We start from the raw sequence: 57,303 nt of genomic DNA, 5'->3' as shown, positions 1-57,303 counted from the left end.
GCCTTCGCTCCCGGCATGGCGCCTGGCTGTCCGTTGGCGCCTTACGTGCGCCAACGCACCGACACAGGCACGGCCTACCTGCGAGGGTGGCGGAGCCGGTGAGAGGCATCGGCAATGTCAGGGGGCGACTCAGAGGTGAGCATGAGTACAGGCAACACACTGAGGGTATCCGGCTGCCCGCCCGACGAGCCTCGCAGCCGCGGCGATAGCGTTGCGGCGAGTCCGCCCACGGAACCGCCAGGGCAGAACGCGCCGCTGGCCGCGCCAGAGGGCAACGCCGAGCCGATCGACAGGTGGTTGCGGCGGGTCGCGGTGCTCAAGACGAATTGGCGCAGGATGCTCAAGGAACGGCAGCTCAAGCGAAGGGTGCGGGTGCGCAAGATCGCCGAGGCGGTGGGGAAGGGCTATGCCATGACCCGCGAAGAGGCCAACCGGATGGCCAGCAAGCTGTTCGACCGCGACTGAATCTGTAGCGCCTGTGCGCCGCCATGGCGCGTTGGCAGGCGCCTGCTGAATCGCCCATCCATCCCCAGCAGCTAGCGGATACCCAGCCATGAACTCGAATCTTCCGCGGGTCTTCGGACGCTCTCGCTCAGCGCCGCCCTGGGACAGCCTGGCCCCGGTGCGCGAGGAGCTGTTCGGCATCGAGCGCCTCGAACAGCACGCGCAGACTTTGGCGGTGGCACAGCAGGTCACGGAGCGGCCAACGTCTGTGTTGCCGCTGCACCTTCGCCTGAACGCCAACGCCACGGTGCTGCTGGCGGCCTACCGGGCCAGCGCGGCGGAACTGGAAAGCGGCCACGCGGTGGTGCCGGCCGCGGAATGGCTGCTGGACAACTACCACATCGTCGAGGAGCAGATCCGCGAGGTCCGCGATGACCTGCCGCCGGGCTACTATCGGCAACTGCCGAAGCTGGCCGCGGGACCCTTCGCCGGCTACCCGCGGGTCTTCGGCCTGACCTGGGCGTTCGTCGCGCACACCGACAGCCACCTCGATCTCGATCTGCTGCGGCGCTTCATCTGTGCCTACCAGCGGGTCCAGCCGCTGACCATCGGCGAGCTGTGGGCCGTGGCCATCACCTTGCGCATCGTGCTGATCGAGAACCTGCGGCGGCTTGCCGAGCAGATCGACAGTGGACGGGTCGCCCGCGCCGATGCCGATGCGCTGGCCGACCGCCTGCTCGCGCCCGGTGGCGCCCGCACGGCGCTGGATGCCGATATCGCCACCCGCCCGGCGGGGCCGCTGTCGGAGATATTCGCCGCGCAACTGGCCAAGCGCCTGCGCGACCAGGACCCGCGCAGCACCCCGGCGCTCGGCTGGCTGGAGGAGCGCCTGCAGCAGCAGGGCGTGGCCATCGACGAGGTGGTGCAGCACGCGCAGCAGCGCCAGGGCGCATCGAACGTCACGGTGCGCAACGTGATCACCAGCATGCGGCTGATTTCCGATACTGACTGGGCCAGGCTGTTCGAGAGCGTCAGCCTGGTGGACGCGCGGCTGCGCAGCGAAAGCGCCTTCGCCGCGATGGATTTCCCGACGCGCAATCTCTACCGCAATGCCATCGAACAACTGGCGCGCGGCTCGCCGCTCAATGAACAGCAGGTCGTCGAGCAGGTCCTGGAGTGCGCCCGCCAGGCGGCCCGCAACGCCACGCAGGACGAGGTCGAACGAACGCGTGCCGCCGACCCTGGCTACCATCTGATCGCCCAGGGCCGTTTGCCCCTGGAGCGGGCCATCGGTTTCCGCGCACCGCTGCGCCTGCGTATCAGCCGCTTCAATGTGCGCCTGGGGATGGGTGGCTATCTCGGCGCCATTCTGCTGCTCAGCGTCTTGCTGCTGGCGCTGCTGTGCCTCGCGCTGAGCGGGCCGGCGCTGGCGTCGGGCTGGCTGCTGTTGTTCCTGCTGTGCCTTAGCGTGCCGGTCAGCGAGGTGGCCACGGCGCTGGTCAACCGCATGGTCACCTGGAGCTTCGGCGCGGTGACCCTGCCGGGCCTGGAGCTGCTCGCCGGGGTGCCGCACGCGCTGCGCACCCTGATTGCCGTGCCGACGCTGCTGGGCAGCGAGGCGGAATTGCTGGAGCAGGTCGAGCGGCTGGAGGTGCACCATCTGGCCGGCATCGGAGGCGACCTGGCGTTCGCCCTGCTGGTCGATGGCGTCGATGCCCAGGAGGAGGTGCTGGACAGCGACACGCCCCTGCTGGAAACGGCCGCCGCGGCGATCGAGCGCCTGAACCAGCGCTACGGCCCCGGCCCTGGCGGCCAACGCTTCTTCCTGCTCTGCCGGCGCCGCCTGTTCAATGCCAGTGAAGGGTGCTGGATGGGCTGGGAGCGCAAGCGCGGCAAACTGCACGAGCTGAACCGCCTGCTGCGCGGCGCCAGCGATACCAGTTTCATGAGCGTCGCCGACCAGCCGCTGCGGGTTCCGGCTGGCGTGCGCTTCGTCATCACCCTCGACGCCGATACCCGCCTGCCGCGCGAGGCGGCGCTGCGCCTGATCGGCAAGATGGCGCATCCGTTGAACCGCCCGCGTTTCGACGCCCGCCAGCAGCGCGTGGTCAATGGCTACGCCATTCTGCAGCCGCGGGTGACACCGTCGCTGCCGATGGGTGGCGAAGGCTCGTTGTACCAGCGGCTGTTCTCCGGGCCCGCCGGCATGGACCCCTACGCGGCGGCCGTGTCGGACATCTACCAGGATCTGTTCGGCGAAGGCTCCTACACCGGCAAGGGCATCTACGATGTGGATGCCTTCGAGGCCGCGCTGGCCGATCGGGTCGCGGACAATCGACTGCTCAGCCATGACCTCTTCGAGGGCATCTTCGCCCGCGCCGGGCTGGCCTCGGATGTCGAGGTGGTCGAGGAGTCGCCGGCGCGCGTCGATGTCGCTACCCGACGCCTGCACCGCTGGACCCGCGGCGACTGGCAACTGCTGCCGTGGGCGCTCGGGCACTGGCGCGGGGTCACTCGCGTGCCGCTGGTCGGCCGCTGCAAGATGCTCGATAACCTGCGCCGCTCGCTGTTCGCCCCCTTCGCCCTGGCCAGCCTGCTGCTCTGCTGGTGGCCGCCCTTGCCGCAAGCGGCGCTCGCCACCCTGTGCGTGCTGATGATCCTGGCGATCCCGGTGCTGCTGCCGGTTCTCTGTGGCTTGCCGCCGCAGCGCCGTGGCATTCGCTGGCGCACGCACTTCGGCACGCTCGGCACCGATTTCTGCCGCGCCTGCCTGCAACTGCTGCTGTCGCTGGCGTTCCTCCCGCATCAGGCCTGGAACATGGGCGACGCCATCGTCCGCAGCCTGTGGCGGATGACCGTCAGCCACCGGCACCTGCTGGAGTGGACCACTGCCGCGCAGTCATCCAGCCGGCCGCTTCCCGACCTGCCCGGCAGCTACCGGCAGATGGCCGGTGGCACCGCGCTGGCGCTGCTGGCGGGCGCCGTCGGCCTGCTGGCGCTGACGGCGAACTGGCCGCTGATCCTGCCGCTGCTGCTGCTCTGGCTGGGCGCACCGATACTCGCGCTGTACAGCAGCCAGCCGCCGCGGCCCGCGCGGCGGCTCAGCCTGTCGCCGGCGGACGCCGAAGCCCTGCGGCTGCTGGCGCGGCGTACCTGGCGCTTCTTCGAGACTTTCGTCACCCCGGCGGATAACCTGCTGCCGCCGGACAACTTCCAGGAGCAGCCGAAGCCGGTGCTCGCCCATCGCACCTCGCCGACCAACATCGGCCTGTACCTGCTGTCCACGGTGGCCGCGCGCGATTTCGGCTGGGCCGGCAGTTGCGAGACGCTGGAGCGCCTGGAAGCGACCCTGGCGGTGCTGGACCGGCTGCCACGCAGCCACGGGCATTTCTTCAACTGGTACGCCACCGGCGATCTGCGCGTCCTCGAACCGGCCTATGTGTCCTCGGTGGACAGCGGCAATCTCGCCGGGCACCTGATCGTCCTCGCCAACGCCTGCGAGGAATGGCGCGTCAACCCGCTGGCGGCGGAGGCGCGCCAGGGGTTGCTGGACGACCTGCAGATGGTCCGCCAGGCCATTGCCGAGTTGTCCATCGTCGGCGCCGAGGCGTTGCGCCAGTTGAATGCCGAGCTGGAGGAAATCCGTGTCGCCCTGGAAGGGCCGCAAGCCTTGGAGGCGCTGCTGCCCAGCCTGCGCCGGCTGGCCGAGAAGCTGGCACGGGTGGCGCACGGCATGCTGCCCGCCGAGCGGAGCATCGACAGCGACGATCTGCTGTTCTGGATCGAGGCATTGTGCAAGGCGCTGGCCGAGCACAGCCGCGACCGCCAGGCCCAGGCGCGCGCCGGACTCGACGAGCGTCTGCAGCGCCTGGCCGATACGGCGCGGGCGCTGGCCATGGGTATGGACTTCGGCTTCCTGCTCAACCAGGAGCGCAAGCTGCTGTCGATCGGCTATTCCCAGGATGACAACCGCCTCGATGCCGGTTGCTACGACCTGCTGGCCTCGGAAGCGCGGCTGGCCAGCCTGTTCGCCATCGCCAAGGGAGACTTGCCGACTCGCCACTGGTTCCGCCTGGGGCGCACGGCGACGCCGGTGGACAGTGGCGCGGCGCTGATCTCCTGGTCCGGCTCGATGTTCGAGTACCTGATGCCGTCGCTGGTCATGCGCGCGCCGGACGGCAGCCTGCTGGAGCAGAGCAACCGCCTGGTGGTGATCGCGCAGGCGGCCTATGGTGCCAGGCTCGGCCTGCCCTGGGGCGTCTCGGAGTCGGCCTACAATGCGCGTGACGCGGAGTTCACCTACCAATACTCCAACTTCGGCGTGCCCGGCCTCGGCCTCAAGCGCGGCCTGGCGGAAAACGTGGTGATCGCGCCCTATGCCACCGGCCTGGCGGCCATGGTCGATGCGCAGGCGGCGTGCCGCAACTTCGCGCGGCTGGCGGAGATGGGCGCGCTCGGCCGCTATGGCTTCTACGAGGCGCTGGACTTCACCCGCACGCGGCTGCCGGAGGACGCCAGCATGGCCATCGTGCGCAGCTTCATGGCCCACCACCAGGGCATGACCATCGTCGCCATCGCCAATGCCCTGCAGGACGGGCGCATGCGCTGCCGGCTGCACCGCGAACCGATGATTCAGGCCAGCGAGTTGCTGTTGCAGGAGCGCGTGCCGCGGGACGTGGCGCTGGCGCATCCGCGTGCCGAGGAAGTCCGCGTGGCGGCGACCGAAGAACACGGCGAAGCCTCGTCGCTGCGGCGCATCGACGCCGCGGCCGGCGGGCCGCCGATTACCCATCTGCTGTCCAACGGCCGTTACGCGCTGATGCTCACCGCCACGGGCGCCGGTTATAGCCGCTGGGGCGACATCGCCGTGACCCGCTGGCGCGAGGACAGCACCTGCGATGCCTGGGGCAGCTTCATTTTCCTGCGCGACGTGCAGAGCGGCGCGCTCTGGTCGGCGACCCTGCAACCCAGCGGCGTCGCGGTGGAAAACAGCGAGGTGCGGTTCGACGAGGATCACGCCGAATTCATCCAGAGCGACGGCTCGCTGATGGTCAGCCAGGTGGTCCTGGTGTCCGGCGAGGACGACGGCGAAGTGCGCCGGGTGTCGCTGATCAACCACGGCCGGCGGCCACGGGAAATCGAGCTGACCTCCTATGCCGAAGTGGTCCTGGCGACGCCGGCCGCCGACAACGCCCACCCGGTCTTCTCGAAGATGTTCGTGCAGAGCGAATACCTCGCCGAGTTCAACGCGCTGGTCGCGACCCGGCGGCCACGCTCGCCTGGCGAGGCGCCGATCTGGGCGGCGCATTTCGCCGTGGTCGAGGGCGAGGTGAGCGCCGAGCCGCAATACGAGTCCGACCGCGCGCGTTTCCTCGGCCGGGGCCACGGCCTCCGCGACGCACAGGCATTGGCCGGGCACCGGCCCCTGTCGAACAGCCATGGCACCGTCCTCGATCCGATCTTCTCGTTGCGCCAACGCCTGCGGGTGGCGCCCGGCAAAGTCGCGCGGGTGGCCTTCTGGACGGTGGTCGCCAGTTCCCGCGAGGCGCTCCTGGACCTGATCGACAAGCACCATGAGCGCAATGCCTTCGAGCGCGCCAAGACCCTTGCCTGGACCCAGGCCCAGGTGGAACTGCGCGACCTCGGCATCGACCCCGAGGAAGCCGCGGACTTCCAGCGCCTGGCCGCACCCATCCTGTATGCCGACCCGCGCTTCCGCGCCCCGGCGGAAGCCATCCGCCGCGGCGCCGGCAGCCAGGCCGGACTGTGGCCGCTGGCGATTTCCGGCGACCTGCCGATCGTGCTGCTGCGCATCGACGAGATCGAGGACCTGGCCCTGGTCCGGCAGTTGCTGCGGGCCTGCGAGTACTGGCGGAAGAAAGGCCTGGACGTCGATCTGGTGATCGTCAACGAGCGCGCCTCGTCCTATGTCCAGGACTTGCAGGTGGCCATCGAAACCTCGGTGCGCAGCTGTCAGTCGCGCCCGCACCTGCCGGGGCAGTCTCCCTGCGGCGGCGTGCACACCCTGCGTGCCGACCTGATGAGCCTGGAGGCGCGGGAGCTGCTGCAGTCCGTGGCGCGGGTCAGCCTGATGGCCCGGCGCGGCTCGATCGCCGCGCAGCTCGCCCGCCTGGCGCAGCCGCCGCTGGACAGCGGCGAAGGCCGCCAGGCGCCCGCGCCGGGGCCGGTATTGCCGGCGCCGCCGGTCACCGAAGGGCCGCCGTCGCTGGAGTTCTTCAATGGCCTGGGTGGCTTCGACCGCGACGGCGGCGAGTACCTGATCGTTCTCGAACGCGAGCAGAACACCCCGGCGCCGTGGATCAATGTGATCGCCAACGCCGCCTTCGGCTTCCAGGTTTCGGCGGAGGGCAGTGGCTATACCTGGGCCGGCAACAGCCGCGACAATCAGCTCACGCCCTGGTCCAACGACCCGGTCGCCGACCCGCTGGGCGAGGTGTTCTACCTGCGTGACGAAGACAGCCGCGCGCTGTGGAGCGTCACCGCGCGGCCGATCCGCGACGCCGGTACCTACCGCGCGGCGCACGGCTTCGGCTACAGCCGTTTCAGCCATACGGCGCATGGCATCGCCGCGGAGCTGCTGCAGTACGTGCCGCTGGATGACCCGTTGAAGATTTCCCGTCTGACCCTGCGCAACCTGTCCGGGCGCCCGCGGCGGATCTCGGTCACCGCCTATGTGGAGTGGGTGCTGGGCACCGCGCGCGGCGCCTCGGGGCCGTTCATCCAGACGGAACACGACACCAGCAGCGGTGCGCTGCTGGCGCACAACCCCTGGAGCCTGGCGTTTTCCTCACGAGTGGCCTTCGTGCATCTGGACGGCCGCTTGAGCGCCTGGACCGCCGACCGTGGCGAGTTCCTCGGCCGCAACGGCAGTCCGGCGGCGCCGCGTGCGCTGCTCGGCGACGCGCCGCTGTCCGGGACCTGCGGCGCCGGCCTCGACCCCTGCGCGGCGCTGCAGTGCGAGGTCGAACTGGGCATCGGCGAATCGGTCGAGGTGCTGGCCCTGCTGGGCCAGGCCGGCTCGGCCGAAGAGGCGCGGACCCTGCTGTTGCGCTACCGCATGGCCGATCTCGACGCGCTGCTGGAGGCGGTCAGGCGACATTGGCACGGGCTGCTCGGCGCCATCCAGGTGCGCACCCCGGACCGCGCCATGGACGTCATGCTCAACGGCTGGCTGCTCTATCAGACCCTGGCCTGCCGCATCCGCGCGCGCTCGGCGTTCTACCAGGCCAGCGGCGCCTATGGCTTCCGCGATCAGTTGCAGGACTCCCTGGCGCTGTCGTTCGCCTGTCCCGAGGAGACCCGGCGCCACCTGCTGCGCGCCGCCGGCCGGCAGTTCGTCGAGGGCGACGTGCAGCACTGGTGGCTGCCGCAGACCGGGCAGGGCGTGCGCACGCGGATATCCGACGATCGCGTGTGGCTGGCCTTCGCCTGTGCGACCTATATCGCGACCTCGGCGGATAGCGCGGTGCTCGACGAGCCGCTGGCGTTCCTCGAAGGGGCGCCGCTGCATCCCGACGAGAGCGACGCGTTCTTCCAGCCGATGCTGGCGGATCACAGCGCGTCGCTGTTCGAGCACTGCGCCCGTGGCCTCGACCAGTGTCTGGAGCTGACCGGCGCCCATGGCCTGCCATTGATCGGCACCGGCGACTGGAACGACGGCATGAACCGGGTCGGCGCCGGTGGCGAGGGCGAGAGCGTCTGGCTCGGCTGGCTGCTGCTGCGCACCCTGCATCTGTTCGCGCCGCTGGCCGCTGGCCGCGACGAGGCACGCGCGCAGCGCTGGCGCGAACATGCCGTGCTGTTGCAGCGTGCGCTGGAGCGGGAAGCCTGGGATGGCGAGTGGTACCGCCGGGCGACCTTCGACGATGGCACCTGGCTGGGATCGGCGGCGGCCGAGGAATGCCGGATCGATGCCATCGCGCAGTCCTGGGCGGTGCTCTCCGGCGGTGCCGCCGCCGACCGCGCCGCGACCGCCATGGAGTCGATGGAGCGGCTGTTGATCCGCCGCGCCGATGGCCTGGCCTTGCTGTTCACGCCGCCCTTCGACCGCGCGCCGGTCGATCCCGGCTACATCAAGGGCTATCCGCCGGGCCTGCGCGAGAACGGCGGGCAGTACAGCCACGCGGCCATGTGGAGCATCCTTGCGCTGACCCGCCTGGGCGAGGGCGACAAGGCCGCCGAACTGTTCGCCCTGCTCAACCCGATCAACCATGCGCGCACGCCTGACCAGGTGCAGCGCTACAAGGTCGAACCCTATGTGGTGGCCGCGGATGTGTATTCCGTCGAACCGCACGTCGGCCGCGGCGGCTGGACCTGGTACACGGGCGCGGCCGGCTGGATGTACCAGGCCGGCGTGGAGGGCATCCTCGGCCTGCGCCGGGAGGGTGCCTGCCTGGTCATCGATCCCTGTATCCCGCGCGACTGGCCGGGTTACGAGCTGCGCCTGACCCTCGGCGAGAGCCGCTACGAGATCAGCCTGGTTCGCCTCGGCCAGGCGTGCCGGGGCCTGCAGCGCGCCGTGCTGGACGATGCGCCACTGGCCTGTGCAGACGGCCGGGTGCGCATCGCCCTGGCGGCCGGTGCGCACCACCTGCAACTATTTCTCTAGCGGCCAGGCCTGCAAGGTGAGTGGGTCGGCGCCGTGCAAGTCCTCGGAGGCCTGGCCGCCCGGCGTCTGCATGGCGGGCGCCGGCGGCGCCGAGCTGCGCTGGGTCGCCAGCGACACGGCGACGGCGGCGGCAGGGTTCATGCTGTCGACCATCGAGCTGGGAATCAGGATGGTCGTCCCGCGTTCCTTGGTGGTTTCGTAGATGATGTTCATGGCCCGTAACTGCAGGGCCGATGGATAGCCGGCATAGACCTTGGCCGCGTCGACGAAGCGGCTGGCGATCTCCGCTTCGGCCGAACCGAGGATGATCCGCGCCTGCTTTTCGCGTTCCGCCTGGGCCTGGCGTGACATCGCATCCTGCAGTGCCACCGGGATGGCCACGTCGCGGATTTCCACCGAGCTGACGGTCACGCCCCATTCCAGGGTCTTCTCGCCGATCTCACGGCACAATTGCTGGTCGGAGCTGCGCCGGTCGGAGAGCAGCGCGGCGAGCATCGACGAGCCGATCATCTCGCGCAGCGAGGTCTGCGCCACCCGGTCGATGGCCTGGCGATAGTCGGTGATCGCCAGGGCGGCCTTTTGTGCGTCATGCACGTGCCAGAAAATGATGGCGTCGACGTTGACCGGCACGGTGTCGCGGGTCAGCGCCTGCTCGGCGTTGAAGGCGGTGGTCTGGATGCGCTCGTCGATCACCGCGACCACGTTGTCCAGCACCGGGATGATCGCGAACAGCCCCGGCCCCCGCACGCCCTGTAGCTTGCCGGCGCGCAGTACGACGAATTTCTGCCAGGTGTTGGCCATCTTCAGGGTCTGGGAAACCACCACGGCGGCCACCAGCAGGACGATACCCAGGACCAGGAGGCCGCTGTAGAGGAGCAGGGCGCCGAAGGCGGCGAGAACGGCGACGGCGAAGGCGGTGATGGGATTCATGGCGGACCTCTGGCGATGATCGGACGAGCCTGCCCACCAGGCTGAGCCTGGGACGCCCCGCCGTCTGTGCGCTGTGCCACCCTGGGCGGCGCCCGGCCGGCCTTACGTGCGTCGGCGCACCGACCCGGCGGGCCGCGCCTGGCATGCTGCGTCGACGACCTTCGCGATTCGGCGAGCGTCGCGATGCCTTCAGAGGTCGAACATGAGCACTCCGAACAATCACGGCAGCAGGGGCGAGACATCGGCAGGCGGCGATTCGCACCGGCAGTCTTCGCCGACCCGGAACAAGCCTGGGCAGGGTGACGAGGCGAACCGGGACGGGCAGGCCAACGGGCCGCGCCAGAGCGCTGGCGGGTCCCCCGACCCGGCGCACCGGCAACGGAGCAACAGCACGGACCTGAGCGGTTCCCACCAGGGGCCGAAGCGCCCTTGACGCCCGCGCCAGAAACGCGCGGGGGGCCGCTAGGGATGGAGGTAGGGCAGCAGGCGGTCGGTCTCTTTCTTCACCACCTGGTAGCACTCGCAGCTCAGCGCTTCGAGCTTGGCACGGTCGAGCACGGTGATATGGCCACGGCTGTATTCGATCACCCCGAGCTTTTGCAGTTTGCCGGCGGCATCGGTCACGCCCTCGCGGCGCACGCCGAGCATGTTGGCGATCAGTTCCTGGGTCATGGTCAGTTGATTGCTCGGCAGGCGATCGAGCGACAGCAGCAGCCAGCGGCACAGTTGCTGGTCAATCGAGTGATGCCGGTTGCACACCGCCGTCTGCGCCATCTGGGTAATCAGCGCCTGGGTATAGCGCAACATCAGTTGCAGCATTTCGCCGTGGCGATTGAACTCATCCTTGACCCGCTGCCCCGACAGGCGGAAGGCATGCCCGGCGCTTTGCACGATGGCGCGGCTCGGCGTGCTTTCGCCGCCCATGAACACGGCGACACCGATCAAGCCTTCGTTACCGACCACGGAGATTTCCGCCGAGGCGCCGCTTTCCATCACATAGAGCAGCGAGACGATGGCATCGGTGGGGAAGAACACATGGCGCATGGCATCGCCCGACTCGTAGAGCACTGCGCCAAGATCGAGGCGGCGCAGTTCCAGGTGAGGGAACAGGCGGTCCTGGACCTCTTTCGGCAGGGCCGCCAACAGGTGGTTCTGCAATGGTGAGGGGGTGTCGGACATGCGGGTTTCCCTTCAGGGTGGCGCCTTCATACGACCTTCGAGGATACACGCGGGTGGCTGCAGCAAGCGGCTGGCGGGATACCGTCCGTCCGCTCTGCGCGCGACGCCTGGCAGCGCCGCCAGCGCTTGGCGTCTGTACGTCGGCGTACCGACTCCGCTGGGTGGCTGGCATATGCTTTGTGTAGTGAAGCCTTGCTACGTGGCAAGGCAAGCGATACCGAGGTGAGCATGAACAACCCGAGCGAAACCACCAGCGTCAAGGAGCAGCCGCCCGCCGCTGCGACCGGCGGCAAGGGTGCTGCCGAATCGCGCTACGAGTCCTACGCCGAACGCTATTCCTTTCATGATCGCGACAAACTGCGCCCCCCGTGCTCGCCCGAAGAACGCCCCGTCCCCACCGCTGGGCCAGAGACCGGCGCGGCAGAGCCCGCAGAACAGCCGGTGAAAGACCGATAGCCAGCGCCAGGGCCGCCCAGGGGCGGGCGGCTGGCCCCGTGCCGTCGCGGTACGGGGCAGCCTGGGAGCAGGCCTTGCGCTTCAGCGTTTGATGCGGGAAATCTTGGTGCCTTCGATACTGACGCCAGCCATCAAGCCTTGCTGGTCGAAGATGAATGCATAGGCATCGTCTTTCAGCGTCGAGGACGACAGGTTCTTCGCCACGCCTTCATCGACCACCACCACGGTGGGCCCGACGCCGATTTCCCAGCCTTTGCTGTCGTTCAGGTAGGTCACGGCCTTTTCGTTCATCAGGAACACGGCATAGCCGAATGACTGGGCGCCCGCCTGGAGTCCCCAGGAGCCGGACACGGAGTTGTAGTAACCGTCCACCTTCGAGCCCCTGATCAGCTCGCCTTCACCATAGCTGCCGCCAAACACCAGGCCGGCCTTGACCACGTTGGGGAACACCAGGATGGCTTTGGCCGTCTTTGACAGGGTCTGCGCCAGTGGGTGGGACTTGTAGAGTATCTGCAGCGCTTGCCGGGCGTCCTTGTCCAGGTCTTCGGCGGTCGCCGCGCGCGCGTTGTCGACGAAACCGGCCGAGACGAGCGCGGCGACCGCGATGATCAGCGCGGAGAGGTAGATTCTTGGTGTGCTCATTGTCGTGCTCCGGAAGAGAGATCGTTGGCTTCGGCATGACAGGGAGTGGCCGGTCAGGTCGTTTCCGTGTGAGCTGAGCGCCATCCAGGGGCGGCGATCAGGGTGACTGGCGACCACGGACGGTGCGGGGACAGCGTCCACGCGCCTGCGGGAAAATCCCCGCCAGGCGGCAACGATGTCCGCTACAGCTTCTGCCGCCTGGCGACAGCGTCTGTGCAGCATGCCTGCGGCGGCGTCTCGCTTCTGTACGCCAGCGCACCCACCAGGCCGATCATGGCCCTGACGACGCGGACGGCGCTCATTCGTCGCCGCGCGAGTGTGGCGCATAGCTGCGCAGCAGGTCGGCGAACTCCCTCAGCGAGCGGATGCCGCTGGCCTCGGCTTCCTGTACCCATTGGCCAATGGCCGCGGAGAGGTCGTTGCTCTCGGCCCAGATCCGCTGCAGCGCCATGCGCTTCTGGTAAATCAGCCCGAGCAGCGGGCTCTGGCTCAGCGTGGCGCTGACCAGCGCCTGCTGCCGTGCGTTCAGCAGGCTGGTCTCGCGCCACAGCAGCCGTCGGCCGCGGCGGATCAGGCGGCGGCGCGAGGCGTCGCCCAGGGCCAGTTCCTGCTTGGCCAGGGGCGCGATCACCAACTGGCGGTATTGCGCCATGACCAGGAAACGGTTGCGCAGGATCGCCATGGCCGTGTCACTGTCCAGGCAGCGCTTGCCCGGCACCCGATGGGCGACGGGCGCCACCCGTACCACCCGGGCCAGGCGCAGCGCGCTCAGCAGGCGGAGCCAGGCCCAGCCCAGGTCGAACTCCCAGGGGCGGATCGATAGCTTCGCTGAGCCGGGGTAGGTGTGGTGGTTGTTGTGCAGTTCCTCGCCGCAGATCAGCACACCCCAGGGCAGCAGGTTGGTCGCCGCGTCGCGGCACTCGAAGTTGCGGTAACCCACGGCATGGCCGAGGCCGTTGACCACGCCGGCCGCCCAGAAGGCGATCCACATCATCTGCACCGCCCAGACGGTCAGGCCGAGTACGCCGAACAGGCCGATGTCGAGCACGACCATGAGGGTCACGCCGGCATTCGGGAAGCGGCTGTAGAGCTTGCGCTCCAGCCAGTCATCCGGGCAGTTCTTGCCGTAGCGGCACAAGGTCTCGGGGTTCCGCGCCTCGGCCCGATAGAGTTCGGCGCCCTGCCAGACTACCGTCGCCAGTCCCTTGTAGCGGGGGCTGTGCGGGTCTTCGCGGGTTTCGCATTGGGCGTGGTGCTTGCGGTGGATGGCCGTCCACTCGCGGGTTTTCATTCCGGTGGTCAGCCACAGCCAGAAACGGAAGAAATGCTTGAGCGCGGCGTGCAGCTCGATGGCGCGGTGCGCCGAGTAGCGATGCAGATAGAGGGTGACGCTGAGGGTGGTGAGGTGGGTGAGCACCAGCGTCGTGACGATGAGCGACCAGACGGAGAGGTCGAGAATGCCGAAGTACCACATGCTGACGCCGCCTCGCGGAAATGCCTGGGTGTCGCCCTCTCAGCGGTTGCCCAACGCCGAGCCGGGGGCTTGGCGTTGGGTGTTTGCCGGGGCCTTGCCGGGTGCGCCGAGCACCCTTTGGATCACAGGCGCCGCCCCTGCAGCAGGCGAATCGCCAGGACCACCAGGGCCACGACGAGCAGGATGTGAATGTAACCGCCGAGGGTATAGGCGCTAACCAGCCCCAGGGCCCATAAGACGATCAACAGGACGATGATTGTTTCGAGCATGTGCGTATCTCCGCTGGCTGCTGGTCTTTCCGTTGCATGCACAGTGTGCGGCCGGCGCTGGGCGCTGGTCTGTGCGTCAACGAACCCAGGTTCGCGGAAACGCGAAGGGATGACGCGGCGCGGTTGTCCTCTGCCGCGGCCTGGCGCCGTGGCGCGTCAGGACAAGCTGACGTCCATGCGTACGCCGACGCCCGCGGAGGCCTCGATGATGTCGCGAGCCAGCTGTGTCTCGCGATCCGCGTGGGTTTCCACCAGCAGCACGGCTTCACCATGGCCGATGGCGTAGCGAAACGATTGGGCGATCTGCCCGACATGCGCGGACGCCCCGACCATGGCGCCGAACACCGCGCCGAGCAGGCTGCCCCAGCCGAGCATGCTCAGCGGCACGCCAAACAGCGGCCCGCTGTGGTCCTTGCTCAGGGCGAAGGCGGTCAGCGTGGTCACGAGCAGGCCGAGGCACAGGCCGATGGCGCCGCTCGTCAGCATCTCTCCGAGCGAGCGCTTGACCCGACTGGTACGGGTCTCTGCGGGCGCATCGCCGGCGCCGAGTATGCGCAGCCGCGCGCTGGGTATCCCGGCATCGATCATGCGTTGGCGCGCGCGCTCTGCCTCGGCGCGCTGGGCAAAGACCCCCGACACTTCATGACGGTAAACATTCATCGCCGTTCTCCTGGAAAAAAGCAGCCGACCTAAGGCAATTTTTTATTTTAGGCGGACGTGCTGCCGGGGTCTGTGCGCGAGCGAACCCAGCGCCGCGGAACGACGGGAGGCGGGAGGAGGGCACAGGGCAGGGCGCCCCGGTAGGCGCGCAGCGGGCCGCGTCAGCTACGCTGGCTGAGGGGTGGCGGATGCACGCTGGCCGGCCGACTGCTCATTCGACACTGGCCTGGGGCAGCGGCTGTTGCGAGGATTTTCGACGCTTCTGCTGGTACATCAAGCGATCCGCCTCGATGAATGCCTGGCCGATATCTCCCGTGCTGGCCCTGACCGCCAGACCGACCGACGCGGCAATGCCTTTCTCGGCCAAGCTACCGAGTACGCGAGCGAGCAGGGCGCTGCCGCCGGCTTGATCGCAATTCACGCCAATGATGCCGAACTCGTCTCCGCCGATCCTGGCCACCACGTCTTCGCTGCGGGCGGCCTGCGCGAGGGCTTCGGCGGTTCGCCGAATCAGCGCATCGCCAGCCATATGTCCCTCGCTGTCGTTGATCTGCTTCAGCTCGTCCAGATCGACCACGATCACCACGCAGGATTTTCCGTGGCGCCTGCAGCGGTATTCCTCCTTGGCCATCAACTGGTCCCAGCCGGTCCGGTTGAACAGGCCGGTCATGGCATCCAGCAGGGCCTGGGCTTCGAATCTTTCGGCCCGGCGCGTCTGTGTTTCTGCCTTGATTTCCATCTGCAGGAGCAGGCTCAGCAGCATGCCGATCACGTCGAACAGGTCGGCCTGGGCGCTGAGTGCGGATGGCTGTGGCGTCGTGGCAAACGCACACAGCGTACCGAACAGCTTGCCGTCGGCGAGGTAGAGCGGAAGGCCCATGTAGGCCTGGATCGGAAACTGGCGGAGAAACGGCGCCGTCGCATACGCGGGGACGTCCATCACGCGTGGCGCGATGCGCGGCGCCACGCCTGCGACCATCCGTGAGCAGAGTGAGTCGCGCCATTCCAGCGCCCGTCCATTTTCCAGCGCATAGCCCTGGCCATGGCTCTCCAGCACGATCCAGTCATCCTCCTCGACCCGGGTCACCAGCCACAGATCAAAGCCCAGCGTCCGTTGCAGGAACGCCAGCACCTCGCGTGAGGCCGACTCGAAGTCAGCGCTGCTGGCCATGTCCGCTCTCCGGGCGTTGCGCCGCCAGGCCGAGCGGCCAGTTGACGCTGGGCAGTGCCTCGAACGCTGGCCGGGCGAACCAGTAGCCTTGGAATAGCTCGACGCCCAGGCTGCGCAGTTGCAGGTACTCCTCCTGGCTTTCCACCCCTTCGGCGATCGCCTCCATGCCGAGCGATCGACACAGGCTGAGGATGCCCTCGACGATCGCCAGGCGTACGCGATCCTGGTGGATGTTGCGGATGATGGTCATGTCCAGCTTGATGATGTCGGGTTGGAATTCGGCCAGGAAGCCGAGCCCCGAATAGCCGGCGCCGAAGTCGTCGATCGCGGTCTTGAAGCCCTGCCGCTTGTATTCGAGCATGATCTCCTTGAGATGCTGCTTATCGACCAATTGCTCGTTCTCGGTGATCTCGAAGACGATTCGCTTGGTCGGGAAGTTGAAGCGCTTCGCCGCCTCGAGCGTGGCGCGGATGCAGGTCGCCGCCTGGTACACCGCATTGGGCAGGAAGTTGATGCTCAGGTAGCAGGGCATGCCGAGTTGCGCCGCCAATTCGACGGCCTTGATCCGGCAGGCCTGGTCGAAGGCGTAGCGATTGCGTTCGGATACCTGGCTCAGGATGCCTTGCGCGCCGCTGCCGTCGAGTCCGCGCACCAGCGCTTCGTAGGCGAATACGCTGCCCGTGCGCACGTCGACGATCGGCTGGAAGGCCATGCTGAAGTCGAATTCGAGCGCCTTGCCGTCCTTGCAGGCCAGGCAGCGCGCGGACGAAGCATTGCTCGGTCTCATGCCGTGTCTCCTTTGTTCTTGCCAGTGTTCGAGGCCGCGCCGCCAGCGCCGGAGGCCGCCACCGAGCCGGTCAATTGTTGGGTGGCCTCGACCACCTGGCGCGCGCCTTTCTGGATGGCCAGGATCACTTCTCCCACCGCTTCGGTGAGCTGCAAGCCTTTTTCCGCCTGCGCCCTGCAACCCTGCATGCACTCGGCTATCTCATGCGCCTGTTGCTGGCTGCGCATGACCACCTCGGAAATCTCCAGGGTCGCGCTGCTGGTTCGCGTGGCCAGGTTACGCACTTCGTCGGCCACCACCGCGAAACCCCGGCCTTGTTCGCCGGCGCGTGCCGCCTCGATCGCCGCATTCAGCGCCAGCAGGTTGGTTTGCTCGGCGATGCCCCTGATCGCATTGACGATGCCACCGATCTCCGCCGACTGGGTGGTCAGCGCCATGACCTTTTCCGCGGCCTGGCGCACCTCGCTGGTAATGATCTGCACGGTGCCGAGGGTTTCCTTGACGATCTGCGCGCTGCCCTCGGCCTGGCGGTCGGTCGCCTTGGACATGTCGAAGGCGAATTCCGCCGTTTCCGCCAGGCGCTTCCTGGCGAGTACGCGCTCGCTGACGTCGCTCGCCAGCTTGATGACGCCGTAGAGCTGGCCGGCGTCGTCGTACAAGGGGTTGTAGGTGGCTTGCAGCCAGACCGGGCGCGCGCGGCTGTCGCGCCGCTTGAACAGCCCGCTGCGGAATTCGCCGTCGTTCAGCGCGCGCCAGAACGCGGCGTATTCGCTGCTGGCGGCCTCTTCGGCTTCGCAGAAGAGGCTGTGATGCTTGCCGATGAGGTCGCCGAGGCGATAGTTCATCAGCGTGAGAAAGTTGGCATTGGCGTCCTTGATCCGGCCGTCGAGGTCGAACTCGATGACCGCCATCGAGCGATTCACCGCGTCCAGGACGCTCGCCTGCCGGCGCTCCAGGGCCAGGCGTTCGGTCACGTCCGCGGCATGTTCCACGACACGAACGATCCGCCCCGCAGGGTCGGCAATGGGGATGAAACGCGACTCCAGCCAGACCTCGCCGCCGTCTGCGGCCACCCGCTTGTAGCGCGCGGTCTGTGCCGCTCCGCCGATGACCTTGGCCCAGAGACGCTGGTGCTCCTGGTCGTCGCTGCGGAGCAGGTCATGCTGCCGGCCCGCGCCGGGCCGGGTGGTGGATTCGCCGGTCAGGGCCGAGTAGTTCGCGTTGGCGCCAAGGATTTCGCCCTGCGCGGATAGCTCGGCGATGGCGAGAAAGCGTGTCATGCCTTCGCGCTCGGCGTTCAGTTCCTGCAACTGGCTCTGACAGTGCTGAAGGTCATTCTTGAGGCGCTTGGTCATGCTCCGGAACATTCGACTTCTCCGTCATGCGCAGGGTGATTCGATGGTGGCACTCTGCTTGCTGGCCTAGTATGGCGGCAAAACTTATACATTGGTACTTTCTTGTACAAGAATATCATTGATTGGGCGCGCCGCCAGGCCTGGCGCCACTTTGCGCTGTGCGGCGTGGTGGCTCAGTGATCGCCATGGCCCAGGGATAGCCGATTAAATCTTTACATGGCGAGATTCTTGTACAATATTTGCCGGGCCGGACCATAAGCGCGTGGAGGGTCCATGTTCGTCGCATCCGTTCGTGGGAAAACCGGGCTGGGCCAGTGGCTGCCGTGGCTGCTGATGTTCCAGGCTTCCCTGGCGCTGGCTGACTGGCAGCGCGAAATGCCCGCGGCGCGCCTGGTCGGCGGTGGCGATTTCACCTGGTTCGGCTTCGCCCTCTACTCCGCGCGTTTGTGGAGTCCGGTGACGCCCCCGACCTGGGAGCAGCCCTTCGCGCTGGAACTGACCTATCACCGCGAACTGACGCGCGACACCCTGGTGCAGGCCAGCCTCGACGAAATGCGGCGCATCGCTGGCGACAGCGTGGACGAAACCCGACTGGCGCGCTGGGAAGGGGAGATGCGCGGCGCCTTCGTCGATGTCCAGCCCGGTCAGCGCATCACCGGGCTGTACCTGCCGGGCAAGGGCTGCCGCTTCTACGTCGATGAGCAATTTCATCGTGAGGTGAGCGACGCGGCTTTCGCCCGCGCCTTCTTCGCCATATGGCTTGACGCGCGCAGCCGTGCGCCGCGTTTACGCCGGGCGTTACTGGGTATGAATGGAGCGAGTGAATGAAGCGCGTGAGCCTGCAATTCCTACTGGTGCTGTTGGGCTGCCTGATGCTCGGCAGTTGCGGCAATGTCGGCGTCGAGCGCTATGCGGGCGAGCGCCCGGCGCTCGACCTGGCGCGCTTCTTCGCCCAGCCGGTGCAGGCCTGGGGGATCTTCCAGAAGCGCTCGGGGGAGGTGGTCAAGCGCTTCCATGTCGAGATCGCCAGCCACCGCGAGGGCGACCGGCTGATCCTCGACGAGCGCTTCCTCTACAGCGACGGTACCCGCCAGCGGCGCGTCTGGACCCTGACCCCGGACGGCGCCGGGCGCTGGCGCGGACGGGCGGACGATGTGATCGGCGAGGCCCGGGGCGAGGTGGCCGGCAATGCCCTGCGCTGGCGCTACCGGCTCAATCTTCCGGTGGATGGTGCGATCTATGAGGTGAGCTTCGATGACTGGATGTACTTGATGGATGACGACACCCTGATCAACCGTTCGAGCATGAGCAAGTTCGGCGTCGAGCTGGGCCAGGTGACCCTGTTCTTTCGCCGTCAGCCGTCGGGAGCCGAGGGATGAATGCGCCCTTTGCCTTGCACTCGTTCGGCGACGGCTACCGCGCGCTGGTCATCGGTGCCAGCGGCGCCCTGGGCTCGGCGTTCTGCGACTGGCTGCGCGAAGACCGGCGGTGCGCCGGCGTGCGCGAGCTGGGCCGGCACAGCTCGCCAGCGCTGGACCTGGAGCTGCCGGCGAGTATCGCCGCGGCGGCGGACGCGCTGGCCAAGGAGGCCCCCTATCAATTGATCCTGCACACGGCGGGCCTGTTGCACCGGGACGGTGTGCGCCCGGAAAAGCACCTTGCAGCGATCGAGGCGGAGGCACTGCAGGCGGTGTTCCAGGTCAACGCCCTGGGCCCGGCCCTGGTCCTGCGCCACTTCCTGCCGCTGCTTGATCCGCAGGGCGCCATGGCGGTGCTGTCCGCCAAGGTCGGCAGCATCGGCGACAACCGTCTGGGTGGTTGGTATGCCTATCGCGCGTCCAAGGCGGCGCTGAACATGCTGGTGAAGACCGCGGCGATCGAGCTGGCCCGCAGTCGCCCGCGCGCACGCCTGCTGAGCCTGCACCCGGGCACCCTGATCTCCGCCTTGTCGCAACCCTTTCGCGGCGCCGTGGCGGCGCGTCCGCCGCGCGATGCGGCGCAGCAATTGCTGACGCTGATCGACCGCCTGGGGCCCGCCGACAGCGGGGGCTTCTTTGCCTATGACGGAGTGCGCCTGCCCTGGTAGGCCGGGAGAGACCGATGAACCTGCAAGAATTGAACGCCATGGCGGCCAGCGGCGCCGTCCGCGAACTCGAACTGTTGTCCCTGGAGGGTGGCCTGTACGTCCTGCGCGCGCGGCTGGAGCAGGGCATGCAGACCTTGCGCGACGAGCAGGGCGAAACGCTGCGGCTGCGCTCCACCACCCACCTGCGCGAGCTGCTGCGCGAACTGCCGTCACTGCCCTGCGTGCTGGTGCAGCAGGTGGTGCACGACGAGATGTGCGGTGTGCGCGAAGGGCCGGTCGAGGCCTTGCGCCTGCCACTGTCGCTGGCGGAGCCCTGGTGAGCGCACCGGCTCGCCGCCTGGGGCTGCTGCTGGGCGACCAGTTGTCCTTCGATCTCGAACTGTTCGATGTGCTGGACGGTCGCCAGGACGCGCTACTGATGGCCGAGGTGGAGGCCGAGGCGCGCTACGTTGCCCATCACCCGCGGAAGATCGCGCTGATCTTCAGCGCCATGCGCCATTTCGCCGAGGCCTTGCGCGAGCGGGGCTGGCGGGTGATCTACGTGCGCCTGGACGACGCCGGCAACAGCGGCAGCCTGCCCGGCGAGCTGCGCCGCTGGCACGACGCGCTGGGGGCGCCACAGGTGCATGTCACTGAATGCGGCGAATGGCGCCTGGAGCAGGCCCTGCGCGACTGCGGGCTGCCCCTGGTGTGGCACGCCGACCGCCGCTTCCTCTGTTCGCGCGAGGACTTCGCGTGCTGGGCCGGTGGCCGCCGGCAACTGCGCATGGAGCTGTTCTACCGCGAGATGCGCAAGCGAGCCGGCCTGCTGCTGGAGCCCGATGGTCGCCCGCTGGGCGGTGCCTGGAACCTCGACGCGGAGAACCGCAAGGCATTGCCGCGCGGCCTGCGCGGCCCCTTTCCGGCACGTTTCGCGGCGGATGCCATCACCCGCGAGGTGCTGGCGTTGGTCGGCGCGCGCTTCAGCGATCACTACGGCAGCCTGGCGGGCTTCGACTACCCGGTGAGCCATGCCGAGGCGCAGGCCCTGTGGCAGCACTTCCTCGACTTTTCCCTGGCCGCCTTCGGCGACTACCAGGACGCCATGGCCGAGGGCGAACCCTACCTGTTCCACGCGCGGATCAGCGCGGCGCTGAACATCGGTCTGCTCGACGTGCGCCAGCTGTGCGCCGACGTCGACAGTGCCTATCGCCAGGGGCGGGTGCCGCTGAACGCGGCCGAGGGCTTCATCCGCCAACTGATCGGCTGGCGCGAGTACGTGCGGGGCATCTACTGGCTGCGCATGCCGGAGTACGCCGGGCTCAATGCCTTCGGCAATCGCCGGCCGCTACCGGCGTTCTACTGGACCGGCGCCACCGGCATGCGCTGCATGGCCCAGACAATCGGCCAGACGCTGGAGCTGGGCTATGCGCACCACATCCAGCGGCTGATGGTCACCGGCAACTTCGCGCTGCTCGCCGGCATCGCCCCGACGGCCATCTGCGAGTGGTACCTGGCGGTCTACCTCGATGCCTTCGACTGGGTCGAGTTGCCCAATACCCTGGGCATGGTGATGCACGCCGACGGCGGCTACCTGGGCTCCAAGCCCTATTGCGCCAGCGGCCGCTACATCCAGCGGATGTCTGATTACTGCGGCGGCTGCCGCTATCGGGTAGACCAGGCCACGGGGGCCAGCGCCTGTCCATTCAATGCGCTGTACTGGCATTTCCTCATGCGCCATCGCCAGCAACTGAGTGGCAACCCGCGCCTGGCCATGGTCTACCGCAACCTGCAGGGCATGGACGAGGGGCGTCGCGAGGCGCTCTGGCGGCGTGGCGAGGAACTGCTGGCGCAGTTGGACGCAGGGGAGTCGCTGTGAAGAAGACGCACCTGCCGCACAAGGGCTGCCCGGTGTGCGGGCGCCCCTTCAGTTGGCGCCGCCGCTGGGCACGGTGCTGGGATGAAGTGCGCTACTGCTCCGAGCGCTGCCGTCGCTCGGCGCGGGGCCAGCGCTCGCTTACGGAGAGTGGAGCAGGGGGAGGTTGTTGTTGATGATGGTTTGAATGATCTCGATTGAACCGTTGATGGCGAATTGCACCCCCATGCACACGAGGAGAAACCCCATCAAGCGTGAGACGGCGTCAATGCCTGACTCTCCTGTCGCTTTCATGATCAATTCCGAAGAGCGCAAGCAGCCCCAGACAATCAGTGCGGCGAAAAGAAAGATCAATGGAGGGGCGGTCAATAACACCCAGGACGGAAAGTTGGTGTTGTGTTTGATGCTGGCGGAAGAGCTGATGATCATCGCAATGGTGCCCGGCCCCGCAGTGCTGGGCATGGCCAAGGGAATGAAGGCGAAGTTGGCGTGCGCCGTTTCGCTCTCGCGAGAAGAGGATGGCTGGCGCGGCTGGGGGAATAGCATTCTGCTGCCGATTATTATGAGGATTCCGCCACCGGCAATGCGCAGGCCCGGAATGGATATATTGAAAACATCCATGATGAATTCACCGATGTAATAGGTGAATGCCATGATGGCGAAGACGTAGATTGCGGTTCGGAGTGCCTGCTGGTTTTTTTCGTGTTGACTGAGCCCTTGGGACAGGGCGAGAAAAAGCGCCACTGTCGTCGGAGGATTGATCAAAGGCAGCAATGCCAGCAATCCCAATACGATAGCGTCAAACAAATAGCCCATACCCAGACATCCTGAAGCCGCCCTGAACATACTCCGCAACTGCGTCGTTGCGGGGTTTCATTCGTATCGGTAGCGCATTTTCGATAGGCCGATATCAGCCCTTGAGATGGCTGTGCCGACGCGAAACATGGAATGCATGCCGCATGGGCGGCTTATCTGTTGAGCATGATGCTCAGGTCGCTGTTCAGTTCTTTGATGGCGGCTTTGAAGTCATTGGCGGTGATCGCCTGCTTATCGTTTTCCAGCGTCTGACCGAACACCTTGCGCACGACGTAGACCAGGGGTTTACCCGTTTCGGCGTCGCTGATGCTGGCCTCGATATAGAGTTCGGTATTCTGATCGCGATGCCCGGTGGCCGCCGAAGTGGCCCCGACGACCGCCGCCACCGGAATCACCTCATACCATTTCATGCCTTCGTTGGAGGCACTGACGCCGGTAATGGCGGCTTTCATGAGCATGGCCCGCTGACCGGAGGGGACCGAGCGCAGATCAGGCACCAGCTTATAGCGCAGCGCAATGGTTTCTCTGGTGTAGTCGCTGGCATATGTCTGCAAGTCTTGCAGGGTTTGCTTGTTCACCCGTTCATTCGGCTTGGGCGCCGGATACATCTGAAGTTTGTCGAACACTACCGTGCTGTAGGTACGAGGCTTGAAACTCGGATCAACCCAGCGCATCACGGGATGGCCGCTTGGCGAAGTCTCTTCCTTGAGCCCGGAATAATTGGGCAGGAACCCGGAGTACTGTTCTTTCTCCGTCACATTCGAGACGCAAGCGCCAAGCAGCACGCTGCTCAAGACAACGCTGAAAAGCGTTCTGTTGAATCTGCCCATGATGAGGTTCCCTCAGGTTCCGAGTGAGTCACTCGCAGTGGAGAAATGTGATGTTGTCAGTATCGATCTGGATAAGGCCGGCATTGGGTTCTCTGGCGCTGCGATGCCCTGATAAAACGTGTTTCCAAACCATGGATGGAACCTGTCAGGTTCTCGACGGGCACAGCACCGCTGTCATCAACTCCAAAGAAGCTTAGGCGTGATTCTGCTCTTGACCACTAATGGGCAGTTGAAACCTCTGAGTCGTGCCGACGTGCTAGGTAGCGGCACTCAGATAGTCACTTTCGCACCCTGGCGGTCGGCCGTGGCGTCCAGCAAACCGACGGCGATTCGCTAGCGCATTCATGGCCTGCCGGAGCCTGGCGGCGGACTATCATCAAGGTATCCGCGTTTCCGTCTGATCGGTGCAGCGCATGAAACTCCGGCATTGCTTCCTAAGCCTGGTGTGTTTGCTGGCCATGCTCTTGCCGTTCCTCGTCCATGCCCGTCAGTTCCCCGTCCTGGTCTATCACCGTTTTGCGCCGCAAGCGGTGGACAGCATGACCGTGCGCACGGCGGCCTTCGAGGCGCAGCTCGAGCAGATCGAGGCGGGCGGCTACCGGGTGATCCCGCTTCGGCAGGTGCTGGACTACCTCGCCGGGCGCGCGCCAGAGCCGCCGCCGCGCGCGCTGGCGATCAGCGCCGATGACGGCCACGCGTCTGTCTATCGGGTGATGTATCCCATCGTCCAGCGCCGCCATCTGCCGATCACCCTGTTCATCTATCCCTCGGCGATCAGCAATGCCAGCTATGCCATGACCTGGGCGCAACTGGCCGAACTGCGCGACAGCGGTCTGTTCGACATCCAGTCGCACACCTATTGGCACCCCAACTTTCTCCGCGAGCGCCGCCAGCTCAGTGCGGATGCCTACGCGCATCTGGTCGATGACCAACTGATCCGATCGCGGGCGGTGCTCAGGCAGCGCCTGGGGCGCCCGGTCGATCTTCTGGCCTGGCCATTCGGCTTGTGGGATGCCGAGCTGGAGAGCCACGCGGCGGCGGCCGGCTATGTCGCCGCCTTCACCCTGGAGCACCGGCCGGCGCGTCGGGGCGACGACCCGATGGCGCTGCCGCGCTACCTGATCACCGACGCGGTCGACGCTAAGGCGTTCGCCGCCATCCTGCGCCTGGCCGACGGCGAGCGCGAGGAGGGACGATGAAGAGCATGCCCGCGCACTGGGGGTGTCTGGCCGCGCTGCTGGCCTTGGCCGCTGCGGCGCAGGCCAGCATCGCCGAACTCCAGGTGCTGGACGCCGATACCGGGCGGCCGATCGCCGCTGCCATCGTCACGCTGGGCGCAAAGACCGCGACGACCGATGCCGGCGGCCGGCTGGTTCTGGCGCAGCCGGCGCAGACGCTGGGCGTCAGGGCGCCGGGCTACCGGCGGCTGGAACTGAAGGACGACACGTCGACGCCGCGCCAGCAAACGGCCCGGCTCACGCCGTTCCGTCCCAAGGCGCTGTACCTGTCCTTCTACGGCATCGGCAGCCAGAGCCTGCGCGGCGCCGCCCTGAGGCTCATCGCCAGCACCGAGCTAAACGCCCTGGTGATTGACGTCAAGGGTGACCGCGGGCGCATTCCCTATCGCAGCAGCGTGCCCCTGGCGGTGGAGAGCGGCGCTCAGTCGACGATCACGGTGCGCGACATGCCCGCGCTGATTGCCCAATTGCACGCCCAGGGTATTTACCTGGTGGCCCGGGTCGTGGCGTTCAAGGACGATCCAATCGCCCGCAGCCACCCGGAGTGGGCCGTGCACAGTCCCAAGGGCGCGCTCTACACCGACCGCGAGGGACTGGCCTGGATCGACCCGTTTCGTCCCGAGGTGCGCAACTATGTGCTGGACGTAGCCGAGGAAGCGGCGCGTCTGGGTTTCGATGAAATCCAATTCGACTACCTGCGCCTGCCGGACCACCCGGGCCTGGTGTTCGCCAGGCCGCCCACCCAGGCCAACCGGGTCGAGGCGATCAACGGTTTCCTGGCGGCGGCCCAGCGCCGTCTGGCTCCGTATAATGTGTTCCTCGCCGCGGACATCTTCGGCTATGTGCTCTGGAACCAGGACGATACCGGTATCGGTCAGCGCCTGGAGGATTTGGTGCAGTACGTGGATTACCTGTCACCCATGCTTTATCCGTCGGGTTTTCAATTCGGCATTCCCGGCTACCACAACCCGGTGGCCGTCCCCCGTGAAATCGTCGAACTGTCCTTGCAGAACGCGCGCAAGCGCACCGGCTTGCCGAGCGTGCGCTTCAGACCCTGGCTGCAGGCTTTTCGCGATTACGCCTTCGACCACCGGAGCTTCGGCGCCGCCCAGATCCGCGCGCAGATCGACGGTGCCGAGGCCTTCGGCAGCGATGGCTGGATGCTCTGGAACCCGCACAACAGCTACGGCACGGCCGGCCTGAAGGAGGACGGACAGCCATGACCCGCTGGCTCGTCCTGCTGCTCGCCCTGAGCGCTGCCTTGCCGGCCTTCGCCCGGGTGCCGGAACCGCGCGCCCTGCAACGCATCGCCGGCATCGTCGAGGATGAGATCGGCGCCGGACATCTGCCGGGGGCGGTGGTGGAGATCGGTGGCGCAGACGGGGTCTATTACCGCGCCGCCTACGGCGAGCGCGAGGTGCGCCCCGAGCATCTGCCGATGACCGCGGACACGATCTTCGATCTGGCTTCGCTCACCAAGGTCGTGGCCACCACCACCGCGGTCATGCAACTGGTCGAGCAGGGCCGGCTCGACCTCGATGCCCCGGCTGCCCGTTACTGGCCCGGCTTCGCCGAGAACGGCAAGGCGGCGATCAGCCTGCGCCAGTTGCTCACCCATTACTCCGGCCTGCCGGCCGATCTGGACCTGAGCCACCAGTGGGTGGGCCGTGCCGCCGCGCGCGAACGGATCCTCTCGGTCCGCCCCAGCGATCCTCCGGGCACAGCTTTCCGCTATAGCGACATCAATTTCGAGGTCCTCGGCGAACTGGTCGAACGCGTCTCGGGCGAGCCCCTCGAACGCTATTGCCGGACGCATATTTTCGCGCCGCTGGGCATGCGCGACACCGGCTTCCTGCCGCCACCGTCGCCGCGCATCGCGCCGACCGTGAGTGGTCGGCAAGGGGCGGTGCATGACCCGAGCGCCTGGCGCATGGGCGGGGTGGCGGGGCACGCCGGGGTGTTCTCGACCGCCGATGACTTGGCGCGCTTCGCTCGCATGCTGCTGGCCGGCGGCACGTTGAACGGCGTGCGTGTGCTGAGCCCTGCCAGCGTCGAGGCCATGACCCTGCCGCAATCGCCGACGGGCCAGGTGCGCCTGCGCGGCCTCGGCTGGGACATAGGCGCGCCCTTCGCGAGCGACCGCGACACCCTGGCGCCGGTCGGCGCCTACGGGCACACCGGCTACACCGGCACCTCGCTGTGGATCGACCCGGTCTCCCGGCTCTATGTGATTCTCCTCAGCAACCGCGTCCATCCCGACGGCGGCGGCGACGCCGGGCCGCTGCGCGACCGCGTGGCCGAGGCGCTCGGTGCCGCGCTCGGACCGCTCAGCGATGCCGACATCGCCGCCGCCAGGCCAGCGCTGGCCCGCTACGCCAGCGCCCGGCAGGTGGTCGAAACCGGCCTGGACGTCCTGGCCGAGCAGGGCTTCGCGCCACTGCGCGGTCTACGCGTCGGGCTCATCACCAACCAGACCGGGATCGATCGCAAGGGCCGGCGCAACATCGACCTGCTGCGCGCCGCTCCCGGGGTGAGGCTGGTCGCTCTGTTCAGCCCGGAGCACGGCCTGTCCGGCACGCTGGACGAGAAGGTCGCCTCGGGCGCCGAGCCCTCCAGCGGCCTGCCGGTCTACAGTCTGTACGGGGATACGCGACGGCCGAGCGATGCCATGCTCGCTGGCATCGACGCCCTGGTATTCGACATCCAGGATGCCGGCGCGCGCTTCTACACCTACGGCACCACGCTGGCCTATGCCATGGAGGCGGCGGCGCGGAAGGGCATCCCGATCTGGGTGCTGGACCGGCCCGATCCGATCACCGGCGCGACGGTCCAGGGCCCGCTGCTCGATGCGGAGCGGACTTCGTTCACCGGCTATTGGCCGATTCCGGTCCGCCCCGGCATGACCCTGGGCGAGCTGGCCGGCTTCTACAACCGGGAGGCGGCCATCCATGCCGACCTGCATGTCGTCCCCATGCGTGGCTATGCGCGGCGCGACTGGTTCGACGACACGGGACTGGCCTGGGTCAACCCGTCGCCCAACCTGCGCAGCCTCAGGCAGACGGCGCTTTATCCGGGGGTCGGCATGATCGAGGGCGCCAACGTCAGCGTCGGCCGGGGCACGGACAGCCCGTTCGAGCAAGTCGGCGCGCCCTGGATCGACGCCCGCCAGTTGAGCCAGTACCTGGCGGCGCGGCGCATGCCGGGGGCGAGCTTCTCCCCGGTGTCTTTCCGCCCCGATAGCGGTCCTTACCATGGCCAGACCTGCCAGGGCGTGCGCATCACGCTGAGCGATCGCAATACGCTGGATTCGCCGGCCCTGGGCGTGGAGCTGGCCGCCGCGCTGCATCGGCTGTACCCCAAGGCGTTCAAGCTGGACGACACGCTGGGCGGGATCGGCTCGGCCGCGGTGGTGGCGGCCATCCGTTCCGGCGCCGACCCGCACGCCATCGTCGCCCGCTGGCAGGATGACCTCGGCGCTTTCCGGGCGCGCCGCGCACCCTATCTGCTGTATTGATCGAGGTCGGGCGGGGCGCGCCATCGAATCGCTGCCGGGGCGCCTCTCGGCTCGCCGCTGGCCAGCCACGCCTGTGAACGGTAACGCAGCCCTTCGCGACCGGCGGCAGGCCAGTCGTTGCGCAACACTTGGCCGCAACTCCATCCGGGTCTCTACTGATGGGTAGGCCCCGCAGGCAGAGAGAGGCGCACACGATGAATAACGAACAGGCAGCCCCTGAAACCAAGGGGGTCACGGTGCAGTTACTGGCGACGGTCGACCTTGGCCCGGAAATCGAGGGCATGGCAGGGCGCCAACTCAGGATGCGCATGGTGACCATCGAACCCGGCGGCGTCTTCGGGCCGGTTCACGACCACATAGACAGGCCGGGCACCGTCTACATCCTGCAGGGCACCATCACCGACCATCGCAATGGTGTCGCCACAGACTATGGCCCCGGCGTGGGCTGGCCCGAGGATCGGAACACCACCCACTGGCTGGAGAACAGAGGAACGCTTGCGGCGGTGGAGATCTCGGTCGACATCGTCAGGCAAGCCTGAGCGCAGGCGCGCCGCCGCTGCGGCTACGGCTAGCGGAGTAGCCCCATCATCAGGTTGATGTCTTTGCGACTCTTCTTGGCGGCAGGCACAAAGGCGCAGTAAGGATGGCCCAAGGGCAGGGACACCGGCGACAAGGCGATCAGCCGCCCGGCGTCGAGGTCGGCCTGGGCGATGAGCCGGTGGCCCAGGGCAATGCCGAGGCCAAGGCGTGCCAGCGAAACCGACAGGCTCGACAGGCCGCAGCGCACGCCCTGCTTCGGGTCGGGGTAGTAGTTGCTGGCGATCAGCGAGAACCAGTCGTGCCAGGTGGGCCCGGAGGCATAGCTGGCGCCCCAGTGGGTATGGATGAACAGGTTCTGCGGGATCTGCGTGAGGTTGAAGGTGTCGTTGCCGTGGGTCGCCCAGAACTCGGGGGTACAGACCGGGAGCGCCTCGTCGCGCACCAGATGGACGGCTTCCAGGCCGGGGTAGTGGTAGTCGCCGTAGCTGACGCGGATGTCGATGTCGTGGCGGACGAGGTCCACCGGATCGTCTTCCACCCGGATGTCGATCGCGAGATGCGGATAGACCTCCAGCAGGGCCGACAGCTTGGGAGCGAGCCAGGGTTCCGCCAGGGAGAACGGCAGGCTGATGACCAGCCGCCGGGAGTGCAGATCCCCTTCGAGGATGCGCGTGGTCATGGCCGCGATGTCGTTCAGCGCGCGGGACGTCTGCGGAAAGATCGCGTGCCCGGCATCGGTGAGCGTGATCCGGTTGCCCGCGCGCACGAACAGCTTGCGCTCCAGGAACTGCTCCAGGTGCCTGACCTGCTGACTGACCGCCGCCGCGGAAACGCCGAGTTCCGCGGCCGCCAGCACGAAGCTGCCCATGCGCGCGGCGACCTCGAAGGCCTTGACGGCATTGAGGGGGGGAAGCCGATCCATGAATGGTTCCTTCGAAAGATTTTCTAAGGGTAAGCTAACAATTAATGCCGTTGTGACAAAGTTTTTCTCACGTTACGTTCATGCCTCACTGACTAGGGAGGCACTGATGAAAGACATCCTCGATTTGGACCGCTATCCGTTGGATCGGGAAGCTAGCCCCGAGTGGCAGGCCGCCGTCGATCGAGCGGCGGCAGAGCTGCAAGAGACCGGCATGTTCAACCTCAAGCAGTTGATGAAGCCGCAGGCCATCGAGCAGGCCGTGGCGCAACTGAAGCCGAAGATGGACAGCCAGTCGCACACGCACTCGCGTCGGCACAACATTTACTTCCTGCCGGATTTCAAGGAACTGGCGCCGGACCATCCTGCCTTGCGCGAGGTGGAGTCGACCAACCACACGCTGTGCGCCGACCAGTTGGAAAAGAGCGTCGTGCTGGCCATCTACGAATACCCGCCGCTGCTGCGCTTTATCGCGGCGGTGATGGGCAAGCCCTCGCTGCACATGATGAAGGACCCGCTGGCACGCGTGAACGTCATGGGCTACCGCGACGGCGAAGCGCTGAACTGGCACTTCGACAGAAGCGAGTTCACCACGACGCTGTTGCTGCAAGAGCCCCTGGAGGGCGGCAAGTTCCAGTACCGCAGCAATCTGCGTTCCGCCGACAACCCCAACTACGACGGCATCGCGGACGTGCTGGACGGGCGCGATCCGGCGATCAAGACCCTGACGCTGGAAGCCGGCACCCTGAACGTGTTTCGTGGCGTCAACTCCCTGCACCGGGTGACCCCCGTACAAGGGCCGCGGGAACGCCTGATTGCGATCTTCTCCTACTACGAGAAGCAGGACGTGATGTTCAGTACGGAGGAAAGCCTCGGTTTCTACGGGCGCGCCAGCTGAGCCAGACGCTCAGGATCGCGTGCCGCCAAGACAAGCCTCTCCGATAGGTGCGGAGAGGCACTAACAATCCCGTCAACGTGCAACGGGGAGCAGATATGACAACAACAAAAAGCAACGCGTTAGTGAAAGCAGCCAGGTTTGCCCTCGTCGGCGCTACCTGGTTGTGCATGTCGGCGACTCAGGCCAAGGAGTGGACCGCTGTCACCATCGCCACCGAGGCGGCCTACGAGCCGTGGAACCTGACGCTGCCGAACGGGCAGATCGGCGGCTTCGAGCCGGAACTCCTGGCGGACCTCTGTGCCCGCATCAAGATTCAATGCACGCTGAAGTCCCAGGACTGGGACGGGATGATTCCCGGCCTGCAGGCGGGCAAGTTCGACGTGCTGATGGACGCGATCGCCATCACCCCCGAACGCGAGAAGGTGATCGCCTTCTCCCGACCCTACGCCGCCACCCAGGGCGTGCTCGCGGCGGCCGATCCGGAGCTGATCGCCAAGGCGGGCCTGGCCAACCAGGTGATCAAGCTCACCGGGGACGCCCAGGCCGACAAGCCCTATATCGACAAACTGCGTCGTCTCCTCGACGGCAAGACCCTGGGCATCCAGTCCGGCACTGCCTACACGGAATTCGTCGAAAGCAACTTCAAGGACATCGCCAGCATCCGCGAATACAAGAAGTCCGGCGAGCACGTCCTTGACCTGCAGGCCGGGCGCATCGACTTCGCTTTCGACGACGTGACCTTCTTCCTCTCGACCCTCGACAAGCCCGAGAACAAATCGGTGGCCATGGTCGGCTTCAAGATCGGCGGACCGATCTGGGGCCCCGGCGAGGCCCTGGGTTTCCGCCAGGACACGCCCGAGCTGAAAGCCAAGTTCGACGAGGCGCTGAACGCCGCGCTGCTGGACGGGACCGTGAAGAAACTCTCCGAGAAATGGTTCAAGGCCGACATCACCCCCTGAACCCGCCGCTATCGAGGCGTCCGGGGAGAACCGCAAGGCGACCCTTGCGCGGGTGAGCTGCCTGGACGGCTCGGCAATTCATCGACGTGTCGCTGCAAGGTCGATCCAGCAGCGGCACGCCGATCGAGACGAGGAGATGTATATGGAAACCTTGCAGATGCTCGGCTTCGGTCAGAGCGGTTGGGGTTCGACCCTGTTGAGCGCCATCGCCATGACCCTGGTACTGACATTGGTGTCGCTGCTGGTCGGGGCCTTGCTCGGCAGCCTGGTGGCGGCGGCGAAGCTGTCCCGGCGCCTTGGCCTGCGCTGGCTAGGCAATGGGTATCTGGTGCTGGTTCGCGGCATTCCCGAACTGCTGGTCATCTACCTGTTCTATTTCGGTGGCGCCACGCTGGCCTCGGCGCTCGGCCACTGGTTCGGCAAGACCGGTTACGTCGACCTGCCGCCGTTCTGGGTAGGCGCGCTCGCGGTCGGCCTGCTGTCGGGGTCGTACCAGGCCGAAGTCTATCGCGGGGCGTTTCTGGCCATCCCCCGAGGGCAACTGGAGGCGGCACTGGCCATCGGCATGAGCCCCTTCACGCGCTTCAGGCGGGTACTGCTCCCGCAGGTACTGAGCTATTCGCTCCCCGGCCTGGGCAACGTCTGGCAGATGACCTTGAAGGACTCGTCGCTGATCTCGGTCATCGGCCTGGTCGAGCTGATGCGCGCCAGCCTGATGGCCGCCGGGTCCACGCGCCAGTACTTCACCTTCTACATCATCGGCGGCATTGGCTATCTGCTGCTGACCGGGTTGTCGGGGCGGGTGTTCAACCTGGCCGAGGCGCGCGTGAGCCGCACGCAACAACGTACCCCCATCCGCTACTGATGCAGGCGAGCCGCAAATGATCGATTTCCCGTTCCTACTCGATACCTTGCTCAAGTTGCTGGCGGCGCTGCCCACCACGCTGACGCTGTTTGGCAGTTCTCTGTCGCTGGGGCTGTTGCTGTCACTGGGCATCGTCAGCATGCGTGTCAGCCGCTCGCCGCTGCTGAGCACGCCGGCGCGCTGCTACATCTGGATCTTCCGCGGCACGCCGCTGATCATCCAGATGTACCTGATCTACTACGGCCTGGGGCAGTTCTCGCTGATCCGCCACAGCGTCGCCTGGGGCGTCCTGCGCTCGCCCTATGGCTGCGCGGTGGTCTCCCTGGCGCTGTGCACGGCCGGCTACACCGCCGAGATCATCCGCGGGGGCCTGCTCAGCGTCCCGCACGGACAGATCGAAGCGGGGCTGGCCTGCGGCATGTCTCGCTGGGCGCTGCTGCGGCGGATCATCGCCCCGATCACCCTGCGCCAGATGCTGCCGGCGTACTCCACCGAAGCGATCCTCATGCTCAAGGCCACGGCGCTGGCCAGCCTGATCACCGTCTGGGACGTCACCGGGGTCGCCCAACAGATCATCCAGCGTACCTACCGCGTCGTCGAAGTGTTCATCTGCGCGGCGCTGATCTACCTGGTCATCAACTACCTCATCGTGCGGGCCATCGGTTGGCTGGAGCATCGCCTGACGCCCCACCTGCGCGAGCGTCCCTCGGACGGCGAAGCGGCCACAGCGCCTCTCGACGCCATCAACCATTCGAACATTCAGCGGGGCTCCGTATGAACGCTCAGCCAGAGATTGCCTTGTCGGTATCCAATATCCAGAAGTCCTATGGAGACGTGCGCGTACTCCAGGGTATTTCCCTCGACGCCAGGCGCGGAGACGTGGTGTCCATTCTCGGTGCCAGCGGCTCCGGCAAGAGCACCTTCCTGCGCTGCATCAATCTTCTCGAAACACCCGACGAAGGCAGCATCCGCCTCAACGGCGAAGCCATCGAGATGAAGCGCCTGCGCGACGGACGCCAGGCGCCGCGCGATGGGCGCCAGGTGGAACGCATCCGCAGCCGCCTGGGCATGGTGTTCCAGGGCTTCAACCTGTGGACGCACCGGACGGTGATCGAGAACGTCATGGAAGGGCCGCTGCAGGTGCTCAAGCGCTCTCACGCCGAGTGCGTCGAGGAGGCTGAAAGGCTGCTGCAGAAAGTCGGCCTGTACGAGCGGCGCAACTATTACCCGGCCCATCTCTCCGGCGGTCAGCAGCAGCGCGTGGCGATCGCTCGGGCCCTGGCGATGAACCCGCAGGTCATGCTGTTCGACGAGCCGACCTCGGCACTCGACCCGGAGCTGGTGGGCGAGGTGCTCAAGGTCATGCGCGCGCTGGCGGAGGAGGGGCGCACCATGCTGGTCGTCACGCACGAAATGGGCTTCGCCCGGCACGTCTCCAACCGGGTGGTGTTCATGCAGGGCGGGCGCATCGATGCGCAAGGCTCGCCCGACGAGTTGTTCGAGGGGCTACCCACCGAGCGCTTCCGGCAATTCGTCTCCAGCCACCAGATGAGGAGCGCGGAATGAGTTCGGTGGATCTCGATTGCGGCCTGGTGGATCGCTCAGCGTCTCGGCATCCGAAGGCGCAGAGCGCTGAAAGCGTCATTCTGGGCGACAGCCCGCTGACCTGGCGGGAGATCGTCCAGGTGGCCCGGCATGGCGCTCGGCTGGTCCTCGCCGACTCGACCTGGGCGCGCATCGACAACGCCCGTGCCATCGTCGAGCGGATAGTCGCGAGTGGCGAGCGCGCCTACGGCATCAGCACCGGCCTCGGCGCCCTCAGCACGGTGCGGCTGGAAGGGGCGCAATTGGCGCAGTTGTCGCGCAACACCTTGCTCAGCCATGCCTGTGGCGTCGGCGCGCCGCTGAAGGTCGAGCAGACCCGGGCGATCATGTGCGCGGCCATCGGCAACTTCGCCCGCGGTCACTCGGGGATCAGCCCCGGCGTGATCCGCGCGCTCGTCGAGCTGCTCAATCAGCACATCACGCCCGTGGTTCCGGCGCAGGGCTCGGTCGGCTATCTGACCCACATGGCGCACATTGGCGTCGCCTTGCTGGGGGTTGGCGAGGTGAACTGGCAGGGGCGGACGATGCCGGCGGAAACGGTCTTGCGCCAGGCCGGGATGGCGCCGCTCGAACTGACCGCGAAGGACGGCATCAGCCTGGTCAACGGGACGCCCTGCATGACCGGGCTCGCCTGCCTGGGGCTGGCCGATGCCTTCAACCTGGCGGATTGGGCGGACACCATCGGCGCCATGAGTTTCGAGGCCCTGCGCGGACAGATCGATGCGTTCGACGAGGTGGTCCTGGCGCTGAAGCCGCATCCCGGTGCGCAACGGGTGGGGGCCAATCTTCGCGCGCTGCTGAAGGGCAGCGAAGTGATAGCCGGCAGCCGCGGGATTCGCACCCAGGATGCCTTGAGCATCCGCTCGATCCCGCAGATCCATGGCGCCTGCCGCGACCAATTGGTGCACGCCGAACGGCAGATCGACACGGAACTGGCGTCGGCGACCGACAACCCGCTCGTGGTCGGCACGCCGGACAGCTACCGGGTGCTGTCGCAGGCCAACCCGCACGGCGAGTCAGTGGCGATGGCGGCCGACCTGCTGAGCATCGCCCTGGCGGAACTGGCCGGGGTGGCCGAGCGGCGCCTGGATCGCCTGATCAATCCCCTGGTCAGCGGCCTGCCGGCCTTCCTGGTGAGCCAACCCGGGGTCAACTCGGGAATGATGATCGCGCAGTACGTGGCGGCCGCCCTGGTCGGCGAGAACCGCCAGTTGGCCCAGCCGGCGGTGGTCGACAATTTCGTGACCTCGGCCCTGCAGGAGGACCACCTCAGCCTCGGTACCGGCGCGGCACTCAAGCTGCTCAAGGTGATCGAGAACACCACCCAGGTGCTCGCCATCGAATACCTGCTCGCGGCACAGGCCTTCGAGTTCCTCAAGGAACAGCGCTTCGGCGCGGGAACCACGGCTGCCTGGCTGCTGCTGCGCGAGCAGGTTCCGCCCTATGACGAGGACCGCTGGCTGGCACCGGACATCGCCAGCGCCGCGCGCCTGGTGCGCGGCCCCGCGATGCTGGCGGGCTGAAGGCGCGCTCAGCGCGATAAACCAGAAACGCACGGGTGCGGATTTCCTCAGCATTGCCTGGCAATGGCGATGTTCCGGGGAGCCCCACGCCCGCGCAAACACTTGAGAAAACCACGATAGGTATCCTTTGCCATGATCAAATCGCGCGCGGCTGTCGCCTTCGGGCCCAATCAGTCGCTGAAGATCGTTGAAGTCGATGTGCAGCCGCCCAAGGCTGGTGAAGTCCTGGTGCGGATAGTGGCGAGCGGTGTGTGCCATACCGACGCCTACACCCTGTCCGGCCAGGATTCCGAAGGCGTCTTCCCGTGCATTCTCGGCCACGAAGGCGGTGGCATCGTCGAAGCGCTGGGCGAGGGCGTGACCTCGCTGCAGGTCGGCGATCATGTGATCCCGCTGTACACCGCCGAATGCCGCGAGTGCAAATTCTGCAAATCCGGCAAGACCAACCTCTGCCAGGCGGTACGCGCCACCCAGGGCAAGGGCCTGATGCCTGACGGCACCACGCGCTTCTCCTACAACGGCCAGCCGATCTACCACTACATGGGCTGCTCGACCTTCTCCGAATACACCGTGCTGCCGGAAATCTCCCTGGCCAAGATTCCCAAGGACGCGCCGCTGGAAAAGGTCTGCCTGCTCGGTTGTGGCGTGACCACCGGCATCGGCGCGGTACTCAACACCGCCAAGGTGGAGGAGGGCGCCAGCGTGGCGGTCTTCGGCCTCGGCGGCATCGGCCTGGCGGCGATCATCGGCGCCAGGATGGCCAAGGCCTCGCGCATCATCGCCATCGACATCAATCCGGCCAAGTTCGAGATCGCCAAGGAGCTGGGCGCGACTGACTTCGTCAACCCGAAGGACCATGACAAGCCGATTCAGGACGTCATCGTCGAGATGATCGACGGTGGCGTGGACTATTCCTTCGAGTGCATCGGCAACGTGCAACTGATGCGTGCGGCACTGGAGAGCTGCCACAAGGGCTGGGGCGAGGCGACCATCATCGGCGTGGCCCCGGCCGGCGCGGAAATCAGCACGCGGCCTTTCCAACTGGTCACCGGCCGCGTCTGGCGCGGCAGCGCCTTCGGTGGCGTGAAAGGCCGCACGGAGCTGCCGAGCTACGTCGCGCAGGCCGAAAAGGGCGAGATTCCGCTCGACACCTTCATCACCCACACCATGGGCCTGGAAAAGATCAACGAGGCCTTCGAGCTGATGCACGACGGCAAGAGCATCCGTTCGGTAATCCACTTCTAAGCGTCACTCCGCTGCCGCGACCGGCAGCGGTTCCTCTGTATCACCCCAACAACCCACGATGGAGACTTTCATGTCGATCTTCACCCACGTAACTGTCGGCACCAACGATCTGGCCAAGGCGCGCGCCTTCTATGATGAAACACTCGGCAAGCTGGGCTTCAAACGCCTGGCCGACCTGGGCGACAACGGCTCGATCTGGGGCGTGGACAAGCCGTCCTTCTTCGTGCTCAAGCCCGCGAACGGCCAACCTGCCAGCGTAGGCAACGGCGTGACCGTCAGCTTCGAGGCGCAGAGCCGGGCACAGATCCATGCCTTCCACGACGCAGCGCTTGGCGCCGGCGGCAAGAACGAAGGCGCCGCCGGTCCGCGCGACTGGGCGCCCAATGCCTATGCTGCGTATGCCCGTGATCTGGATGGCAACAAGCTCGCCGTCTACTGCTTCAAATCCGAGTAATTGATACCAGGCGGCGCGCTCGCCGGGCGCCGCCTCCAGCAACAGTCGCTCAAGGTGTTGCCGGGGGGCTGTCGATTCTTGGCGCCAGTCGCGCCGGGGCCGAGCAACGTCACGCCGAGCTGCAGGTCCTGATGCTGGCGGTGGGGGGCTCTCGTTGCTCGGCGATGTGGCTGGTGGCTTCGGCCTTGTCCAACTGCCGCTGGACGGGCCGCTGCTGTCACTGCCGGCCTGGGTGCTGGAGCTGACCCGCCTGCCGGTGCGCATTCTCGCTGGCGACAGCGACGGCCTGACCCCCGCCGAACGCGCCCGCCCGCTGCATGAGTTGCTGCCCGGTTCCCTGTTCGAAGTGCTGGCCAGCTGCGGCCACCAACTGATGCTGGAAAGACCGCAGATCGTCACCCGCCACCTGCGTGAGCTGCTCACCGCGCTACCGGCGGGGGATCGCGTTACCGCGAGTCACGGATGACTCGACCCACGCACTGCTGGTATGGCCATTACGCACATGCTTGCGCAGTGCGGCCATAGCGTCTCCAGGAGGGTGCGGACGCGATCGCTACGCTCGTGGCGAGCAGCGAAGAACGCCTCGTTACCGTTGAATAGGCGCAGCGGATGGAATCTACGAAAGTTTCCGAACCTCGGTGCCTTCAGGTCGCAGCACGGCACCATCTTCGGCCTGCGGCGCCATGAATGGAATGGGCCTGCCGGTACGCTTGTCAATCAGCTCGGAATGGCGCTCGCTGCGCGCAAACAGGTGCTGTTCGCCCCACTGTCGTAGCGCGACCACGAGGGGAAACAGGCTCTCTCCCTTGGCCGTTAGCACGTACTCCTGGTAAGCCGTTCCATCCGAAGCCGCCTGGGTCTCCAGGATGCCCGCGTCCACCAGCTTGCGCAGGCGGTCGGACAGGATATTGCGGGCCATGCCCAGGCTGCGCTGGAAGTCACCGAAGCGACGCATGCCATCGAACGCATCGCGCACGATGAGCAACGACCACCGATCGCCAACGACATCGACGGAGCGGGCGACGGGGCAGGGCTCGTCATTGGAGGACTTGCGATGTGGCATGAGATCTCCGGGTAATCGGGCATTGGCGGTCTTTCCGGTTGCATTTTAAAACTGCAAGGCCTAGCCTTCAAATGGTTTCGTTTTGAAACCAGATCAATTAGGTGCAGACCATGAAGGCTTCCTCCTTGACGACATCGCCGCACCAGGTCACGGCGTCCGAACGACCAGCGGACATGCAGCGCAGCCTGGTGACGCTGTTTGCAGCGGCCAGTGGCTTGAGCGTCGCCAACGTGTATTACGCGCAGCCACTGCTGGACACATTGGCGCTGGATTTCAACATCAGTCCCGCATCAGTCGGCGGCGTGATTACGGCCACGCAGGTCGGCTGCGCGCTGGCCTTGCTGCTGCTGGTGCCCTTGGGCGACCGTGTGGATCGCCGGCGCTTGATGGCCGTGCAATTGCTGGCGCTGGTGGCTGCACTGGCGGCGGTGGGTTGGGCTTCGTCCGCGCCGGTGCTGCTGGCCAGCATGCTTGGCGTCGGTTTGCTGGGCACGGCGATGACGCAGGGACTGATCGCCTATGCCGCTAGCGCCGCCGGTCTCCATGAACAGGGCCGCGTGGTGGGCGCAGCGCAGGGCGGAGTGTTCATGGGTTTGCTGTTGGCCCGTGTGTTCGCTGGCGGCGTCAACGACCTGGCCGGTTGGCGCGGCGTGTACTTCTGCGCCGCCGCGCTGATGCTGGCGATTGCACTACCGCTATGGCGGCGCCTGCCGATCTTGGCGACGACACCGGCAGCCATGAGCTATCCGCTCCTCATCGCTTCCATGCTGACGCTGTTGCGGGAAACACGGGTGCTGCAAGTCCGGGGCATGCTGGCGCTGCTCATGTTCGCTGCCTTCAATATCTTCTGGAGTGCTTTGGTCCTGCCGTTGAGCGCGCCGCCCTTCGCGCTCTCGCACAGCGTCATTGGTGCTTTCGGACTGGTGGGTGCGGCAGGTGCGCTGGCTGCCTCACGTGCCGGGCAATGGGCGGACAACGGATTGGCCCAGCGCGTCACTGCGGCGGCGCTCGTGATGCTGCTGCTGGCCTGGTGGCCGCTATCGCTGATGACGTCGTCGCTGTGGGCGCTAGTGATCGGCATCGTGTTGCTGGACATGGGCGGACAGGCGTTGCACGTCACCAACCAGAGCCTGATCTTCCGCGCCCGACCGGAGGCGCGCAGCCGATTGGTCGCCATCTACATGCTGTTCTACGCAACGGGCAGCGGCCTAGGGGCGATCGGTGCGACTACTACCTACGCCTATGCAGGCTGGCAGGGCGTCTGCCTGCTGGGGGCATCGGTCAGTTTGCTGGCGCTGCTGCTGTGGGCGGCGACCCGGCGGCACATGCCGAGTTGAAACAGAGATCAGGGAACAGCAAAGGACTGACTGCGTTCAGGATGCCCCATCGCCGGGGATGCCTCAGAGGCTCATCTTGACCTGTAGCCCCAGCACCAGTGCATTGCTGATGTCCTGACCGGAGAAGGCGCCCGGTTCGAGGATGTATTGCAAGTCCGGGCGCAGCAGCAGCCAGGGGGTGGCTTGGAAGCCATAGCTCAGTTCGACGAGGCGCTCGGCGTTATCCAGGTTGGGGAAGTCCTGGCCGTTGGCCTGGGCAGTCTGTTCCTGCACCTCGCGACTGCGTGGGTTGGGCACGGCGCGGCCGAAGCCCAGCGCGAGGGTGTCGCGCGGACGGCTGGCGAAGGGTTGCTGCAGCACTACGCCGACGCTGTACCACTTGGTGAAGGGGGAGGCCGCCGAGCTGGCCACCGCGGCTTGGCCGAACAGGTGCAGGCTCTGCCCGGGCAGGTCCTGGGCATGCCAGACGGCCTGGTCGGCCAGCAGGTAGTGGCCGCCGCGTCCGGAAACCGTCTCGTTGCTGCCGATTCGCTTCGCCTCCGAGCTGTCGTAGTACCAGCCGAGCTTGTATTCGCCTGGCAGGTCGTCGAAGCGCTTGTAGACCAGCTCGACGGGCACCACGGTGCCGGTGGTGTGCTTGGGTGTGAGGTGCCAGGCGCGGCTTGAGTTGCCGTTGCTTTCCGGGTCGACGTTGAACGCCGCCACGCGCAGTTGCCAGGCCGGGGTGAAGTTGTATTTCAGACCCACGCCCAGGCGCGCGTTGGGGTAGTTGGTCCAGCCGCTGCCGCCGGACATGTCCAGCGGATGACCGCAGAAGCCGGCGTTCATGAAGTTGCAGAGGATGCCGCTGTCCAGCCCGCCGAGGTCGTTGCCCATGGCCATGTAGCCGAGCTTCACGTCCAGATCCGGGGTGAACAGGGTGCGTTCGTAGCTCAGCTCGGTGAGGCGGGTATAGAGGCCTCCGTAGTTCTCCTGCACCGGCAGGCGGTTGCCGATGAGGTCGCCGGAGCCGTCGCCGCCCCGGCGGTCGTTGATGGTCAGTTGTACGACGCCGGCATTGTCCGCAGCGTAGAGGCGATCAAGGTCGAAGCGCACGCCGAGCTTGATGTTCTGCGAGTAGCGCGCCGAGCGCCGCTTGCCGCCGTCGGCGTTGTATACGGTCTCGCCACTGTAGTCGCCGGTGAAGCGGATGCCCTTGGTGTCCAGTTCGCGGCGCAGGCCGCCCCAGTCACCGCTGAGGGTAGGGCGGTCGAGCAGGTCGGCATCGTCAGCCAGGGCCAGGGACGGATTCAGGCAGCAGGCGCCCAGCAGCAGGCCGGGCAGCAGGTGTGGGGTTGCACACCGGTTACGCAGAGGGGATGGCATGGAGAGGCTTCCCGGAATGACGCGAAGGACGAAAAAACGGCGCGGCGGCTGCCGCGCCTCAGGAATATGCCCGCCAAGCGGCGGGCGCCGGATTCAGGGCAGGGCGTAGGCCATCACGTAGTCGCCGCGGTCGGTCGACTGGCGGGCGCCGCCGGCGGTGATCACGATGTACTGTTTACCGGTCTTCGGCGACACGTAGGTCATCGGGCCGCCCTGGCTGCCCACGGGCAGGCGGGCCTTCCAGATTTCCGCGCCGTTGCCGCTGTCGAAGGCGCGCAGGTAGAAGTCCTGGGTGCCGGCGATGAATACCAGGCCGCCCTGGGTCGACAGGGTGCCGCCGAGGGTCGGCAGGCCGATGGGGATCGGCAGGTGCATGCGGATGCCCAGCGGGCCGGTGTCCTCGACCGTGCCCACCGGTACTTGCCAGGCGATCTTCTGCGTCTTCACGTCGATCGCGGTGAGCGTGCCGTAGGGCGGCGCTTGGCAGGGGATGCCGGCGACCGAGAGGAAGCGGTTCTTGTTCACCGCGTAGGGGGTGCCCTTGAGCGGTACGGCGCCCATGCCGGTGTTCAGCGCTTCGCCGCCGGAGGTGGCCTGGCCCTTGTTGGCCGAGGGGATCATCTGGATCCACAGACCCAAGCGCATGTCGTTGACGAAGATGAAACCGTGCACCGGGTCGGTGGACAGGCTGCCCCAGTTCATCCCACCCAGGGAGCCGGGGAAGCTCAGCGAAAGGTCGGTGCCCGGTGCGGTGTAGAGACCGTCGTAGCGCATCTTCTTGAAGTCGATGCGGCACAGCAGTTGGTCGTACGGGGTGGCCCCCCACATGTCCGATTCGTGCAGGGTCTGGGCACCGATCTGCGGCATGCCGACCGATTTCGGCTGGGTCAGCGAGTAGGGCTCATTGGGGATGTTGGCCGCCTTGACCGGGACTTCCTCGACCTTCGTCAGCGGTTTGCCGGTGGCGCGGTCCAGCACGTAGATCTGCCCGGCCTTGGTACCGATGACCACGGCGGGCACCTTGCTGCCGTCAGCCTGAGTGAAGTCGATCAGGCTTGGCTGCATGGGCAGGTCGAAGTCCCAGAGATCGTTGTGCACGGTCTGGAACACCCACTTCTCGGCGCCGGTGCTGGCGTCCACGGCGAGGATCGAGGCGCCGTACTTGTGGTTGAGCGCGGTGCGCTCGACCCCGTAAAGATCGGTGGAGGAGCTGCCCATGGGCAGGAAGACGGTGTTCATCGACGGGTCGTAGGACATCGGCGCCCAGCTGTTGGGGGTGCTGCGCACGTAGGTGCTGCCCGGCGCGGGAGCGTTCTTGTCGGCCGGGTTGCCCGGGTCGAAGGCCCAGCGCATTTGCCCGGTGATCACGTCGAAGCCTCGGATCACGCCGCCGGGCATGTCGGTCTGGACGTTATCGGCGACGCGGCCGCCGACCACCACGGTGGTGCCGGCCATCAGCGGCGCCGAGGAGAGCTGGTAGTAGGAGTCGGGCACGTCGCCCAGGCCAGCCTTGAGGTCGACCTGGCCGTTGTTGCCGAAGCCCTGGCAGAACGCCCCGGTGTCGGCGTCGACCGCGATCAACCGCGCATCGATGGTGTTGGTCAGCAGGCGGCGTTGGCAGTTGGCACCGGCCGCTACGCTGGCGGCGATCACCGGCGAGCTGCCCGGCTGGGTCGGCTGGGCCACGGCCGGGGTGGCGTCGAAGTAGGCCAGGCCACGGCAGCGCTGCCAGACCTTGGACTTGGCGGCGATCTCGTTCTTCCACAGCTGCTTGCCGGTATCGGCATCCAGCGCGATGAGGTTGTTGTGCGGGGTGCAGATGAACACCTTGTCGCCGATCTGCAGCGGGGTCATCTGGTCTTCCGCGCCGTTGCCGTCGCTGACGGCGACATCGCCGGTGTGGTACGTCCAGGCCACCTGCAGCTTGCCGACGTTGCCGCGGTTGATCTGGTCCAGCGCGGCGAAGCGACTGCCGCCCTCGGTGTTGCCGTAGTGCGCCCAGTCCTTCTGCGCGTGGGCCGGGTCGACCGGGGTCAGGCCCGGGCCGTTGCCGGTGGCCGGTACGCTCGGGTGGGCGACGAACATGTTGCCGGCGGCCAGCGCCAGTACGACCGCCAGGACCCCGGCCAGGCCGTAGGCGCCACGCCCCGGCGCGCCGCCGGCGGCATGCACCAGCATCGGGTAGGCCAGCGTAACCGCCAGGCCGATGGCGCCGAACATGAACAGGCGCGAGAACAGCGGCCAGAACGCCAGGCCGGCGTCGGCCAGCGCCCAGATCGCGGTTCCGGCCAGGAACACGCCGAACAACCAGGCGCCGGCCGGTTTGCGCAGGGCCACGAGGAGGCCGGACAGAGCCATGACCAGGCCGCCGATGAGGAAGTACCAGCTGCCGCCGAGGCTGGCCAGACGTACGCCGCCGGCGGCCAGGGCGAGGCCGAGCAGGGCGATGACGACGCCCAGTCCGATCAGGATGAACCTGCTGAGGCCGGAGGCCTGCGAATGTTGCTTCATGCCGAGCATCTCGCTGTTAAGTGTTGTGATTATACTCTTAGCCTGCTAATTAACTAGGTGGTTCACAAGTCGTATGTTCGATTATCGGACGGGTAAGTGGTTCGCTGGTCAGGGAAGCATCTGGTCACCCGTGCAATGCCCGGCGCCCTTTGCAGAGGGGCTGGGCGCCCGGGTGCTCAACCTGCTGCCGTTGCTTTTGCTTGGCCTGGGCAACGCAGCGCCGGTGCGGGCCGATGGCGAGCCGGCCCCGGCGAGTGTGGAGCTGCCGACCATGGTGGTCACCGCGACCTACGAACCGGTATCCAGCTTCGATCTGCCGTTCGCCATCGATACCGTGCAGCAGCCGCAGATCGGCGACGGCCAGCTCGGCGTCAACCTCTCCGAGGTACTGCCACGGGTCCCCGGGTTGGTAGTGCAGAACCGCCAGAACTATGCCCAGGATCTGCAGATTTCCTCGCGTGGCTACGGTGCGCGCTCGGCCTTTGGTATCCGCGGCCTGAAGCTGCTCAGCGACGGCATCCCCGCAAGCACTCCGGATGGGCAGGGCCAGGCGGCGACGCTCAACCTGGATGTCGCCGAGCGCATCGAGGTGCTCCGTGGTCCGGCCTCGACCCTCTATGGCAGCAATGCCGGCGGAGTGATCCAGATGTTCTCCCGCGACGGCTATGGTTCGCCCAAGCTGGGGGCGGAGACCACCTTCGGCAGCGATGGCTTCAACAAGAACCACCTCTACAGCGAAGGTGGCAACGACCAAGCTGGCTTCCTCCTCGACGCTTCGCGCATGGACACCGACGGCTACCGCGACCACAGCGCTGCGCGCCGTGACCAGACCTTCGCCAAGGTCAACTTCAAGCCCGATGACGACAGCCGCATGGCGCTGATCTTCAGCAGCCTGGAACAGAATGGCACCCAGGATCCGATGGGCCAGACCTGGGACGCCTATAAGCGCGACCCACGCTCGGTGGCCGCGGCGGCGGAGCTCTACAACACGCGCAAGAGCATCGACCATCAGCAACTGGGCATGAACTACGAGCGCTACTTCGGCGACGCCACCCTGCAGGTGAACCTCTACGCCGGCCAGCGCAGCGTGCTGCAGTACCTGTCGATTCCGAAGACCGTGGTCTCCAACAGCCAGCGTGGTGGCGGCGTGGTGGACTTCGACCGCGATTTCCACGGCGGCACCCTGCGCTGGATCCAGCCGTTGCAGGGCGTGCCTGGCGATCTGACGGTCACCACCGGCCTGGACTACGACCAGAGCCGCGACGACCGCCGCGGCTACCAGAACTTCAGCGGCGACCAGCTCGGCGTGAAGGGCGAGCTGCGCCGCGACGAGGAAGACATCGCCACCAGCCTCGACCCGTACGTGCAGGCGCGCTGGGCGCCGGGCGACTGGACCTTCGACGCCGGCCTGCGCTACAGCAGCATGAAGATGGAGGTCGATGACCGCTATCTGGTCAACGGCGATTCCAGTGGCACGAAGACCTACCGGCAGTACACTCCGTCGCTCTCGGCGATGTACGCCTTCAGCCCGAACCTGCATGGCTACGTCAGCGCCGGCAAGGGCTTCGAAACACCGACCCAGGCCGAGATGGCCTACGCGCCGGGTACGCTGGAGAGCTTCAACTTCGGCCTCGATCCGGCGACCAGCAGCCAGTACGAAATCGGCCTGAAAGCCAAGGTGGCCGGCAGCACGCGGATCAACGCGGCGCTGTTCGAGATCCGCACCGATAACGAGATCGTCGTGGCTAGCTCCACCGGCGGCCGCACCAGCTACCAGAACGCCGGCAAGACCCTGCGCCGCGGCTTCGAATTGGGCGTGCAGAGTCAGCTCAGCGAACGCTGGGAAGCCAACCTGGCCTACACGCGCCTGGACGCCACCTACGACCAGGACTTCGTCGAGAACGGCAGCGTCATCGAGAAGGGCAGCCACCTGCCCGGCGTGCCAGGCAGCAGCCTGTTCAGCGAACTGGTCTGGCACCCGCGCCAGGACATCAGCATGGGCCTGGAGGGCCAGTACCGCAGCAAGGTCTACGTCGAGGACAGCAACGAGGCGAAACCGGCGCCGAGCTACGCGGTATTCAACTGGCGGACGCGTTTCGAACAACACGACGGGCCCTGGACGTTCCACGAGTTGCTACGTTTGGACAACTTGCTCGACCGCCAGTACGTCGGCTCGGTGATCGTTGGCGACAGCAACGGCCGCTATTACGAAGCGGCACCAGGTCGCTCCTGGTACGCCGGCGCGGGCCTTGAGTACTCGTACTAGGTCCGCGTTGTGATCAAAGCTCGCGCGAGGGCTTTACGAAGTGCCTCTTCGTTGCGCTTACCTCAGTCCGATGGAATTTGAGCGGCGAAATGCAAGCCGTAGCTCCAGCTACCTGTCACCAGCGCCGCGACAGACCACGCTGCTGTACTTCAGATAAACCAAATGGCTCCAGCCCGGCGGGCCGGCAAACCCGTCGAAGAAGCGGGTTCCGCCGAGGTTGAGGCCGGCCGGCTGGTTGACAGAAGGCGGAGGCGGGCCATCGGCAGCCATTGCGGTGGAGCTGAGGGCCAGGGATGACAAGGAAAGGGCTGTGCTGGCAAGCAAGGTTTTCATGGATGCTGGCTCTATTGTTTGATTTATGAGCGGGAGAACTCGTAGGCAGCCCAATTTAGGAGCGCTGCCCATTCGCGTCTTGCGCCAGCGGGACATCCTTGCCTGAACGCGCCATGATTTTCGGGCTGTGTTTCTGCCTGGCGTGTTCAGTCAATTTTTGGCAGGCACGGAAAAGCCCGCACCCTGTCCTCGTTCCTAGATTTGCGGCGTGGCAAAAGCCTCCACAAAAACAAGAACGAGACACGCACAATGAATGCCTTTCTGCGCAATACCGGCCTTGCCCTGGCCGTAATGTCCGCTCACGTCGCCGCTCAAGGCGCTCCGGCTGCACCACCGCCCTCGGTGAGTCAACCGACTGGTATCAACCTCGGCGTCACCAGCTTCTTCGACGGATTTGCCGGTCCGCCGGGCTGGACGTACCTGGCTTATCTTCGTACCAGTTCGGCGACGTCGATCCGCGATAATCAGGGGAAAAATATTGCGGCTTTCGATGACCCTGAGATTCAAGCGACAGTGTTACTGAACCAGGTGAGCTACATCTCACCCGCCACCGTAGGGTTGGGGGCTCACCTTGGCTGGAACGCCATCATTCCTATCACCTCCGTGGACGCGACCTTCGGCTCGGGCGGCCCGCAGTTGAAAGACAACGCAACCGGGCTCGGCGATCTCACGACCGGGCCGCAAGTGCAGTTCGATCCCATCATCGGCGCTGATGGAAACCCAGTCTTCTCCCAGCGCTTTGCATTCGACATGATCCTTCCAGTTGGGAAGTACGATAAGCACAAGGACATCAACCAAGGCTCCAACCATTACTCGCTCAACCCTTATTGGGCCGGCACCTGGCTGCCCGCACCGAAGTTCGAGGTGAGCTGGCGCCTGCACTACCTGTACAACTTCAAGAACGATGACCCTGCTAGCAGTACGCCTCAGTACTTCGAAGGTGCACCAGTGAAGGACGTTCAGGCCGGACAGGCTGCTTGGGCCAACTTCACCACATCATACGAGGTGGCTCCCAAGGTGCATGTGGGCATCAACGGGTACTACTTCAAGCAATTGACGGACGATCGCGCGAATGGCCATCGCCTGGAAGACTCACGAGAGAAGGTGCTGGGTGTCGGCCCTGGGCTGTTCTGGGCGATAGATCAGGGCAATGGTCTGTGGGTCAACACCTATCGGGAATTCGAGGTGGAGAACCGTGCTCGAAACGATTACGTCCTGCAGGTGAGATTCGGGCACGCCTTCTAACCAGGACGTTGGTCGGGGCGCTGCGGGATGGGCTGGACGATGCTGCAAAATCCGGCATCATCCGCCCACACCTTCGGCGCTTTGCGTGCCACATAAAAAGAATGAAGGCTCCCGATGAATCATCTGTCCTGTGTGTCTACCGAGCAACTTCCCACCACCGATCGCTTGGGGAAGTGGGCACAATGCGTCAGCCAGTACGCTGGGCGCCTGCCGCCACCCGTTCTGCTGAACGAGGCAAGCATCATTGAACCTTTCAACCAGCGTCGCTTTCGCGGAAAGCTGGAGTTCGGGGATCTCGGGGATCTTCGCTTCTGTCGCATGGCCGCCAGTGCACACCGGTATCGCCGGGCGCTTCGTTCGGAGCATTCGATTGATGTCGGAAATTGGACGTTGGTGCTCCAAGAGTCCGGGATCAGCCAGTTCACGCAGTCTGGGCGATCTGTTTCGCTGTCCCCGGGCGAGTTCGTGTTGCTCGACATGAACCAAGCTCTGGACGTCACCAGTAGCCGTGGCTGCGAGCAGATCATCATGCCGGTTGGTGAACGAAGCGTAGGGCAGGCCCGCTCTGGTCGGCTTTACCACTTGGCTTGCGAAGGTGGACTTGGGCGAATGCTTTTTAACTTGTTGCACGACTCAGTAGCCCACTACAACCACCTGTCTGAACGTGCAAGCCGAGCATTGGGCGACTCTCTGCTTGAAGTGCTTGATCATGCTTTCGAGCAGGTCAGTAGTGATCATGATTTCGACGTGCGTGGAACCTCCAGGCTCGATCTCGTGCGCCAGTGCATCGAAGAAAGGCTGCATGATCCGGAACTGAACGCAGAGACGGTCGCGGCGGCCTTGGGATGGTCTTCCCGCTCACTGCATCGGTATTTCCATGACGCGCTTGGGTGCACCTTCAGTGATTACATGTGGCAGCAACGCCTCACCCGGTGTGCAGAGCAACTGCAGGATCCGGTGCACAGCAATCTCTCCATCACCGACATTGCTTACCAGCTTGGGTTCAGCAGCAGCTCTCATTTCAGCCGCAGTTTCAAGTCCTCTTTCGGCATGAGCCCTCGAGCTTATCGCCAAGCTCGATCTGCATAGTTACTCGAGCACGCCACCCTAAGGGGGTGGCGCGCCCAATCAAGACCAGGCGGCTCCAGGCAATTTTCCCCGGCTCGATCTTCGTAAGGTGACTCTGCCTCTGTGCATCAGGCGCACAGGTAGACATCCAAAACAAGAAAGCAGGTAGGAATCATGCCCTTGCGAAGCCTCTCACGCCCGCGGTCTTTACTTTCCGCGACCTCGCATTCACAGCTCCTAGGTTCATTGCTGTTGGCGCTGGGTCTCTCTATTCCCTTCGACACTGCCACCGCCGCCCGGTCACCGGAGCAGATCTATCAAGGAGTCTGTGCACGTTGCCATGAAGAGGGCATTGCACCCTCGATCAAGGGGTTCCCGGCCGCGCTAATCCAATGGAAGGTGCGTAATAGTGTGGGGGCTATGCCTCGCTTCCCGCTCACAGATATCGATGACAAGACTCTGGGGGAACTGGGAACCTACGTGCAGAACCTAAAACCTACCCCAGCCTCCGCGTCGGAGGGCGAGCACAAATGAATCGCCGACGCTTTCTCGCTGGTAGCTGGGCAGCTGTTCTGGGGGGCGGCCTACTGATGGCCCTTCAGCCATCCTTGCTGACGGCATCTCCGCGCTTTGACGACGCTCCCATCGTGCTGATCAGCAATGGGAGCCGACCATCTCGAATCTTCGCCGATGCCTTTGCCAGCCAATCAGGACGCTCAAGCGATGTGTCCACCGTGGACTGGAGCGACGGTCTCTCGCCAGCCGCACTTGCAGCCTATGAGCGAGAGGTCGCTAAGCGCAGAACCTTGGTTGCTGGCCTGCTGAGCTGGAGCGAATGGGAGGTACTGAGCATGCTCACACCGCGCTTCGCTTCGTTGCACGAGATGTCTCACCTGCGGCAGATGGCGGCGGCGGGAAGTTTTCGCCTGCATCGGGCGCCGACGAGCGCCGACTCCGCTTCACCACTCATTAGCTCCCGTCAGACCTGGGCTGCGACAGCAGGGCTGTTGGCGGCTGAATCGCTTCGAACGGCAACTCTGCGGCACGCAGAAGCAATTCAAGCCTGGAAGTCCGACGGATCGACGTCGTCGACACCTTTCGTCTCGTTCGCCTATCTCACCGTCTGAGTGGAGATCACCATGACCGATACCCTGAACCTGCCCGCCGGTGTGAGCACGGCTGACTTCGATAACGCCCTGAAGGAATACATCGCTGTAGTGGGGAAGGACAATGTAATTGTCGCCCCCGAAGCCATGGCTCCGTATCTCAAGGCGTACATCCCGATTGATGAAAAACTCTACGCACCCTCTGGCGCTATCGCAGTATCAAGTGTCGAGGAAATCCAGGCCGTTCTGAAAATCTGTCACAAGTACGGGATTCCCGTGTGGCCGATTTCCACCGGTCGCAACTTCGGATACGGCACGGCCTTGCCGGCAGTCCCCGGACAGTTGCTTCTGGATCTGCGCAAGATGAACAAGATCATCCATATCGATCCGGAGCTCGGTACGGCGCTGGTCGAGCCGGGTGTCACTTATGCTCAGCTGCATGCCTACTTGGCTGAACACAAGATTCCGCTTTGGCTTAGCGTGCCAGGGCCTGGCCCCTTGGTCGGGCCCGTTGGGCAGACGCTGATTCGAGGCGAGGGCTATACCGCCTATGCGGAGCAATTTTCCAGTTGCTGCGGCATGGAGGTCGTCCTGGCTGATGGTCAAGTCGTTCGCACAGGGCTGGGCGGCATCGAAGGTACTTCGGCGTGGCAGACCAACAAGTACGGATATGGCCCTTACCTGGATGGAATTTTCAGTCAATCTAACTTCGGTATCGTGACCAAGCTGGGGCTTTGGCTGATGCCGGCGCCTGAAAGCTACGAAGTCTTCACGATTGGCTTCCCGGCCTACTCGGATCTCGAGAAAGCAGTAGAGATGGGGCGTCGGTTGAAACTGTCCGAAACCGTCAGATCACCGTTGCTGATCGCTTCGACGGCCACCGGCATGGCGCTGGCAGGAGTGCCCCGATCGGTAATCAAGCCGGAACCGGGTGCGCTGACCGCTGAGGACATTCAGGCCTTTGCACAGAAAAACAAGCAACCGACCATCTCGGTCAGTGGAGCACTCTACGGAACGCGCGAACAGATCGCGGCGCATCTCAAGCTGGTGGAGAAAGAGGCGCGCGACGCTGGCGGCATGTTGCTGCATGGCGAGCAGTTGAATGTCCTGCCTGAAAAGCTCGCTCACCACTTCCGCGATATTTTCACCGGCACTCCGAATCTCCAGGAGTTCGCGCTGCTGAACTGGATCGGCGGAGGCGGATTGATCTGGTTTGCCCCCATCTGCCCAACTCGCGGTAGTGAGGCCATGAAGCAGGTCGAGATGATGAAGAGCCTGGCGACCGAGTTTGGCTTTGACTTCATTGACGCGTTTTTCCTCAATGGACGCAGCATGGTCCACCTGTTCAACCTGTTCTACAACCGTAGCGATGCCGATCAGGTGAAGCGCGCTTACGCCTTCTTCGAGAAAGCCCAAGCTACCTTCGCAAAGGCTGGGTACGGGGTATATCGAAGCAATCCGGCCTTCATGAAGAAGACCGCGGAGGTGTATGGCCAGGCGCAAATGGACATCAATCGACGCATCAAGAAGGCGCTGGACCCCAAGGGGATCCTGGCTCCTGGCATGTCCGGAATTACCATCTAGCCACTGTGAGCCCGAGCGCCTGGCAAATCACCCGGCGCTCGGGTCGGTCTGGCGCTCTCAGTCAAGTTACCGCATTGCCCAGGCAAGTCCTGCTGCTCGCCCGCTCCTAAATTGGCATCTAGGGTGCCAAGCGCATCCAGGTTTCGTGGCCACGCTGCCACGGGAACACGACAACAAGAATCCGGTGAAACCGGCTCTATGATGCATGGTGAAACGCATGACTCTGCTATTCCCGTTACACCCTAACTTCACTGGCTACAACGCCCCAATGCGCACCGATAGCGAAATCCTGGATCTGGAGGTTATCGGTGAGCTGCCTGCCGAGCTTGAAGGAACCTGGTATCGCTGCGGCCCTGACCCGCGTTTTCCTCCGCGACTCGGCAATGACATCTACGTGAATGGCGACGGCGTCGTCAGCATGTTCCGTTTCCACCAGGGACGCGTCGATTTCCGCATGCGCCACGTGCGCACTGAACGCTACCTTGCCGAACGTTATGCCGGTCGGTCGCTGTTTGGTGCCTATCGCAACCCCTTCACTGATGATCCGTCGGTAGCCAACGTAAGTGGTAATACTGCCAATACCACCGCGTTCTTCCATGCCGGACACCTTTTCGCCCTCAAGGAAGATGGCCTGCCGTACGAGCTCGACCCCAACACCTTGGAAACTCGGGGCTTGTGGGACTTCAGGGGTAAGCTAAAGAGCAAGACCGTCACCGCCCATCCCAAGATCGACCCCGCAACAGGCGAGTGGCTGCTATTTGGCTATGAGGCGAATGGCCTGGGCTCGCGCGACATGGTCTTCGGTGTTGTCGATAAGCACGGGGATCTGGTGCGCGAAGAGTGGTTCGAGGCTCCATACACGGCCATGCAGCATGACTTCGCCGTTACCCGCGATTACGTCATTTTCATGGTCTTCCCGACTACCGCAGACGTCGAGCGCATGCGCCAAGGTGGCGATCACTGGGTCTGGGAGCGGGACAAGGACAGTTGGATCGGCATTCTGCCTCGTCAGGGCAGCGCGGCCAACTTGCGCTGGTTCAAACGGCCGGCAGGCTACTCGTTCCACGTGGGCAACGCCTACAACGAAGGCAGCCTGATTCACATCGACCTGTGTCTGTCGCAACGTAATGCATTCCCCGGCATCCCTGATGCCGATGGTCGCCCGTATAACCCGGAGGAGGCCGCTCCGTTCCTCACGCGCTGGAGTTTCGATGCCCAGGATCCAGAAGCGACCTTTACCTCTCGGCAACTGAGTCCGATCCCCGGCGAGTTGCCCCGCGTGGACGGCCGGGTCGTGGCTAGCAAGCACCGGGTGATCTACTACGGCGGCATCAACCCAGAGCTGCCCCTGAACACCTCTGGCCCTATTGGCCCAGGATCGAACCTGCTAGTTCGTGTGGACGTGGACACCGGCGCAGTCAGCGCTTTGCATCTGCGCGACGCCGACTCGTTCCAGGAGCCACAGTTGGTTCCAGCAGTTGGTCATGAGGGATACCTGCTGGTTGTCGTGGATCACCACGACACCACGCTGGCTTCGGTGGCTGTTCTTGAGGCCGCACACCCCGAGAAGGGGCCCATCGCCACGATCAAACTGCCAATACGTCTCCGCGATGCTTTCCACGGCTGCTGGGTAGCCGCTGGCGCAGCCAACGGGGCATGAGCCAGTCGCGAGGCTGGTAATCGATATCAGGGGAGGGCGGCCATGTCCTCCCCTGTCTACGTTCGTCATCTTTATCTCCTGTCTTGCCGCTTGCGGAGCCCTTCTGGGGGTAGCAGCAGGCGCAACAGCAAATTGAAGGGCAAGCTCTATGGAACCCAACCACCCGGTGCATTACGCCATTGAAGGGCGGCAGTTCATTAATGGCAGTTGGCGTCACGGTCGATCTCAGCGACGTCTGGACGACACCAATCCCTATACCGGCGAAACGCTTCTGGAAATTCCTCTCGCCTCCATCGGTGACCTGGATGAGGCATACCAGGGGGCGCGACGCGCTCAAGTTGAATGGGGCAAAACCCACCCAGCGCAACGCCGCGGCCTACTCGAATGCCTCGCTCGGGTCATGGAGGCGCGCGCAGGCGAGATCATCGAGTGGCTGATCCGTGAGTCTGGAAGTACCCGACTTAAAGCAGGTTTCGAGTGGCACAACACCCTGCAGTTGGTCAGGGAATGCGCGGGCTTCCCCTTCCAGGTTGAGGGGCGAATCCTGACTAGCTACAAACCCGGTGAGCAGAGCTTCGTGTTTCGCGAGCCACTCGGCGTGGTGGGTGTCATCAGTCCCTGGAACTTCCCGTTGTACCTGAGCATGCGCTCTGTCGTTCCTGCCATCGCGTTGGGTAATTCGGTGGTGCTCAAGCCGGCCAGTGACACCGCCGTCAGCGGCGGCTTGCTGATCGCCCACATGTTCGAGGAGGCCGGTTTCCCCGCCGGCGTTCTCAACGTGGTGGTTGGCGCAGGGGCGGAAATTGGCGACGCCTTCGTTGAGCATCCCGTACCAAGCCTAGTGTCTTTCACGGGGTCTACCGACGTTGGCCGCAGCGTCGGACGCCTCGCTACCGGTGGTGCCCATCTCAAACGGGTCGCCCTGGAACTCGGGGGCAATTGCCCACTGGTAGTCCTGGACGACGCCGATGTTGAGCTGGCTGCCCATGCCGCCGTAGTCGGTCGCTTCCTGCATCAGGGGCAGATCTGTATGAGCGTCAATCGCGTGATCGTTGATCGCTCGCTTTATGCCGACTTCTCGGCGCAGGTCGTAGATCGCGTCAAGAAACTCAAAGTGGGTGACCCGATGGACGCCGGCACGGTGATCGGCCCTCTCACCAATTCGGCACAGATGCAGTCGCTGCAGCGCAAATTGGCAAATGCCCATGCCGCGGGCCTCCAGCAGCTTCATGGTGGAGAGGGGAGAGGGCTTCTGTTACCGCCCCATGTCTTCGGGAATGTTCCGGTTGATCACGAACTTGCCCTGGATGAAACCTTTGGCCCGATTCTTCCGATGCTCGTGGCTGAAAACCAGGCTCATGCGATGCAGCTCGCCAACGCTAGTGAGTACGGACTCTCCAGTGCTGTGTTCACTCGTGACATGCAGCGAGGACTCGAGTTTTCTCGCGGGATAGTCGCAGGGATGACGCATATCAACGACATCACCGTCGATGACCAACCGAACGCGCCATTTGGCGGCGAGAAGAACTCGGGCTTGGGGCGGTTCAATGGTCATTATGCGGTCGAAGAGTTCACTCGAGCACATTGGATTACCTGGAACGGCGGCTCGCCGAACTATCCGTTCTGATCTCGCGCCTCTGACTCAGCGATTGCTAAAGGCATTGGCCCTCGGAAGGCCAATGCCTGCACAAGAAAGGACAACAGTTATGCAGTTTCATCTGAATGGTTTTCAAGCGGGCGATCCCTGCGTGCATCCAGCGCCGGAGGGTATCCATAGTCAGCGACTGCCGGAGTTCGTGGACGTGCTGATCGTTGGGAGCGGGCCGGCGGGCCTGGTGCTGGCAGCGCAACTTGCCAAGTTCCCCGGGATAATCACTCGGATCGTCGAACGCCGTGCGGGCCGTTTGACGATGGGACAGGCCGATGGCATCGCATGCCGGACGGTGGAAATGTTCAACGCCTTCGGGCTGGCGGACAAACTATTGTCAGAGGCCTATTGGGTGAACGAAACCGCATTCTGGAGACCAGATCCTGATAATCGCCAGGCGATTACCCGTACCGGCCGCGTGCAGGACACTGAGGACGGTCTATCGGAGTTCCCCCATCTCATCGTCAACCAGGCTCGCATCCAGGACTATCTCCTGGACTCCATGCTGCAGTCCTGCCGGCGCCTTGAGCCTGACTACAGCCTAGAGGTTATTTCGCTCGAACGTGATGACTCGCAGGACTACCCAGTTTGCGTCACCCTCCGCCGCACTGATTCTGCAAGCGAAGGACAGGAGTTTAGTGTCCGGGCAAGCTACGTAGTGGGATGCGATGGGGCCCGAAGTGCCGTACGGGCCGCTATTGGCCAACAGTTGCAGGGCGATGCAGCGAACCACGCCTGGGGCGTTATGGACGTCCTCGCCGTGACCGATTTTCCTGACATTCGACTTAAGGCTGCAGTCCAGTCAGCCAGTGATGGCAACCTACTGATCATCCCGCGTGAGGGCGGTCACTTGGTGCGCTTCTACGTCGATCTTGGTGACGTGTCTCCCGAGAGTCGCCAAAGCATTCGGCAGACCAGCGTCGAGCAAATGGTCGCTACCGCACAGCGGATCCTGCATCCCTACACCCTCGACGTGAAGGAAGTAGCTTGGTCGTCTGTCTACGAGGTGGGGCAACGTCTAACCTACCGTTTCGATGACTCTCTGGATGAGCAAGGTCGGGAGCGGGCGCCGCGAGTATTCATCGCCGGCGACGCCTGCCACACCCACAGCGCAAAGGCGGGGCAGGGCATGAACGTCTCGATGCAGGATGCCTTCAACCTGGGCTGGAAACTGGCGGCGGTGCTTGAAGAGCGAAGTGCACCGGGCCTCCTGAAGTCCTACTCGGCCGAACGCCAGCCGGTAGCGCAGGAGCTGATTGACTTTGACAAGCAATGGTCTGCGTTGATGGGAGGGCGGCCCAAAGATCCGGCGAACCCGGCCGCCGGTGGTGTTGACCCGGCAGAAGTCCAGGACTACTTCGTTCGCGCTGGTCGCTACACGGCAGGAGTTGCGACCCGTTATCGACCAGGCCTGCTGACCGGAGAAGGGCACTGGCAGCACTTGGCAACCGGCCTTCTCATTGGGGCCCGCTTCCACTCGGCACCTGTAATTCGCCTGGCGGATGCTAAACCAGTACACCTCGGTCACACGGCGTGCGCCGATGGGCGCTGGACGCTTTATATATTTGCTGATGCGGCACAGCAGGCTTTCCGTGAACTCTGCAATCAATTGAGCAGCGAGTCGGATGGTCTGTTACGTCGTATCACGCCGGTCGGCTTAGATATTGATAGTGCTTTGGATGTAAGGGTCGTACTGCAGCAGCCCCACCGCACAATCAAACTGGAGGAACTACCAGAACTGCTACTGCCGCGCAAAGGGCGCTACGGTTTGATCGACTATGAAAAGACCTTCACAGTCGATAGTTCTGCCAACATATTTGATCTGCGTGGCATCGACCAAGAGCAGGGGGCCATGGTGCTCGTGCGGCCGGATCAGTTTGTTGCCCATGTCCTGCCACTTACTGGGGGCGGCGAGTTAGAGTCGTTCTTGCTACCGATCATCCACCACAATTAAGGGGAACCCCAGCCATTCACGGTGAAATGGCTGGGGGCTTCGATAAGTCAATCTGCCGCCTGCGCCGAGGAGGATAGTCATAAATCCCCGGTTCAACGGGTCAACCGCTTGTGACCTATCAGCGGCGCAATGATCGCTTCACGGCAAACTGGTCCTGGTTAGACGAACCACGGTTATCTGATACTTACTCTGCTTCGAGTATTGGGGCTGATGAGGTCCGCTGACGGCAACCTGTCAAAGCTTTGTGCGTCCGAAGAGCGCGCGTTGTTTCATTTCGCGAACCAGGCTCTGCTGCGCAGCCTGGTCCGCGAGCAAGCTAACTCTACGTGCACGGGACTCAGCGGTTCAGTATGTCCAGCGCCACGTCGACGATCATGTCCTCCTGGCCGCCGACCATGCGCCGTTTGCCCAGTTCGACGAGGATGTCCACGGCCTTGATGCCGTACTTCGCCGAGGCCACTTCGGCGTGGCGCAGGAAGCTCGAATAGACCCCGGCATAACCGAGCGCCAGGGTCTCGCGGTCGACCCGCACCGGGCGGTCCTGCAGCGGGCGCACCAGGTCGTCGGCGGCATCCATCAGCGCGTAGAGGTCGGTGCCGTGCTGCCAGCCGAGCTTGTCGGCGGCGGCGATGAACACTTCCAGCGGCGCGTTGCCGGCACCGGCGCCCATGCCGGCGAGGCTGGCGTCGATGCGGTCGCAACCCTCCTCCACCGCGGCGATGGAGTTGGCCACACCGAGGCTGAGGTTGTGGTGGGCGTGGATGCCGGTTGCGGTCTCCGGCTTGAGCACGGCTTTAACAGCACGGAAGCGCGCACGGAT

The 57,303-nt window shown here is 65.2% G+C and carries 46 protein-coding genes and 4 pseudogenes; 32 read left to right on the top strand and 18 right to left on the bottom strand.

Annotation, left to right across the window (positions count from 1 at the left end; all coding sequences use genetic code 11):
• Positions 1–141: 141 nt before the first annotated feature.
• A complete protein-coding gene (locus BLQ74_RS27180) occupies positions 142–465 on the top strand; it encodes a hypothetical protein (RefSeq protein WP_139199099.1) in 324 nt (107 codons plus the stop codon).
• 88 nt (positions 466–553) lie between these two features.
• A complete protein-coding gene (locus BLQ74_RS21430; RefSeq protein ID WP_090266150.1) occupies positions 554–9,073 on the top strand; it encodes a glycoside hydrolase family 94 protein in 8,520 nt (2,839 codons plus the stop codon).
• Here the strand turns inward: BLQ74_RS21430 and BLQ74_RS21425 are convergent.
• Together BLQ74_RS21425 and BLQ74_RS21420 are read right to left on the bottom strand one after the other, a co-directional pair.
• Complete coding sequence (locus BLQ74_RS21425; RefSeq protein WP_090266146.1) at positions 9,062–10,003, bottom strand: slipin family protein; 942 nt, start codon at positions 10,001–10,003, stop codon at positions 9,062–9,064. The genes BLQ74_RS21430 and BLQ74_RS21425 overlap by 12 nt on opposite strands.
• A 462-nt stretch (positions 10,004–10,465) precedes the next feature.
• A complete protein-coding gene (locus BLQ74_RS21420) occupies positions 10,466–11,182 on the bottom strand; it encodes a Crp/Fnr family transcriptional regulator (protein ID WP_090266142.1) in 717 nt (238 codons plus the stop codon).
• 228 nt (positions 11,183–11,410) lie between these two features.
• On the opposite strand from BLQ74_RS21420, the gene BLQ74_RS21415 reads away from it, so the two are divergent.
• Positions 11,411–11,638: a hypothetical protein gene (locus tag BLQ74_RS21415; RefSeq protein WP_090266139.1), complete on the top strand. Its 228-nt coding sequence runs from the start codon at positions 11,411–11,413 to the stop codon at positions 11,636–11,638.
• Positions 11,639–11,719: 81 nt separating this feature from the next.
• Here BLQ74_RS21415 and BLQ74_RS21410 read toward each other — a convergent pair whose 3' ends face one another.
• The 8 genes and pseudogenes from BLQ74_RS21410 to BLQ74_RS28220 all read right to left on the bottom strand — a co-directional run.
• Entirely contained in the window at positions 11,720–12,280 is a 561-nt protein-coding gene (locus BLQ74_RS21410) for a lipid-binding SYLF domain-containing protein (RefSeq protein ID WP_090266137.1), read from the bottom strand.
• 298 nt (positions 12,281–12,578) lie between these two features.
• A complete protein-coding gene (locus BLQ74_RS21405; RefSeq protein WP_090266134.1) occupies positions 12,579–13,754 on the bottom strand; it encodes a DesA family fatty acid desaturase in 1,176 nt (391 codons plus the stop codon).
• Positions 13,755–13,876: 122 nt separating this feature from the next.
• Positions 13,877–14,023: a lmo0937 family membrane protein gene (locus BLQ74_RS27175; RefSeq protein ID WP_139199098.1), complete on the bottom strand. Its 147-nt coding sequence runs from the start codon at positions 14,021–14,023 to the stop codon at positions 13,877–13,879.
• A gap of 156 nt (positions 14,024–14,179) precedes the next feature.
• The gene (locus BLQ74_RS21400) at positions 14,180–14,683 is read right to left on the bottom strand and encodes a hypothetical protein (protein ID WP_090266131.1); all 504 of its coding nucleotides are present in this window, start codon (positions 14,681–14,683) and stop codon (positions 14,180–14,182) included.
• Positions 14,684–14,894: 211 nt separating this feature from the next.
• Positions 14,895–15,854: a sensor domain-containing diguanylate cyclase gene (locus BLQ74_RS21395; RefSeq protein ID WP_090266128.1), complete on the bottom strand. Its 960-nt coding sequence runs from the start codon at positions 15,852–15,854 to the stop codon at positions 14,895–14,897.
• The gene (locus BLQ74_RS21390; RefSeq protein ID WP_212633154.1) at positions 15,838–16,641 is read right to left on the bottom strand and encodes an EAL domain-containing protein; all 804 of its coding nucleotides are present in this window, start codon (positions 16,639–16,641) and stop codon (positions 15,838–15,840) included. Before BLQ74_RS21390 ends, BLQ74_RS21395 begins: the two co-directional genes overlap by 17 nt.
• Positions 16,638–17,093: pseudogene (locus BLQ74_RS28225) on the bottom strand (methyl-accepting chemotaxis protein); the annotation flags it as partial. The pseudogene BLQ74_RS28225 and the gene BLQ74_RS21390, both read right to left, overlap by 4 nt.
• 135 nt (positions 17,094–17,228) lie before the next feature.
• Positions 17,229–17,921, bottom strand: a pseudogene (locus BLQ74_RS28220) (PAS domain-containing protein); the annotation flags it as partial.
• 348 nt (positions 17,922–18,269) lie between these two features.
• On the opposite strand from BLQ74_RS28220, the gene BLQ74_RS21380 reads away from it, so the two are divergent.
• From BLQ74_RS21380 to BLQ74_RS21355, 6 genes are read left to right on the top strand one after another with little or no spacing between them, the layout of a single operon-like run.
• Positions 18,270–18,824, top strand: a complete 555-nt coding sequence (locus BLQ74_RS21380) for a chalcone isomerase family protein (RefSeq protein WP_090266123.1) — start codon at positions 18,270–18,272, stop codon at positions 18,822–18,824.
• Entirely contained in the window at positions 18,821–19,375 is a 555-nt protein-coding gene (locus BLQ74_RS21375) for a DUF3833 domain-containing protein (RefSeq protein ID WP_170842838.1), read from the top strand. Before BLQ74_RS21380 ends, BLQ74_RS21375 begins: the two co-directional genes overlap by 4 nt.
• Positions 19,372–20,082, top strand: a complete 711-nt coding sequence (locus BLQ74_RS21370; RefSeq protein ID WP_090266120.1) for an SDR family oxidoreductase — start codon at positions 19,372–19,374, stop codon at positions 20,080–20,082. The genes BLQ74_RS21375 and BLQ74_RS21370 overlap by 4 nt, the downstream gene beginning before the upstream one ends.
• A gap of 14 nt (positions 20,083–20,096) precedes the next feature.
• On the top strand, positions 20,097–20,402 hold the full coding sequence (locus BLQ74_RS21365) for a DUF6482 family protein (RefSeq protein WP_090266119.1): 306 nt from the start codon (positions 20,097–20,099) through the stop codon (positions 20,400–20,402).
• Complete coding sequence (locus BLQ74_RS21360) at positions 20,399–21,940, top strand: cryptochrome/photolyase family protein (RefSeq protein WP_090266115.1); 1,542 nt, start codon at positions 20,399–20,401, stop codon at positions 21,938–21,940. Before BLQ74_RS21365 ends, BLQ74_RS21360 begins: the two co-directional genes overlap by 4 nt.
• Positions 21,937–22,113: a DUF2256 domain-containing protein gene (locus tag BLQ74_RS21355; protein WP_090266112.1), complete on the top strand. Its 177-nt coding sequence runs from the start codon at positions 21,937–21,939 to the stop codon at positions 22,111–22,113. The genes BLQ74_RS21360 and BLQ74_RS21355 overlap by 4 nt, the downstream gene beginning before the upstream one ends.
• On the opposite strand, the gene BLQ74_RS21350 is transcribed toward BLQ74_RS21355, so the two are convergent.
• Together BLQ74_RS21350 and BLQ74_RS21345 are read right to left on the bottom strand one after the other, a co-directional pair.
• Positions 22,079–22,753 (bottom strand): MarC family NAAT transporter, encoded by a 675-nt coding sequence (locus BLQ74_RS21350; RefSeq protein ID WP_090266109.1) that lies wholly within the window; start codon positions 22,751–22,753, stop codon positions 22,079–22,081. The genes BLQ74_RS21355 and BLQ74_RS21350 overlap by 35 nt on opposite strands.
• 152 nt (positions 22,754–22,905) lie before the next feature.
• The gene (locus tag BLQ74_RS21345; protein ID WP_090266106.1) at positions 22,906–23,583 is read right to left on the bottom strand and encodes a DUF3313 domain-containing protein; all 678 of its coding nucleotides are present in this window, start codon (positions 23,581–23,583) and stop codon (positions 22,906–22,908) included.
• Between the two features lie 413 nt (positions 23,584–23,996).
• Here BLQ74_RS21345 and BLQ74_RS21340 point away from each other — a divergent pair, with 413 nt between their 5' ends.
• The 4 genes from BLQ74_RS21340 to BLQ74_RS21325 all read left to right on the top strand — a co-directional run bounded on the left by BLQ74_RS21340 (position 23,997) and on the right by BLQ74_RS21325 (position 28,874).
• Complete coding sequence (locus BLQ74_RS21340; protein ID WP_090266104.1) at positions 23,997–24,782, top strand: polysaccharide deacetylase family protein; 786 nt, start codon at positions 23,997–23,999, stop codon at positions 24,780–24,782.
• Positions 24,779–26,044, top strand: coding sequence for a putative glycoside hydrolase (locus BLQ74_RS21335; RefSeq protein WP_212633153.1), 1,266 nt, complete (start codon positions 24,779–24,781; stop codon positions 26,042–26,044). Before BLQ74_RS21340 ends, BLQ74_RS21335 begins: the two co-directional genes overlap by 4 nt.
• The gene (locus BLQ74_RS21330) at positions 26,041–28,335 is read left to right on the top strand and encodes an exo-beta-N-acetylmuramidase NamZ domain-containing protein (RefSeq protein ID WP_090266101.1); all 2,295 of its coding nucleotides are present in this window, start codon (positions 26,041–26,043) and stop codon (positions 28,333–28,335) included. The genes BLQ74_RS21335 and BLQ74_RS21330 overlap by 4 nt, the downstream gene beginning before the upstream one ends.
• A gap of 194 nt (positions 28,336–28,529) precedes the next feature.
• Positions 28,530–28,874: a cupin domain-containing protein gene (locus BLQ74_RS21325; protein ID WP_090266098.1), complete on the top strand. Its 345-nt coding sequence runs from the start codon at positions 28,530–28,532 to the stop codon at positions 28,872–28,874.
• A 29-nt stretch (positions 28,875–28,903) separates the two neighbouring features.
• Here the strand turns inward: BLQ74_RS21325 and BLQ74_RS21320 are convergent, their stop codons facing one another.
• Positions 28,904–29,797 (bottom strand): LysR substrate-binding domain-containing protein, encoded by an 894-nt coding sequence (locus BLQ74_RS21320; protein ID WP_090266095.1) that lies wholly within the window; start codon positions 29,795–29,797, stop codon positions 28,904–28,906.
• A 106-nt stretch (positions 29,798–29,903) separates the two neighbouring features.
• Between BLQ74_RS21320 and BLQ74_RS21315 the strand changes: the two genes are divergently transcribed.
• From BLQ74_RS21315 to BLQ74_RS21275, 9 genes are all read left to right on the top strand, one after another.
• The gene (locus BLQ74_RS21315) at positions 29,904–30,692 is read left to right on the top strand and encodes a HalD/BesD family halogenase (RefSeq protein WP_090266090.1); all 789 of its coding nucleotides are present in this window, start codon (positions 29,904–29,906) and stop codon (positions 30,690–30,692) included.
• 167 nt (positions 30,693–30,859) lie between these two features.
• Positions 30,860–31,651: a transporter substrate-binding domain-containing protein gene (locus BLQ74_RS21310; protein WP_212633152.1), complete on the top strand. Its 792-nt coding sequence runs from the start codon at positions 30,860–30,862 to the stop codon at positions 31,649–31,651.
• 142 nt (positions 31,652–31,793) lie between these two features.
• On the top strand, positions 31,794–32,516 hold the full coding sequence (locus BLQ74_RS21305; protein ID WP_090266082.1) for an ABC transporter permease: 723 nt from the start codon (positions 31,794–31,796) through the stop codon (positions 32,514–32,516).
• A 16-nt stretch (positions 32,517–32,532) separates the two neighbouring features.
• A complete protein-coding gene (locus tag BLQ74_RS21300) occupies positions 32,533–33,294 on the top strand; it encodes an ABC transporter permease (protein ID WP_090266079.1) in 762 nt (253 codons plus the stop codon).
• Positions 33,291–34,082: an ABC transporter ATP-binding protein gene (locus tag BLQ74_RS21295; protein WP_090266077.1), complete on the top strand. Its 792-nt coding sequence runs from the start codon at positions 33,291–33,293 to the stop codon at positions 34,080–34,082. Before BLQ74_RS21300 ends, BLQ74_RS21295 begins: the two co-directional genes overlap by 4 nt.
• Positions 34,079–35,644, top strand: coding sequence for a histidine ammonia-lyase (gene hutH / locus BLQ74_RS21290; protein ID WP_090266075.1), 1,566 nt, complete (start codon positions 34,079–34,081; stop codon positions 35,642–35,644). Before BLQ74_RS21295 ends, hutH begins: the two co-directional genes overlap by 4 nt.
• 132 nt (positions 35,645–35,776) lie before the next feature.
• Positions 35,777–36,889 (top strand): S-(hydroxymethyl)glutathione dehydrogenase/class III alcohol dehydrogenase, encoded by a 1,113-nt coding sequence (locus BLQ74_RS21285; protein WP_090266074.1) that lies wholly within the window; start codon positions 35,777–35,779, stop codon positions 36,887–36,889.
• A gap of 70 nt (positions 36,890–36,959) precedes the next feature.
• Positions 36,960–37,343 carry a VOC family protein gene (locus BLQ74_RS21280; RefSeq protein WP_090266071.1) on the top strand — a complete coding sequence of 128 codons (384 nt, stop codon included), beginning with the start codon at positions 36,960–36,962 and terminating at the stop codon, positions 37,341–37,343.
• 154 nt (positions 37,344–37,497) lie between these two features.
• The gene (locus tag BLQ74_RS21275) at positions 37,498–37,809 is read left to right on the top strand and encodes an alpha/beta fold hydrolase (protein ID WP_090266068.1); all 312 of its coding nucleotides are present in this window, start codon (positions 37,498–37,500) and stop codon (positions 37,807–37,809) included.
• A gap of 150 nt (positions 37,810–37,959) precedes the next feature.
• Here BLQ74_RS21275 and BLQ74_RS21270 read toward each other — a convergent pair whose 3' ends face one another.
• Positions 37,960–38,406 carry a winged helix-turn-helix transcriptional regulator gene (locus tag BLQ74_RS21270; RefSeq protein WP_090266066.1) on the bottom strand — a complete coding sequence of 149 codons (447 nt, stop codon included), beginning with the start codon at positions 38,404–38,406 and terminating at the stop codon, positions 37,960–37,962.
• A 110-nt stretch (positions 38,407–38,516) separates the two neighbouring features.
• Here BLQ74_RS21270 and BLQ74_RS21265 point away from each other — a divergent pair, with 110 nt between their 5' ends.
• Complete coding sequence (locus tag BLQ74_RS21265; protein ID WP_090266064.1) at positions 38,517–39,743, top strand: MFS transporter; 1,227 nt, start codon at positions 38,517–38,519, stop codon at positions 39,741–39,743.
• Between the two features lie 63 nt (positions 39,744–39,806).
• On the opposite strand, the gene BLQ74_RS21260 is transcribed toward BLQ74_RS21265, so the two are convergent.
• Positions 39,807–41,108 (bottom strand): carbohydrate porin, encoded by a 1,302-nt coding sequence (locus BLQ74_RS21260; protein WP_090266062.1) that lies wholly within the window; start codon positions 41,106–41,108, stop codon positions 39,807–39,809.
• Positions 41,109–41,201: 93 nt separating this feature from the next.
• Positions 41,202–43,619, bottom strand: coding sequence for a glucose/quinate/shikimate family membrane-bound PQQ-dependent dehydrogenase (locus BLQ74_RS21255; protein ID WP_090266422.1), 2,418 nt, complete (start codon positions 43,617–43,619; stop codon positions 41,202–41,204).
• A 271-nt stretch (positions 43,620–43,890) separates the two neighbouring features.
• Here BLQ74_RS21255 and BLQ74_RS21250 point away from each other — a divergent pair, with 271 nt between their 5' ends.
• Positions 43,891–45,885, top strand: a complete 1,995-nt coding sequence (locus tag BLQ74_RS21250; protein WP_244507243.1) for a TonB-dependent receptor family protein — start codon at positions 43,891–43,893, stop codon at positions 45,883–45,885.
• 138 nt (positions 45,886–46,023) lie between these two features.
• Here the strand turns inward: BLQ74_RS21250 and BLQ74_RS21245 are convergent.
• A pseudogene (locus tag BLQ74_RS21245) lies at positions 46,024–46,218 on the bottom strand (SphA family protein); the annotation flags it as partial.
• 249 nt (positions 46,219–46,467) lie between these two features.
• On the opposite strand from BLQ74_RS21245, the gene BLQ74_RS21240 reads away from it, so the two are divergent.
• The 8 genes from BLQ74_RS21240 (at position 46,468) to BLQ74_RS21210 (ending at position 56,483) form a co-directional block, all read left to right on the top strand.
• The gene (locus tag BLQ74_RS21240; protein WP_425287511.1) at positions 46,468–47,463 is read left to right on the top strand and encodes a SphA family protein; all 996 of its coding nucleotides are present in this window, start codon (positions 46,468–46,470) and stop codon (positions 47,461–47,463) included.
• Positions 47,464–47,577: 114 nt separating this feature from the next.
• Complete coding sequence (locus BLQ74_RS21235; protein WP_090266056.1) at positions 47,578–48,552, top strand: helix-turn-helix domain-containing protein; 975 nt, start codon at positions 47,578–47,580, stop codon at positions 48,550–48,552.
• 153 nt (positions 48,553–48,705) lie between these two features.
• The gene (locus BLQ74_RS28215) at positions 48,706–49,065 is read left to right on the top strand and encodes a c-type cytochrome (RefSeq protein WP_090266053.1); all 360 of its coding nucleotides are present in this window, start codon (positions 48,706–48,708) and stop codon (positions 49,063–49,065) included.
• Positions 49,062–49,658: a hypothetical protein gene (locus tag BLQ74_RS27170; protein ID WP_139199097.1), complete on the top strand. Its 597-nt coding sequence runs from the start codon at positions 49,062–49,064 to the stop codon at positions 49,656–49,658. Before BLQ74_RS28215 ends, BLQ74_RS27170 begins: the two co-directional genes overlap by 4 nt.
• A 12-nt stretch (positions 49,659–49,670) precedes the next feature.
• Positions 49,671–51,221: an FAD-binding oxidoreductase gene (locus BLQ74_RS21225; RefSeq protein ID WP_090266050.1), complete on the top strand. Its 1,551-nt coding sequence runs from the start codon at positions 49,671–49,673 to the stop codon at positions 51,219–51,221.
• Between the two features lie 217 nt (positions 51,222–51,438).
• Positions 51,439–52,881: a carotenoid oxygenase family protein gene (locus BLQ74_RS21220; RefSeq protein ID WP_170842837.1), complete on the top strand. Its 1,443-nt coding sequence runs from the start codon at positions 51,439–51,441 to the stop codon at positions 52,879–52,881.
• A 148-nt stretch (positions 52,882–53,029) separates the two neighbouring features.
• Entirely contained in the window at positions 53,030–54,508 is a 1,479-nt protein-coding gene (locus BLQ74_RS21215; protein ID WP_090266046.1) for an aldehyde dehydrogenase family protein, read from the top strand.
• 79 nt (positions 54,509–54,587) lie between these two features.
• A complete protein-coding gene (locus BLQ74_RS21210) occupies positions 54,588–56,483 on the top strand; it encodes an FAD-binding monooxygenase (protein WP_090266043.1) in 1,896 nt (631 codons plus the stop codon).
• A 337-nt stretch (positions 56,484–56,820) separates the two neighbouring features.
• On the opposite strand, the pseudogene mhpE reads toward BLQ74_RS21210, so the two are convergent.
• A pseudogene (gene mhpE, locus BLQ74_RS21205) lies at positions 56,821–57,303 on the bottom strand (4-hydroxy-2-oxovalerate aldolase); the annotation flags it as partial.

The organism is Pseudomonas panipatensis (assembly GCF_900099785.1).
Taxonomy (GTDB): domain Bacteria; phylum Pseudomonadota; class Gammaproteobacteria; order Pseudomonadales; family Pseudomonadaceae; genus Pseudomonas; species Pseudomonas panipatensis.
This window is presented reverse-complemented; position numbering and strand designations above follow the sequence as displayed.

Coding starts and splice junctions, on each gene's coding strand:
- BLQ74_RS21270 (WP_090266066.1), bottom strand. CDS start 38,406: ATGCCACATCGCAAGTCCTCCAATGACGAGCCCTGCCCCGTCGCCCGC.
- BLQ74_RS27175 (WP_139199098.1), bottom strand. CDS start 14,023: ATGCTCGAAACAATCATCGTCCTGTTGATCGTCTTATGGGCCCTGGGG.
- BLQ74_RS21325 (WP_090266098.1), top strand. CDS start 28,530: ATGAATAACGAACAGGCAGCCCCTGAAACCAAGGGGGTCACGGTGCAG.
- BLQ74_RS21345 (WP_090266106.1), bottom strand. CDS start 23,583: ATGGGCAGATTCAACAGAACGCTTTTCAGCGTTGTCTTGAGCAGCGTG.
- BLQ74_RS21215 (WP_090266046.1), top strand. CDS start 53,030: ATGGAACCCAACCACCCGGTGCATTACGCCATTGAAGGGCGGCAGTTC.
- BLQ74_RS21255 (WP_090266422.1), bottom strand. CDS start 43,619: ATGAAGCAACATTCGCAGGCCTCCGGCCTCAGCAGGTTCATCCTGATC.
- BLQ74_RS21280 (WP_090266071.1), top strand. CDS start 36,960: ATGTCGATCTTCACCCACGTAACTGTCGGCACCAACGATCTGGCCAAG.
- BLQ74_RS21240 (WP_425287511.1), top strand. CDS start 46,468: ATGAATGCCTTTCTGCGCAATACCGGCCTTGCCCTGGCCGTAATGTCC.
- BLQ74_RS21350 (WP_090266109.1), bottom strand. CDS start 22,753: ATGGGCTATTTGTTTGACGCTATCGTATTGGGATTGCTGGCATTGCTG.
- BLQ74_RS21340 (WP_090266104.1), top strand. CDS start 23,997: ATGAAACTCCGGCATTGCTTCCTAAGCCTGGTGTGTTTGCTGGCCATG.
- BLQ74_RS21210 (WP_090266043.1), top strand. CDS start 54,588: ATGCAGTTTCATCTGAATGGTTTTCAAGCGGGCGATCCCTGCGTGCAT.
- BLQ74_RS21295 (WP_090266077.1), top strand. CDS start 33,291: ATGAACGCTCAGCCAGAGATTGCCTTGTCGGTATCCAATATCCAGAAG.
- BLQ74_RS28215 (WP_090266053.1), top strand. CDS start 48,706: ATGCCCTTGCGAAGCCTCTCACGCCCGCGGTCTTTACTTTCCGCGACC.
- BLQ74_RS21320 (WP_090266095.1), bottom strand. CDS start 29,797: ATGGATCGGCTTCCCCCCCTCAATGCCGTCAAGGCCTTCGAGGTCGCC.
- BLQ74_RS27180 (WP_139199099.1), top strand. CDS start 142: ATGAGTACAGGCAACACACTGAGGGTATCCGGCTGCCCGCCCGACGAG.
- BLQ74_RS21285 (WP_090266074.1), top strand. CDS start 35,777: ATGATCAAATCGCGCGCGGCTGTCGCCTTCGGGCCCAATCAGTCGCTG.
- BLQ74_RS21305 (WP_090266082.1), top strand. CDS start 31,794: ATGGAAACCTTGCAGATGCTCGGCTTCGGTCAGAGCGGTTGGGGTTCG.
- BLQ74_RS21260 (WP_090266062.1), bottom strand. CDS start 41,108: ATGCCATCCCCTCTGCGTAACCGGTGTGCAACCCCACACCTGCTGCCC.
- BLQ74_RS21365 (WP_090266119.1), top strand. CDS start 20,097: ATGAACCTGCAAGAATTGAACGCCATGGCGGCCAGCGGCGCCGTCCGC.
- BLQ74_RS21405 (WP_090266134.1), bottom strand. CDS start 13,754: ATGTGGTACTTCGGCATTCTCGACCTCTCCGTCTGGTCGCTCATCGTC.
- BLQ74_RS27170 (WP_139199097.1), top strand. CDS start 49,062: ATGAATCGCCGACGCTTTCTCGCTGGTAGCTGGGCAGCTGTTCTGGGG.
- BLQ74_RS21420 (WP_090266142.1), bottom strand. CDS start 11,182: ATGTCCGACACCCCCTCACCATTGCAGAACCACCTGTTGGCGGCCCTG.
- BLQ74_RS21415 (WP_090266139.1), top strand. CDS start 11,411: ATGAACAACCCGAGCGAAACCACCAGCGTCAAGGAGCAGCCGCCCGCC.
- BLQ74_RS21375 (WP_170842838.1), top strand. CDS start 18,821: ATGAAGCGCGTGAGCCTGCAATTCCTACTGGTGCTGTTGGGCTGCCTG.
- BLQ74_RS21330 (WP_090266101.1), top strand. CDS start 26,041: ATGACCCGCTGGCTCGTCCTGCTGCTCGCCCTGAGCGCTGCCTTGCCG.
- BLQ74_RS21235 (WP_090266056.1), top strand. CDS start 47,578: ATGAATCATCTGTCCTGTGTGTCTACCGAGCAACTTCCCACCACCGAT.
- BLQ74_RS21225 (WP_090266050.1), top strand. CDS start 49,671: ATGACCGATACCCTGAACCTGCCCGCCGGTGTGAGCACGGCTGACTTC.
- BLQ74_RS21265 (WP_090266064.1), top strand. CDS start 38,517: ATGAAGGCTTCCTCCTTGACGACATCGCCGCACCAGGTCACGGCGTCC.
- BLQ74_RS21410 (WP_090266137.1), bottom strand. CDS start 12,280: ATGAGCACACCAAGAATCTACCTCTCCGCGCTGATCATCGCGGTCGCC.
- BLQ74_RS21425 (WP_090266146.1), bottom strand. CDS start 10,003: ATGAATCCCATCACCGCCTTCGCCGTCGCCGTTCTCGCCGCCTTCGGC.
- BLQ74_RS21220 (WP_170842837.1), top strand. CDS start 51,439: ATGACTCTGCTATTCCCGTTACACCCTAACTTCACTGGCTACAACGCC.
- hutH (WP_090266075.1), top strand. CDS start 34,079: ATGAGTTCGGTGGATCTCGATTGCGGCCTGGTGGATCGCTCAGCGTCT.
- BLQ74_RS21250 (WP_244507243.1), top strand. CDS start 43,891: ATGGTGGTCACCGCGACCTACGAACCGGTATCCAGCTTCGATCTGCCG.
- BLQ74_RS21395 (WP_090266128.1), bottom strand. CDS start 15,854: ATGGCCAGCAGCGCTGACTTCGAGTCGGCCTCACGCGAGGTGCTGGCG.
- BLQ74_RS21370 (WP_090266120.1), top strand. CDS start 19,372: ATGAATGCGCCCTTTGCCTTGCACTCGTTCGGCGACGGCTACCGCGCG.
- BLQ74_RS21300 (WP_090266079.1), top strand. CDS start 32,533: ATGATCGATTTCCCGTTCCTACTCGATACCTTGCTCAAGTTGCTGGCG.
- BLQ74_RS21380 (WP_090266123.1), top strand. CDS start 18,270: ATGTTCGTCGCATCCGTTCGTGGGAAAACCGGGCTGGGCCAGTGGCTG.
- BLQ74_RS21310 (WP_212633152.1), top strand. CDS start 30,860: ATGTCGGCGACTCAGGCCAAGGAGTGGACCGCTGTCACCATCGCCACC.
- BLQ74_RS21400 (WP_090266131.1), bottom strand. CDS start 14,683: ATGAATGTTTACCGTCATGAAGTGTCGGGGGTCTTTGCCCAGCGCGCC.
- BLQ74_RS21430 (WP_090266150.1), top strand. CDS start 554: ATGAACTCGAATCTTCCGCGGGTCTTCGGACGCTCTCGCTCAGCGCCG.
- BLQ74_RS21390 (WP_212633154.1), bottom strand. CDS start 16,641: ATGAGACCGAGCAATGCTTCGTCCGCGCGCTGCCTGGCCTGCAAGGAC.
- BLQ74_RS21315 (WP_090266090.1), top strand. CDS start 29,904: ATGAAAGACATCCTCGATTTGGACCGCTATCCGTTGGATCGGGAAGCT.
- BLQ74_RS21335 (WP_212633153.1), top strand. CDS start 24,779: ATGAAGAGCATGCCCGCGCACTGGGGGTGTCTGGCCGCGCTGCTGGCC.